The sequence below is a fragment of the Flavobacterium sp. GW821-FHT11G01 genome (assembly GCF_058808175.1).
Window position 1 is genome coordinate 173,015 of record NZ_JBXARK010000007.1, and the last position, 57,671, is coordinate 230,685.

General features: G+C 33.9%; 49 protein-coding genes (2 of these 49 running past the window's edge). 19 read left to right on the forward strand and 30 right to left on the reverse strand.

Features of this window, described 5'->3' with window-relative positions; translation table 11 throughout:
- Positions 1 to 731: the 5' portion of a helix-turn-helix domain-containing protein gene (locus AC1RRN_RS14195; RefSeq protein ID WP_492967919.1), read on the reverse strand. The gene continues 118 nt to the left of window position 1, outside the view; only the first 731 of its 849 coding nucleotides appear in the window; its start codon is at positions 729 to 731; its stop codon lies beyond the left edge, outside the window.
- A gap of 95 nt (positions 732 to 826) precedes the next feature.
- Positions 827 to 1,630 (reverse strand): SDR family oxidoreductase, encoded by an 804-nt coding sequence (locus AC1RRN_RS14200; protein WP_492967920.1) that lies wholly within the window; start codon positions 1,628 to 1,630, stop codon positions 827 to 829.
- A 317-nt stretch (positions 1,631 to 1,947) separates the two neighbouring features.
- Here AC1RRN_RS14200 and AC1RRN_RS14205 point away from each other — a divergent pair, with 317 nt between their 5' ends.
- Complete coding sequence (locus tag AC1RRN_RS14205; RefSeq protein WP_492967921.1) at positions 1,948 to 2,742, forward strand: DUF1223 domain-containing protein; 795 nt, start codon at positions 1,948 to 1,950, stop codon at positions 2,740 to 2,742.
- A 127-nt stretch (positions 2,743 to 2,869) separates the two neighbouring features.
- On the opposite strand, the gene AC1RRN_RS14210 is transcribed toward AC1RRN_RS14205, so the two are convergent.
- The 8 genes from AC1RRN_RS14210 to AC1RRN_RS14245 all read right to left on the reverse strand — a co-directional run bounded on the left by AC1RRN_RS14210 (position 2,870) and on the right by AC1RRN_RS14245 (position 9,595).
- A complete protein-coding gene (locus AC1RRN_RS14210) occupies positions 2,870 to 3,637 on the reverse strand; it encodes a LytR/AlgR family response regulator transcription factor (protein WP_492967922.1) in 768 nt (255 codons plus the stop codon).
- Complete coding sequence (locus tag AC1RRN_RS14215) at positions 3,618 to 4,634, reverse strand: sensor histidine kinase (protein WP_492967923.1); 1,017 nt, start codon at positions 4,632 to 4,634, stop codon at positions 3,618 to 3,620. Before AC1RRN_RS14215 ends, AC1RRN_RS14210 begins: the two co-directional genes overlap by 20 nt.
- A gap of 126 nt (positions 4,635 to 4,760) precedes the next feature.
- Positions 4,761 to 4,904 carry a hypothetical protein gene (locus AC1RRN_RS14220; RefSeq protein ID WP_492967924.1) on the reverse strand — a complete coding sequence of 48 codons (144 nt, stop codon included), beginning with the start codon at positions 4,902 to 4,904 and terminating at the stop codon, positions 4,761 to 4,763.
- Positions 4,901 to 5,671: a DUF1223 domain-containing protein gene (locus AC1RRN_RS14225; RefSeq protein WP_492967925.1), complete on the reverse strand. Its 771-nt coding sequence runs from the start codon at positions 5,669 to 5,671 to the stop codon at positions 4,901 to 4,903. The genes AC1RRN_RS14220 and AC1RRN_RS14225 overlap by 4 nt, the downstream gene beginning before the upstream one ends.
- An 81-nt stretch (positions 5,672 to 5,752) precedes the next feature.
- Positions 5,753 to 6,163: an organic hydroperoxide resistance protein gene (locus AC1RRN_RS14230; protein ID WP_492967926.1), complete on the reverse strand. Its 411-nt coding sequence runs from the start codon at positions 6,161 to 6,163 to the stop codon at positions 5,753 to 5,755.
- Between the two features lie 142 nt (positions 6,164 to 6,305).
- Positions 6,306 to 7,340, reverse strand: coding sequence for an alpha/beta fold hydrolase (locus tag AC1RRN_RS14235; RefSeq protein WP_492967927.1), 1,035 nt, complete (start codon positions 7,338 to 7,340; stop codon positions 6,306 to 6,308).
- Positions 7,341 to 7,569: 229 nt separating this feature from the next.
- Positions 7,570 to 7,983: a cupin domain-containing protein gene (locus AC1RRN_RS14240; protein WP_492967928.1), complete on the reverse strand. Its 414-nt coding sequence runs from the start codon at positions 7,981 to 7,983 to the stop codon at positions 7,570 to 7,572.
- Between the two features lie 310 nt (positions 7,984 to 8,293).
- A complete protein-coding gene (locus AC1RRN_RS14245; RefSeq protein WP_492967929.1) occupies positions 8,294 to 9,595 on the reverse strand; it encodes an epoxide hydrolase family protein in 1,302 nt (433 codons plus the stop codon).
- Positions 9,596 to 10,241: 646 nt separating this feature from the next.
- Between AC1RRN_RS14245 and AC1RRN_RS14250 the strand changes: the two genes are divergently transcribed.
- The 3 genes from AC1RRN_RS14250 to AC1RRN_RS14260 are packed head-to-tail and all read left to right on the forward strand — an operon-like array spanning position 10,242 to position 12,577.
- Positions 10,242 to 10,988, forward strand: coding sequence for a hypothetical protein (locus AC1RRN_RS14250; RefSeq protein WP_492967930.1), 747 nt, complete (start codon positions 10,242 to 10,244; stop codon positions 10,986 to 10,988).
- 58 nt (positions 10,989 to 11,046) lie between these two features.
- Positions 11,047 to 11,253, forward strand: a complete 207-nt coding sequence (locus AC1RRN_RS14255) for a DUF2798 domain-containing protein (protein WP_492967931.1) — start codon at positions 11,047 to 11,049, stop codon at positions 11,251 to 11,253.
- Between the two features lie 31 nt (positions 11,254 to 11,284).
- Positions 11,285 to 12,577, forward strand: coding sequence for an epoxide hydrolase family protein (locus AC1RRN_RS14260; RefSeq protein ID WP_492967932.1), 1,293 nt, complete (start codon positions 11,285 to 11,287; stop codon positions 12,575 to 12,577).
- Positions 12,578 to 12,813: 236 nt separating this feature from the next.
- Here AC1RRN_RS14260 and AC1RRN_RS14265 read toward each other — a convergent pair whose 3' ends face one another.
- Entirely contained in the window at positions 12,814 to 13,557 is a 744-nt protein-coding gene (locus AC1RRN_RS14265; protein WP_492967933.1) for an SDR family oxidoreductase, read from the reverse strand.
- 192 nt (positions 13,558 to 13,749) lie between these two features.
- On the opposite strand from AC1RRN_RS14265, the gene AC1RRN_RS14270 reads away from it, so the two are divergent.
- The 4 genes from AC1RRN_RS14270 (at position 13,750) to AC1RRN_RS14285 (ending at position 17,226) form a co-directional block, all read left to right on the forward strand.
- Entirely contained in the window at positions 13,750 to 14,106 is a 357-nt protein-coding gene (locus AC1RRN_RS14270; RefSeq protein WP_492967934.1) for a winged helix-turn-helix transcriptional regulator, read from the forward strand.
- A 212-nt stretch (positions 14,107 to 14,318) separates the two neighbouring features.
- Positions 14,319 to 15,941 (forward strand): FAD-dependent oxidoreductase, encoded by a 1,623-nt coding sequence (locus AC1RRN_RS14275; RefSeq protein ID WP_492967935.1) that lies wholly within the window; start codon positions 14,319 to 14,321, stop codon positions 15,939 to 15,941.
- A gap of 196 nt (positions 15,942 to 16,137) precedes the next feature.
- The gene (locus AC1RRN_RS14280) at positions 16,138 to 16,818 is read left to right on the forward strand and encodes an SRPBCC family protein (protein ID WP_492967936.1); all 681 of its coding nucleotides are present in this window, start codon (positions 16,138 to 16,140) and stop codon (positions 16,816 to 16,818) included.
- Between the two features lie 30 nt (positions 16,819 to 16,848).
- Entirely contained in the window at positions 16,849 to 17,226 is a 378-nt protein-coding gene (locus tag AC1RRN_RS14285; protein ID WP_492967937.1) for a hypothetical protein, read from the forward strand.
- Between the two features lie 76 nt (positions 17,227 to 17,302).
- Here the strand turns inward: AC1RRN_RS14285 and AC1RRN_RS14290 are convergent, their stop codons facing one another.
- A complete protein-coding gene (locus AC1RRN_RS14290) occupies positions 17,303 to 17,740 on the reverse strand; it encodes a hypothetical protein (protein WP_492967938.1) in 438 nt (145 codons plus the stop codon).
- A gap of 233 nt (positions 17,741 to 17,973) precedes the next feature.
- On the opposite strand from AC1RRN_RS14290, the gene AC1RRN_RS14295 reads away from it, so the two are divergent.
- On the forward strand, positions 17,974 to 18,285 hold the full coding sequence (locus AC1RRN_RS14295; protein ID WP_492967939.1) for a hypothetical protein: 312 nt from the start codon (positions 17,974 to 17,976) through the stop codon (positions 18,283 to 18,285).
- Between the two features lie 74 nt (positions 18,286 to 18,359).
- Here AC1RRN_RS14295 and AC1RRN_RS14300 read toward each other — a convergent pair whose 3' ends face one another.
- The 3 genes from AC1RRN_RS14300 to AC1RRN_RS14310 form a co-directional block, all read right to left on the reverse strand.
- Positions 18,360 to 20,162 carry a glycoside hydrolase family 2 protein gene (locus AC1RRN_RS14300; RefSeq protein ID WP_492967940.1) on the reverse strand — a complete coding sequence of 601 codons (1,803 nt, stop codon included), beginning with the start codon at positions 20,160 to 20,162 and terminating at the stop codon, positions 18,360 to 18,362.
- Between the two features lie 334 nt (positions 20,163 to 20,496).
- Entirely contained in the window at positions 20,497 to 22,770 is a 2,274-nt protein-coding gene (gene katG / locus AC1RRN_RS14305; RefSeq protein ID WP_492967941.1) for a catalase/peroxidase HPI, read from the reverse strand.
- Between the two features lie 411 nt (positions 22,771 to 23,181).
- Positions 23,182 to 23,730: an NAD(P)-binding domain-containing protein gene (locus tag AC1RRN_RS14310; RefSeq protein ID WP_492967942.1), complete on the reverse strand. Its 549-nt coding sequence runs from the start codon at positions 23,728 to 23,730 to the stop codon at positions 23,182 to 23,184.
- A 288-nt stretch (positions 23,731 to 24,018) separates the two neighbouring features.
- On the opposite strand from AC1RRN_RS14310, the gene AC1RRN_RS14315 reads away from it, so the two are divergent.
- On the forward strand, positions 24,019 to 26,952 hold the full coding sequence (locus AC1RRN_RS14315) for a sensor histidine kinase (RefSeq protein WP_492967943.1): 2,934 nt from the start codon (positions 24,019 to 24,021) through the stop codon (positions 26,950 to 26,952).
- Here the strand turns inward: AC1RRN_RS14315 and AC1RRN_RS14320 are convergent.
- Positions 26,949 to 27,578 (reverse strand): response regulator, encoded by a 630-nt coding sequence (locus AC1RRN_RS14320; protein WP_492967944.1) that lies wholly within the window; start codon positions 27,576 to 27,578, stop codon positions 26,949 to 26,951. The genes AC1RRN_RS14315 and AC1RRN_RS14320 overlap by 4 nt on opposite strands.
- A gap of 105 nt (positions 27,579 to 27,683) precedes the next feature.
- Positions 27,684 to 29,306 (reverse strand): family 43 glycosylhydrolase, encoded by a 1,623-nt coding sequence (locus AC1RRN_RS14325; RefSeq protein ID WP_492967945.1) that lies wholly within the window; start codon positions 29,304 to 29,306, stop codon positions 27,684 to 27,686.
- 270 nt (positions 29,307 to 29,576) lie between these two features.
- Here AC1RRN_RS14325 and AC1RRN_RS14330 point away from each other — a divergent pair, with 270 nt between their 5' ends.
- Positions 29,577 to 30,704, forward strand: coding sequence for a hypothetical protein (locus AC1RRN_RS14330; RefSeq protein ID WP_492967946.1), 1,128 nt, complete (start codon positions 29,577 to 29,579; stop codon positions 30,702 to 30,704).
- An 82-nt stretch (positions 30,705 to 30,786) separates the two neighbouring features.
- On the opposite strand, the gene AC1RRN_RS14335 is transcribed toward AC1RRN_RS14330, so the two are convergent.
- From AC1RRN_RS14335 to AC1RRN_RS14370, 8 genes are all read right to left on the reverse strand, one after another.
- Complete coding sequence (locus tag AC1RRN_RS14335) at positions 30,787 to 31,278, reverse strand: YybH family protein (RefSeq protein WP_492967947.1); 492 nt, start codon at positions 31,276 to 31,278, stop codon at positions 30,787 to 30,789.
- 111 nt (positions 31,279 to 31,389) lie between these two features.
- Positions 31,390 to 31,911, reverse strand: coding sequence for a PPC domain-containing DNA-binding protein (locus AC1RRN_RS14340; RefSeq protein WP_492967948.1), 522 nt, complete (start codon positions 31,909 to 31,911; stop codon positions 31,390 to 31,392).
- A 93-nt stretch (positions 31,912 to 32,004) separates the two neighbouring features.
- The gene (locus AC1RRN_RS14345) at positions 32,005 to 33,225 is read right to left on the reverse strand and encodes a sensor histidine kinase (protein ID WP_492967949.1); all 1,221 of its coding nucleotides are present in this window, start codon (positions 33,223 to 33,225) and stop codon (positions 32,005 to 32,007) included.
- 27 nt (positions 33,226 to 33,252) lie between these two features.
- The gene (locus tag AC1RRN_RS14350; protein ID WP_492967950.1) at positions 33,253 to 39,615 is read right to left on the reverse strand and encodes a hybrid sensor histidine kinase/response regulator; all 6,363 of its coding nucleotides are present in this window, start codon (positions 39,613 to 39,615) and stop codon (positions 33,253 to 33,255) included.
- 89 nt (positions 39,616 to 39,704) lie between these two features.
- Complete coding sequence (locus AC1RRN_RS14355; protein WP_492967951.1) at positions 39,705 to 40,136, reverse strand: response regulator; 432 nt, start codon at positions 40,134 to 40,136, stop codon at positions 39,705 to 39,707.
- A gap of 3 nt (positions 40,137 to 40,139) precedes the next feature.
- The gene (locus AC1RRN_RS14360; protein ID WP_492967952.1) at positions 40,140 to 41,582 is read right to left on the reverse strand and encodes an ATP-binding protein; all 1,443 of its coding nucleotides are present in this window, start codon (positions 41,580 to 41,582) and stop codon (positions 40,140 to 40,142) included.
- Positions 41,583 to 41,735: 153 nt separating this feature from the next.
- Positions 41,736 to 42,155, reverse strand: a complete 420-nt coding sequence (locus AC1RRN_RS14365) for a response regulator (RefSeq protein ID WP_492967953.1) — start codon at positions 42,153 to 42,155, stop codon at positions 41,736 to 41,738.
- A gap of 63 nt (positions 42,156 to 42,218) precedes the next feature.
- Positions 42,219 to 42,791: a phospholipid scramblase-related protein gene (locus tag AC1RRN_RS14370; protein WP_492967954.1), complete on the reverse strand. Its 573-nt coding sequence runs from the start codon at positions 42,789 to 42,791 to the stop codon at positions 42,219 to 42,221.
- A gap of 429 nt (positions 42,792 to 43,220) precedes the next feature.
- Between AC1RRN_RS14370 and AC1RRN_RS14375 the strand changes: the two genes are divergently transcribed.
- Together AC1RRN_RS14375 and AC1RRN_RS14380 are read left to right on the forward strand one after the other, a co-directional pair.
- Positions 43,221 to 43,391: a hypothetical protein gene (locus AC1RRN_RS14375; protein WP_492967955.1), complete on the forward strand. Its 171-nt coding sequence runs from the start codon at positions 43,221 to 43,223 to the stop codon at positions 43,389 to 43,391.
- A 179-nt stretch (positions 43,392 to 43,570) separates the two neighbouring features.
- Positions 43,571 to 43,939, forward strand: a complete 369-nt coding sequence (locus AC1RRN_RS14380) for a response regulator (protein WP_492967956.1) — start codon at positions 43,571 to 43,573, stop codon at positions 43,937 to 43,939.
- 112 nt (positions 43,940 to 44,051) lie between these two features.
- On the opposite strand, the gene AC1RRN_RS14385 is transcribed toward AC1RRN_RS14380, so the two are convergent.
- Complete coding sequence (locus AC1RRN_RS14385; RefSeq protein WP_492967957.1) at positions 44,052 to 44,291, reverse strand: hypothetical protein; 240 nt, start codon at positions 44,289 to 44,291, stop codon at positions 44,052 to 44,054.
- Between the two features lie 181 nt (positions 44,292 to 44,472).
- On the opposite strand from AC1RRN_RS14385, the gene AC1RRN_RS14390 reads away from it, so the two are divergent.
- The 5 genes from AC1RRN_RS14390 to AC1RRN_RS14410 all read left to right on the forward strand — a co-directional run bounded on the left by AC1RRN_RS14390 (position 44,473) and on the right by AC1RRN_RS14410 (position 49,773).
- Complete coding sequence (locus tag AC1RRN_RS14390) at positions 44,473 to 47,751, forward strand: CheR family methyltransferase (RefSeq protein WP_492967958.1); 3,279 nt, start codon at positions 44,473 to 44,475, stop codon at positions 47,749 to 47,751.
- Positions 47,752 to 48,212: 461 nt separating this feature from the next.
- Positions 48,213 to 48,353: a hypothetical protein gene (locus AC1RRN_RS14395; protein WP_492967959.1), complete on the forward strand. Its 141-nt coding sequence runs from the start codon at positions 48,213 to 48,215 to the stop codon at positions 48,351 to 48,353.
- 24 nt (positions 48,354 to 48,377) lie between these two features.
- Positions 48,378 to 48,860, forward strand: a complete 483-nt coding sequence (locus AC1RRN_RS14400; protein ID WP_492967960.1) for a hypothetical protein — start codon at positions 48,378 to 48,380, stop codon at positions 48,858 to 48,860.
- Between the two features lie 32 nt (positions 48,861 to 48,892).
- Positions 48,893 to 49,198, forward strand: coding sequence for a hypothetical protein (locus AC1RRN_RS14405; RefSeq protein ID WP_492967961.1), 306 nt, complete (start codon positions 48,893 to 48,895; stop codon positions 49,196 to 49,198).
- 89 nt (positions 49,199 to 49,287) lie between these two features.
- On the forward strand, positions 49,288 to 49,773 hold the full coding sequence (locus AC1RRN_RS14410) for a hypothetical protein (RefSeq protein WP_492967962.1): 486 nt from the start codon (positions 49,288 to 49,290) through the stop codon (positions 49,771 to 49,773).
- Between the two features lie 95 nt (positions 49,774 to 49,868).
- On the opposite strand, the gene AC1RRN_RS14415 is transcribed toward AC1RRN_RS14410, so the two are convergent.
- Positions 49,869 to 51,098, reverse strand: a complete 1,230-nt coding sequence (locus AC1RRN_RS14415; RefSeq protein WP_492967963.1) for a PQQ-dependent sugar dehydrogenase — start codon at positions 51,096 to 51,098, stop codon at positions 49,869 to 49,871.
- Between the two features lie 671 nt (positions 51,099 to 51,769).
- On the opposite strand from AC1RRN_RS14415, the gene ligD reads away from it, so the two are divergent.
- Entirely contained in the window at positions 51,770 to 54,316 is a 2,547-nt protein-coding gene (ligD, locus tag AC1RRN_RS14420; protein WP_492967964.1) for a DNA ligase D, read from the forward strand.
- On the opposite strand, the gene ku is transcribed toward ligD, so the two are convergent.
- The 3 genes from ku to AC1RRN_RS14435 form a co-directional block, all read right to left on the reverse strand.
- Positions 54,313 to 55,095 carry a non-homologous end joining protein Ku gene (ku, locus tag AC1RRN_RS14425; protein ID WP_492967965.1) on the reverse strand — a complete coding sequence of 261 codons (783 nt, stop codon included), beginning with the start codon at positions 55,093 to 55,095 and terminating at the stop codon, positions 54,313 to 54,315. The two genes, ligD and ku, sit on opposite strands and share 4 nt — an antisense overlap.
- A 110-nt stretch (positions 55,096 to 55,205) precedes the next feature.
- Positions 55,206 to 56,012: a DUF2490 domain-containing protein gene (locus tag AC1RRN_RS14430; RefSeq protein WP_492967966.1), complete on the reverse strand. Its 807-nt coding sequence runs from the start codon at positions 56,010 to 56,012 to the stop codon at positions 55,206 to 55,208.
- Between the two features lie 107 nt (positions 56,013 to 56,119).
- Positions 56,120 to 57,671: the end of a DUF8696 domain-containing protein gene (locus tag AC1RRN_RS14435; RefSeq protein ID WP_492967967.1), read on the reverse strand. It continues 13,313 nt past the right edge of the window; 1,552 of the gene's 14,865 nt are visible here — the last part of the coding sequence; its start codon lies off the right edge, out of view — the gene reads right to left on this strand; the stop codon is at positions 56,120 to 56,122.

Below are 57,671 nucleotides of genomic sequence, written 5' to 3' on the forward strand. Positions count from 1 at the left end.
AGGTAATAGGCTTCTTCGAGGCGTTTTTGCAACAGCCATTTATTGGGCGTTGTGTTGAAAATCTTTTCGAAATCACGTTTAAAAGTCGATAAGCTTCTTCCCGTTAAATACGCGAATTCTTCCAGACTTCCATTATATTGATAATGTTCGTTCATATAGCCTTCCAAATCAATTTTGCCAGGTTCGGTAAAATCAAAAAGTATATTTTTTAATTGTGAATTCGCTTCTAAGAAAATCAAAATAGCTTCTTTAATTTTGATTTTAATCAGGCTTTCGCCGATAACATTGTGGTTTTCTAAATAAGGCAAAAGCGAATCAATGTAATTGTGAAACAACTCATTCGGTTTCAATAAAAAAACATTTTCATGTTTATGCGAAATAACTTTATCTAATTGGAAATCATTTTTCATTTCAAACAAAGTTTCAGTATCCAAACAAATAGAAACCGATTTGTATTCTCCACCTTCCGGCGGTTGTTTGATAAATTTACTGAGACGATTTCGTGCCGCAAAACGGAAATCTCCGGCTTTAAACGAATAGGATTTTCCTCCAAAATAAACCTCAGAAGTCCCAGAAATTATATAATCAAAAACATGCTGTTTGATAAATATTTCCCCTTCGGTAGTTCGTTTTGAAGTAGCCGAATAAACGATTTGCGGAATTTTAGGATTTGTTGTTGCTGACATATATTTTTGTTTCTGGTTTTCTTTGTTTCCGGTTTCAGGTTTCAAGTTTCAGGTTTTATGCTAAAAGTTAAATCGTAATGAATAAAAAAACCATCTCAAAGTTACTCAAAACCTGAAACCTGAAACCATAAATAAAAAAACTATCCCAAAAAAAGCGTTTTCATTTCTCTTCTCGAAGCCTCTGCTCCAACTTCTAAACGTCTGTCTGACATTTGTTTTGAATCGGATCCAGCTGTGTAATGTATTTGATCTTTTTCATCAGTTGCTGCTTCGTAAACCACTTGTGCAATTTCTTCTGCTGTTGAACCGCTGCTTTTCGGATCCATCATATTATTTACAGTTGCCAGATAACTATCCATCAATTCCTGGTAAGGTTCTGAAGTTGTAATAATCATGTTTGAACCAAATTCGGTTCTAATAAATCCGGGAGCCACTGTTTTTATTCCAATCCCAAAAGGTGCCAATTCATAACTCATTCCTTCGCTCCAGCCATGTAAACCCCATTTTACAGCATGATACAAACTATCAAAAGGAAAAGTAATTAATCCCGCAATTGAAGTTATATTGATAAAAAGTCCGCTTTTTTTCTCTCTAAAATGAGGAATAAAAGCCTGTGTAACTCGTATTGCTCCAAGCAAATTAGTATTAATTTGTTTTAGAAGAACATCTTCTGAAACACTTTCTAAAGGTCCAATTGCTCCATAAGCCGCATTATTCAAAACTACATCTATGTTACCTAGAGCAGTTGCTTTATTTACGGCAATTTGTATTTGCTCAGGTTCTGTAATATCGAGTGGCAATACAGTGACTCTTTCTAAAGCTCCAAAATCGGCTTTATCGGTATTTCTCATTGTTGCAATAACATTCCACCCTTTACTGTGAAATAAATGAACCGCAGCTTTTCCTAAACCGCTTGAAGTTCCTGTGATAAAAATTGTTTTCATAAGTATATTATTTATGAAGCAAAGTTCCGATTAACTTCTTTGAGCGACATTGTTCTAAAGTTCAACTTCTATGGTTGTAAAGGTCATGTTGGGTTTTAACTTTTAGTTTTTTTAGTTTCAGGTTTCAAGTTTCAGGTTTCAAGTTCATTTAACTGTTAATAGATTATAGGGTTAAAAACTGAAACTTATTTAAAGCCACAGAATGGACCATTCAACTGCTAATCTGGACAGTTGGCACTTTTTTACTTATTAATGGCTAATAGCAATTTTATCTTTGATAAATAATTAAAAAAGTTATTCATTTTAAAATAAAACTCATGAAAAATACCATCATAATTGTCCTTGCTATTACACTTTCCTCTCTCTTCTTTTTAGATTGTTTTATGTTTCCCGAAAGCGAAATTGCCGGGAATTTTAAAACGGAAAAAACTAAAATAGAATCTACTCAAAATAAAGGATTTGCCATAGTAGAACTCTTTACTTCAGAAGGCTGTTCAAGTTGTCCTCCTGCAGATCAATTGTTGGCAAAATTACAACGTGAAGCTGGTGACAAAAACATCTATTTTTTGTCGTACCATGTAGATTATTGGGATCGTTTGGGATGGAAGGATCAATTCAGTTCGAATGAATTTACAAAGCGTCAACAAAAATACCAGGATTGGCTTAATTTGTATGTGATGTATACACCTCAATTTATCATCAATGGAACTACAGAATTTGCAGGTTATAATGAATCTGCGCTAAACGAAAAAATTTCAGATGCCTTAGGAACCAAAACAACGGCTGATTTAAACCTTACAACAAAAACAGTTAAAGATTCTTTAGAAATTCATTATACAACCAATCTGTTTCAAAAAAATAATAATTTGTTTGTTGCTGCCATTCAGAAGCAAGCCATTTCTCAAGTATTTCGAGGCGAAAACCAAGGCACTACACTTCATCATGTTCAAATTGTGAAACAGCTTAATTCTTTTCAATTAACCCAAAAAGAAGGAAACATAAAAATCTTAAAATCGAAGAATTTCAATTCCAAAGATTTTGAGATAATTGGTTTTATCCAAAATACCACGACGGGAAAAATCTTCATAACCAAAAACGCTGAAAAAATTTAACCGCAAAGTTCGCAAGGTTTTTTGAAGTAGAGAACTTTATAAAAATGCAAAGTTCGCAAAGCTAGATGCTAACTTTGCGAACTTTGCGTAAACCCTTGCGAACTTTGCGGTTAAATCCCACGTACAGTTATCTGTTTTCCAGCCAGCTCAAAAATGCAGTTGCTTTCTCTTTTCCAACTAATAATTTTTCTTCTGTAGGAATGGTTAGTTTGAGAATTAATTTACGGGAAAAATAATGTTCTGCTTCTCTAATTGCAGAAAAATTAATTAAATTTTGCCTGTTGATTCTAAAGAATTGCGTTGGTGATAATAACTTATGAACCTCATCGAGAGATTGCGTAATTTGATACTCGGTTTTATCAAAAGTAATAATTGTTGGAGTCTCGTTTTTAATGCAAAATAATGCGATGTTCTCGGTTAAAACGGTTTGATATTTATTGTTTTTGAAAACCAGGAAACTGCTCTTTCCTTTATTCTCGCCAGTTCTTGTCAATAAATAATCGAAATCAGGCATCATTTTTTTATTTCTTTGGAAGAAATTCTTTAGTTCGGCTGCTTTTTTAATCGCCTGAGCAATACTTTCTCTTGAAAAAGGTTTCAGTACATAATCGATTCCGTTTGATTTAAAAGCTTCAATAGCATAATCATCAAAAGCGGTACAAAATATTACGGGTGATAAAACCTCAACATTTTTGAAAATTTCAAAACACAAACCATCTGCCAGTTGAATATCCATAAAAATAAGATCAGGCTGATCGTTTTCTGACAGATAGCTCACAGCTCCGTCTATGCTTTGTATATACGACAAAATTTGAGTGTCAGGCCTGATACTCAAAATAAGCTGGCCAAGTGCTTTGGCCGTTTTTACTTCATCTTCAATTATTAGGATAGTCATAGATCATTGGTATTTTTACTTTAAAAATAGTTTCGGTTTTGTCAATTTCAATTTCTTTGTGAATTAAATGCATAAAACGCTGATTGATATTATCAAGACCAACGCCTGTTGACAAAACACCTCTTTTGAGCTGTATTTGATTTTCAATAACTAAAAAGTCGTTTTCAGAATATAATTTAATCTGCAAAGGTTTATCTAAAGAAACCACGTTGTGCTTAATGCAATTTTCTATTAATAATTGCAAAGTAAAAGGCGGAATAACCGAATCATATTGTTTTTTATCGACATTATTTATCAGAACGAATCCGTCTTCAAAACGGGCTTTCAACAGATAAACATAAGAATCTAAAATCTGAAGCTCTTCACTTAATGGAATCAAATCCATTTTTCTGCTTTCTAAGGTAAATCGATAAAAATCAGATAATTTCAGAATAAAATCTGCACTCTGCGGATCCTGAATTTCTACCATCGATTTTAACGTATTCAGACTATTAAACAAAAAATGAGGATTAACCTGTTGTTTTAAAAGCTCATATTGTGCTCCCAGATTTACAGCATGCGTACGTTCTAACTCTACTCCCATTTGTTGGGTTTGATAGTTCTGAAATAGCAAATGCAGAAACATGTAAACGATCAAATTGATTAAAATACCGCGTAACTCAAACATAATTGGAGCATCCATTTTCGAGATCTGAAAAAGTTCCTGATGTCCAATTACCAGGATAACCATAACTGCAATACCAAGTATAACACTTAATAAAAGCTTCCAGTTGAACAATTTTGTATTAGTTCGTTTTGAAGAAAATTTAGGCAGGCTGTAAATATTATAATACCATATAAAAATGGAAAACATCAACGTAATCGAAGAATTGATGACGATATCAGTCGGCGTTGAATCGGCATCGAATAATTTTGGTATTGAAGCAAGAATCGCCAATGCTACAGAACTTCCCCAAATCACCTTTCGGGAAACGTGAAAGCTTTTTACTTTTTCCATAATTTTTTTATGTGTTTTTTAAATCTCGCTCTGTCAAAGATAGGATATTTTGGAAGCTTTTTTAATGACGTAAAAAATCGGAACAAATATTTTAATCCCGATTTATAACCTTTTCCCATTCAAATTTCAAAGCCAAAGTGCTTTATTTTCCTGCATTAACTGCATGATGTTTTCTTTTATGATATTATTTTCATAACGCTTTAAATTATGGATGCGTTTTGTTTTTGCCGTTTTACTACAACGGGTTAAACTTAAGAAGAGCGTTTTCATAAAATCGAAGATTGTTGTAAAACACCTCTTGTTCCTCCCAAAATATTTCCGGTGTTTTTATCCTGGATAAAACCAATTACTTCAAAATCTTTTTCATTAAAACTTTTTGGCAAATGAATCGATACAGTTCCTTTTTTTTCTTTTAAATCTACCGAATGCAAATGACGTACAATCTGATAATGTGATAAAACGCGGTTTGCATTCTCCCCTCTTTTTACATTAGTTTTAGCTGTTTTCTGAACAATTGCAATTAATAAACTACTATTTTTAAAAGTTCCTTCTATGTTATAATTTACGTTAAGATTATTATTGGCCTGACTGGCTTCTAAAGACAAATTGGTCGTAACAGGTTTTGAAAGTGCGGCTTTGATTCCGTTTCTAACTGCTGTTTCTTGTGAAGCAATATAATCTGCTTTTCCGTTTACAATTAACTGTGGCGTATAAATTGGTTCTTTTCCCAAAAATTTGGCATAGTCATATTGTCTTTTGGTATAGTCTGCATCACTAAAAACATCTTTCCAGCCTTGTCTGTCCCAATAATCGACGTGGTATGCTAAAACATAAACATTGTTCTCTTTGTATTCATTTTGAATCCTTCCCATCAATTCATCTGCGGGAGGGCAACTTGAACAACCTTCAGAAGTATATAATTCTAAAAGTGCAAAACCTTTCACTGCTTTTTTCTCTGTATTTTGTCCTAACACGGCCATTCCGATTAAAAGCATCAATGTGATGAAAAACGTTGGTATTAATTTTATCTTTTTCATTTTTTGTTGAGTTAGATGTGAGATGTGAGATATTAGATGTAATTGATGACTACTAACATCTCACATTTTACATTTTTACATTTAAAGAATATTAATTTCAACGTTTATATTTCCTCTAGTTGCTTTAGAATAAGGACAAGTCTGATGCGCTTCATCAGCAAGTTTTCTTGCGGTTTCAGGATCTAAACCAGGAAGACTGATATTCAATCTTGCCTGTAAAGAATAGGCTCCGTCTGTTACACCTAAGTCTACTTCTGCGTCAACTGCGGTTTCAGCAGGAAGTTTAATATTTAACTTTGAAGCTGCAATTCCCATCGCACCAATAAAACATGCTGACCATCCAGCCGCAAAAAGCTGTTCCGGATTTGTACCCGGACGTGAAGATCCCGGAGAACTAAGTTTAATATTCAATTGATCATCTGAACTTTGAGATGCTCCTTCTCTACCACCTGTTGTGTGTGTTTTTCCTGTGTATAAGATTTTTGTTTCCATGATTTTGTTAATTGTGAGTTGTGAATTGTGAGTTGTGAATTGTGAGTTGTGAATTGATTTACTCTTTACTTTTTATTTTTTACTTTTTACTTTTTACTTTTTACTTTTTACTTTTTACTTTTTACTTTTTACTTTTTACTTTTTACTTTTTACTAAAATTATCTACGTCTATAATCGCTTTTGCAAATGCTTCCGGATCTTCTTGTGGTACATTGTGTCCGATGCCTTTTAGGATTCTGTGTTCGTATTTTCCACTGAATTTGTCTCTGTATGCTTTTCCATCCGCGAAAGCGCCATCAAAATCACTTGCAATAGTAATAGTTGGAACTTTAATTACCGGTCTTGCTGCCAAACGTTTTTCTAAACTATCGTATTTTGATTCTCCCGCTTCAAGCGATTGTCTCCATCTGTAATTGTGAATTACGATTGCTACGTGATCCGGATTATCAAAAGATTGTGCCGTTTGATCATAAGTCGCTTTGTCAAATTTCCACAATGGAGAAGCTATTTGCCAGATTTGTTTATTAAACTCATAGGTATTTTGAGCGTATCCTAATTTTCCTCTTTCTGTAGCAAAATAATATTGATACCACCATCCTAATTCTGCTTTTGGAGGTAATGGTTTTAAGTTCGCTTCCAGATTTACAACCAAATAACCACTTACAGAAACCAATCCGTCAAAACGTTCCGGCCAAAGTGCAGCTACAACTACAGCAGTTCTTGCTCCCCAATCGAAACCGCCAATAATAGCTTTATCAATTTTAAGTGCATCCATTAGTGCCATAATATCACTTGCCAATGCAGCCTGTTGACCGTTTCTGAAAGTATCTTTTGAAAGAAATGTTGTGGTTCCGGATCCTCTTAAATACGGTGTGATTACTCTATAGCCTTTTGCAACTAAAATTGGAACTACTTCATTATAACTATGAATGTCGTAAGGCCAGCCGTGAAGTAAAATTACTGGTTTTCCTGTTGAAGGGCCAGCTTCAGTATAACCTACATTTAATAATCCCGCGTTGATTTGTTTTAATGTTCCAAGAGAAGAACTTACTGTTTTTTCTTTTTGATTTTCTGATTGTGCATTGATTGATGTCATTGCAAAGAAAAGAACTGCGATTAAAAATACTTTAGAAGTTAAAGCAGCAATTGTGTTTGTTATTTTTGATATTGTTTTCATAATTATGATTATTTAATTATTTGATTATTAGTTAATTTCTTCGTCAAAAGTAGTTCGACACTCCTCATTTTAAAAGAGGAAAAAAGGTGAAGTGGACAAAGTAAAAGTTGAAATGGACAGAAGTTTTTTTTAACCGCAAAGCACGATAGGATTTACCCAAGGTTAGCAAAGTTTTTTTTCGCACAGCTTTACGATCTTTGCGTGCTTTGCGGTTAAACTATTCATAAACCTATTTCTTCAAAACCAAAACCGGTTTTCCTTTTTCTACGATGTAAGTTGCCAATTCAGAAGCTTTTAAATCTGTATTATTTCTTGCTGAGTGAACAACTCCAGCGGGGATAAAAAGTACTTCTCCTGCTTTTAAAATGACTGTCCCCTGACCTTCAACTTCATATTCTAGCGAGCCTTCCAGTACATAAATAATTTCTTCTCCAGGATGCGAATGTTTTCCGAAAGCCGCATGTCCGTCAAAATCAATTCGGGCCTGAACAGTTTCTCTTCCCGGAATACTCAAATCGTGTTTTTGCAAATCAGTACGTTTTATTCCGGTTTGCGCCGCAATTTGATTCGGAATTAAAAAGGCGATTATACCTAAAATGATAATAGCCATTATAACCCATGTTTTTTGTTTTTTAGTTTCCATAACTTTATTTTTTTAGAGTAGTTTTTTAGTGTTAATTTTTAGTGTTAATTTTTAGTGTTGATTTTTTAAACACATAGAAACATAGATTTACTTTGTCTGTAAAGGCGTTTCACTTGTTTGAACAAACATAGTTTGGTGAATTTTCACGCAGATTTTAAAGATTTAAGCAGATAAACATTGATCTTTTTAATCTGCTAAATCTGCGTGAAACTATTTAGGGGCATACAATAGCTAAGTGTGAAATCTAGATTTTTAAAAAACCTTTTACTGCTCCTTAAACCTATGTTCCTGTGTGTTTTAAATTATTCGATTATTTTCTTAATGATTTAAAAGCCGCGCGAAGTTCTTCTGTAAAAAGCTGTGGTTCTTCCCAGGAAGCAAAGTGACCTCCTTTGTTTACTTCATTAAAATAAATAAGGTTTTTATAGGCTTTCTCCGTCCAGCTTTTTGGTGCCTGATAGATTTCTCCGGGAAATACGGTTACGGCAACCGGAATTTTAATTTGATTTGTTTTTTGCTCCACAACATTAAAATTGTTGTTGTTATTCTCCCAATATAAATTTGCTGAAGAATTTGCTGTATTAGTAAACCAGTACAATGATATATCATCAAGAATTTCATCTCTGGTCAATGATTTTTCAGCATTACCGCCGCTGTAAGTCCAATCATTAAATTTATCAAGGAAAAATGAAGCCAAACCAACTGGTGAGTCTGTAAGTCCGTAACCTAAAGTTTGAGGTCGGGTTACCATCATTCCGGCATATCCTGCGCCTCTGGTATATAATTTATTCAAAGAATTAAAAGCTGCTTTTTCTTTAACTGATAATCCTGCAGGTGCCGGATCTCCGTTTTGCAATGCTTTAGCTATATCTGCTGGTACTGTTGCAGGCATATTCAAATGAATACCCAATAATCCCTCTGGAGCTTGTACAGCCATTGCATCTGCAATCACAGAACCCCAGTCACCACCTTGTGATACATAATGTGTATACCCTAAACGTTTCATTAAAACATCCCATGCTTTTCCAATTCTTTCAGGTCCCCAACCTGTTCCTGTTGGTTTTTCAGAAAAACCATAGCCAGGCATAGAAGGAATTACAACATCAAAAGCATCTTCTGCTTTTCCTCCATAAGCAGTAGGATCTGTTAACGGACCAATAACTTTTAAAAGTTCAAAGAAAGATCCTGGCCAGCCATGCGTAATGATTATTAGCAAAGCATTTTTGTGTTTTGATTTTACATGAATGAATTGAATATCTAATCCGTCAATTTTAGTAATAAATTGAGGTAAGGCGTTTAACTTGGTTTGTGTTTTACGCCAGTCATAATCGGTTCCCCAATATTTTACAAGACCTTGAATTTGAGTTAATTTAACACCTTGTGACTGATCTGTTACGGTTTCTTTTTGCGGCCATCTTGTAGCATTTACACGCTCACGAAGTTCTGTAATCGCTTTCTCTGAAATACTAATGTGATAAGGACGAATCGCTTCTGATTCGGTTTTGCTTTTTTCAGGATTCTTTTGTGCAAAACCAGTTGTGGTAAGCAAAATAAAAGCACCTACAGCAAAAATATTTGCAATGCTTCTTTTGTTTGTTTGAATTGTTTCCATTGTTATTGATTTTAAATTATGTTATTGCTATTAATTTCTTCGACAAAATTATCACGATAACAGGCCCTTTAAAATCAAGAAATATCTCAAACAGGCGAAGTTGATGTCCAAACGGACATTCTTAAACTTGAAAAATTTACATGGTCACAATAATTTGAAATTTCTCTAAAATCAAATAGATGGAAGCGATGGGACTTGTGCTGCTTACTGTAGGATTGAATTCCAGGAATTGAATAAGTATTACATCACAAAATTAGCCTTTAATAAGATTATAATACATTAAATGATCTTATAACTGTTGTTTAAAAAATATTATAAATGTATTTTCTTATGATTTACATTAATCGAACACTCAAATCATAATAAATTGAATATTAACACAATACCGCGCTTATATTATAATACCTTTATACTTTAAATTCACTTATCCACACGTCCAGACCAACCCCCTAAGGATAAAAGCAACTATTTTTTGCACTTAAATTTGATTCCATTTCTATAATTCTTCAAACCCAAAGTATTTCAGGTTTGAAAATGTCAGGTTCATTATCCACTTCGTCTGTTTAACCTATATTTTGAATGTACAATTTGCACAGTCAAAATACATTTGTCTCCTAAAATTTAAAACAATTTAAAATCAAATACAATGGAAACAGCTAAACAACAAGCAAAGAATGATTTATTAGAATTTACAATAAAAGCTCATGGTGGCATTGAGAACTTTAACAAGTTTGAAACTGTTACAGCAAGACTTATTTGTGATGGTGTACTTTGGTCAATGGTAGGACATCCCGGATCTGTAGATGACATTTATGTTACTTCATACACAAATAAACAATTTACTTCTCACTCTCCTTTTCTTAATGAAGACTGGCACACAGCATTTACAGCAGAACATGTTGCCATACAGAATAGTAAAGGAGATATTCTTGAGGAGTTTTCAAATCCGCGTGAATCCTTTGCAGGATACACTACAGAAACACCATGGAGTCGTCTTCAACTTGCTTATTTTACCGGATATGCCATGTGGACATACTTTAATGCTCCTTTTAATTTTACTGGTGAGGGTTACAAGGTAAAAGAATTGGAACCTTGGGAAGAAAACGGCGAAGTATTTCGAAGACTTGAGGTAATCTTTCCAAAGGAAGTAGCAACACATTCTCCAGTACAAACCTTTTATATAGACAAAGAAGGTCTTATTAAAAGACATGATTACAATGTTGATATTGCCGGAGGTGCTACTGCTGCACATTATTTATCTGATTATATCGATGTACAGGGCATTAAAATAGCTACAAAAAGAAATGTTTACGTAAGACAGGAAGACAATACCCCTTTGTTTCCGGAACCTTTATTAGTATCAATTGACCTGAGAGAAATCAGCAGAAAGTAATTCAATTTAAAGCACTATAATACACAAATATGGTGCTTTGAATACAATATAAATATTCATGAAAAATAAAATTGCATTTGCCCTCACCATGGGCATCATAACAACAGGAATCATTTCTTTTAGCCTCATCACAATTAATCTTGGTTTTACCGATAACTTTTTAAAAATCTGGATTAAATCATGGGCAATAGGTTATATCCTGGTAATACCATCTATCTTAATTATTGGCCCCCGGGTACAAAAAATTATAGATAGAACAATTTAATAATAAGACTATTTCTTTAAAAGCAAAAACAATGGAAACAATTAAACAATACAAACAAAATTTTACCGGTATTCTAACTACCTTAATGCTGTTCCTTATAATAACAGCAGGCCTTGCACAGAAAAAACAAACAACAAACAATGCCGCCGAGTCTATTCGCCCTTTTGAATACCATGGTACTAAAGCACAGCTCGATGACTTAAAGAGCAGAATAAAAAATACAAAATGGCCTGACAAGGAACTTGTTAGTGATAACACACAAGGTGTACCACAAGCAACAATTCAATCGCTAGCCAAATATTGGGCAAATGATTATGACTGGCGTAAAATCGAAAAGAAAATTAATTCTTACCCCAATTTCATCACTACGATTGATGGGGTTGATATTCATTTTATTCAGGTTAAGTCGAAACATAAGAATGCGCTACCCATTATCATTACGCATGGCTGGCCAGGTTCTATTATTGAGCAGTTAAAAATTATTGGTCCGCTTACTGATCCGACAGCATACGGTGGAAAAGAAGAAGATGCCTTTGATGTTATTATCCCTTCAATTCCCGGTTACGGATTTTCAGGTAAACCAACTGAATTAGGCTGGGGTCCAGAGCGTGTTGGAAAAACCTGGGTTACCTTAATGAAACGTCTGGGATATCAAAAATTTGTAGCACAAGGTGGTGACTGGGGTGCCCTTATCACAGACATGATGGGTGTACAAGCTGCACCTGAACTTATTGCAATACATACGAATATGGCTGGAGCAGTACCACCCGCAATTGATGCAGCTGCTTTTAGTGGTGCTCCAGAACCCGCTAATCTTTCAACTGATGAAAAGAAAGCTTATGGGCAACTTGCTTTCTTCTATAAAAACGGTCTGGCATACGCTCAGGAAATGGGAAACCGTCCTCAAACCTTATATGCTATTGAAGATTCACCTATTGGGTTAGCTTCATGGATATTAGACCATGACGCAAGAAGCCTTGAACTAATCTCACGTACTTTTGCCGGAAAAAATGAAGGACTTACAAAAGACGATATTTTGGATAATATTACTTTGTATTGGTTAACTAATACTGCTGTTTCTTCGTCTCGATTATATTGGGAAAACAAGCTTGCTTTCTTTGCTCCTAAAAATGTTAAAATTCCGGTAGCGGTGAGTGCTTTTCCTGATGAAATTTATACCACTCCAAGTACTTGGGCAGAAAAAGCATATCCAAATCTAATTTATTTTAACAAATTGGAAAAAGGAGGGCATTTCGCAGCATGGGAACAGCCTGAAACCTTTAGTAAAGAATTAAGAGCATCTTTCAAATCAGTACGTAAATAAATTCAGCAAAACGATTCCATACCCTATTCAAGATAAACAATTTACTTCATTCACTAACTCAATAAGGTTAGAAAATGGAGTAAATTGTTTTTTTATTTGAACTACTTTGAGACTTAACCGCAAGGTGCGCAAAGCTTTTTTAGCAGGTTTTATAAAAACGCAAAGATCGCAAAGCTATATCATAATAACTTTGCGAACTTTGCGTAGCTCTTAGCGAACTTTGCGGTTGAGTCTTTTTAAGCCAAAACCATTCCGCCATCCATAATAAAATCGGCTCCGGTGATGAATTTTGAAGCTTCGCTACTTAAATGAGCTACCATTTTGGCAACATCTTCTGAAGTCCCCATTTGTTTTAGCGGAATTCTATCGACAACAACATCCATAATAGATTTTACAGTTGCTTCATCTAAACCTACTTTTTTCATTACTTCAGTTTCCGTTGGACCTGGACTAACTGAATTTACTCTGATTTTTCTTGACGCTAATTCCACAGCAGCTATTTTCATTACTGCATTAAGAGCTGTTTTACTTGAGGAATAAATGGATGATCCTGCGCCACTCATACTCGCTGTATTAGAAGAAAGAAATAATACAGATGCACCATCTTTTAAAATTGGAATAAATCGACTTAGCGTAAAATAGGCTCCTTTCAAATTGATGTTCATAATATCATCGTATAAGGTTTCTGTTGCCTGTTCAATCGTTCCTAAGCCCGCGATTCCTGCATTAATAAACAGAATATCGACTTGTCCAAAATCTTCTTTTACTTTTGATGTCAGATTTTCAATGTCTGAAATACGGGATTGATCTGCAACAATGGCGTGAACTCCCAATTCTGAAGCCGCTTTTTCAATCGCTTCTTTTCTTCTTCCGGTAATGATAACTGTAGCTCCTTGCTCTTTTAATTGTTTTGCTGTTGCGTAACCAATTCCGCTATTTCCTCCGGTAATTACTGCCACTTTATTTTTTAAATTGTCCATTTTTTATGTTTTAAATTAACGGTACAAATTTAAATCTGAAAAGACATTACTTTTTCAATGGTATCATCGAGTATACTGGATACTTTTTAGCATATAAATAATATAAAGCTTAAATTTATTCGTACAGTTTAAATGAACTCATATCACTTATATGGTGGAAAAAGTTTTTATCTTAGTCTTAAAATACTAGCTATGGCAAGAAATCAGAAAGAAGAATTTCAGGCGCTTCAGGACACTTTATATGTTTTAGGTGGTAAATGGAAATTACCAATTATCAACTCCATTTGTAATGGAAATACCCGATTCAAAGAAATTCAACAAAGTATTCCGGGAATTACTTCCAGAATGCTTTCGAAAGAATTAAAAGATATGGAACTCAATAATCTGGTTAAAAGAACAGAAGACCGCGATGCAAAAGTACCTATACTTTATGAATCGACAGCTTATTGTAAATCTTTTGGACCTATCATTACTGAAATGATCAATTGGGGAATATCACATCGTGAACATATTCGGAATAAAGAAAATACTTCTTTGGTAAAAAAATAAAGCACAGAAATTTCAGGGCTTTATTTTTATTCTTTCTCTATCTTCATCATTCAGATTTTCAACCATATAGCACAATGGCAATCATATAAAATTTACGCTTAAAATTGTAAGTATTCAACTATTTTGCATAGTAGCTTTGATATCTTCTAATAAAAGTAAACTATCAGAAAGACCACAATTCCAACTGATTATAAATTTTAAAACGTAGTGTTATGAATGAATCAAACAATACTTTAAAAAGCTCCAGTATTACTTCAGGCGACAATGTTTCGTTTTGGATTGATTCTACACAGATTATTTCCTGCAATAAACCAGATCAGGATATAGAAACTGAAGTACTTATTATAGGTGGAGGAATTGCAGGTTTAACTACCGCTTATAAATTACTCAAAGCCGGTAAAAAAATAGTACTGGTAGAAGATGGTTTTATAGGTAGTGGTGAAACTGGACGCACAACTGCACATTTAACCTGTGCTTTAGATGACCGTTATTATTTCCTTGAAAAAATATTTGGAGAAAACGCAGCCAAACTTGCAGCTGAAAGTCATACTGAAGCCATCGATGAAATTGAAAAAATCGTTACCGAATTAAATATCGATTGTTCTTTTAAAAGAGTAAATGGTTATTTATTTCTTCACCCTTCAGATAAAAAAGAGAATTTAGATAAGGAATTTCATGTCACACAAAAAGCAGGACTAAAAACTTCTATTTTAAAAGGTATTCCTGCATTGGCAAATGGAGAAAACCAAAGATGTCTGGCATTTGCTAATCAGGCACAATTTCATATTTTACATTATTTAAAAGGTCTTGCCAATGCTATAACTTCCCTGGGAGGTGTTATATATACTGAAGCCCATGCGGAAGATATTACTAAAAAAGGTGCAAAAGTAAACGGATATACGTTTTCTGCACAACATATTGTAGTAGCAACAAACAGTCCTGTCAATGATGTACTGACCATGCACACCAAACAACATGCCTATAGAACTTATGTTATTGCAGGTAAAATTCCGAAAGGACAACTTCCCTACGCACTTTGGTGGGATACCGGCGATCAGAAATCAAAATGGGTTTCGCAGCCTTATCATTATGTACGCCTGGAAAATTATGATGCCGAATATGATTTATTAATTTCCGGAGGAGAAGATCACAAAACGGGACAGTCAGATGAAGAAGGAATATCAGCCTCTGAACGTTATGACCGGCTCGAAGCATGGACAAGAGATTATTTTCCGATGCTTGAAGATGATTTGACTTACAGATGGTCGGGTCAGGTTATGGAACCTGTAGATTCTTTAGGATTTATGGGCAAAAACCCCGGAGACGATAATATCTATATTATAACAGGTGATTCTGGCAACGGAATGACTCATACCACGATTGGAGCAATGATTATTTGTGACAGTATAATGGGAATTAAAAATAAATATGAAAGTTTATATAATCCCTCACGCATTACCCTTAAAATTGCGGTTGATTTTGCAAAAGAATTAAGTAATATGGCATCGCAATATGTTGACTGGATTACGACATCGGACTTAAAAAATACGGCAGATTTAGGTGCTGGTGAAGGAGGTGTAATTTCGTCCGGATTAAAAAGAATTGCCGTTTACCGGGATTATGATAATTCTTTAAAGGCATTTTCTGCTGTTTGTCCCCATTTAGGCTGCATTGTAAATTGGAATTCTGATGAAAAATCTTTTGACTGTCCTTGTCATGGTTCTAGATTTTCTACAGACGGATCAGTTATAAATGGCCCGGCGCAAACAGATCTGCATAAAATTCATATCAAACTAAAAACACATAGCTCCACTCAAAAAGAAAAGCCTTTCTAATTGAAAATATTGTTTATAAACTTAAATACAAGAATTAGCAAAACCATTTTATTGATAAGCTTTTGATCTGAAAATCTCCTTTATATAGCAATCTTAATTCTGTAATAATCAAAATTAATCGTGTAAAAGAAAAACAGTATAAACAGCTTAATTTTAATCTTCTAAAAAGTATAAAAATCAATAAAAAATATAGATCATGGAAACAGCCACAATATCTCAGAAAAAAGTTTCTAATTCAGGAACTTCAAAACTTAAAACAAATGTTTCAGCACTTGAAAGAATTTTAATGGTTACAAGCGGTGGTTATCTTTTGTACAAAGCATTATCGAAAGAAGATAAAAGCATTACCCAAATTGGTTCAGGAAGTGCAATGCTTTTACGAGGACTATCAGGATATTGTCCGGTTTATGACGCCGTAGATCATTTAAAAAATGATAAAGCTTCAAATGTAAACATTAGAGTAAACAGTGTCATTAACAAACCTATAAGCGAGGTTTACAATTTTTGGCGTGATTTCGAAAATCTGCCAAAATTTATGAACCATCTTGAATCAGTAAAACCTTTAAATTATACTACCTCAAAATGGACAGCAAAAGGCCCAGCCGGAATTGGTAAATTAACATGGAAAGCTGAAATTGTAAAAGATGAAAAAGAAAGATTAATCAGTTGGAATTCACTTCCTGATTCATCTGTGAAAAATGCCGGAAAAGTGGTTTTCAGACCAAGCGGACAAAATACAGAAATTATTGTAACCATTTCCTATCATGCTCCACTGGGAGTTGCGGGCGAAAGTGCTGCAAAATTGCTAAATCCGTATTTTGAAAAGCTAGTAAAAGAGGATATTATGAATTTTAAAACGTATTTAGAATCCATTTAATAGATTATAAATGCTTTAAAAAATGAAGTTATGAATATAGATGACAGCGAAAAATTCGGGCGCGATGAACCGAATTTTCAAGATGAAAGCAGATACGATGATGAGGACATAAATCGACAATTTAATGATCCGAGAAATGATATTGATGATGAAGACGAGGACGATGATGAAGACGATTTTGATGACCTTGATGAAGATTCTCGTAACGATGAGGATGAGTATGATGATGTTGATGATGACGATCTCGAAAAAGATGGTGATCTTGATGATGATAACGAAGATGACGACGATTTAGAAGATACTGATAGACCAGGAGATCTTTATAAAGATGTTGATTTGTCTTTACAGGATGAAGTTAATCAGGATCTTGAGGAAGTGAACCCTGTGAATCATCAAAGAAAATTTTAAACTCAATATTTAAAAAAAACCGCTTAATCATTTTAAGCGGTTTTTTTGTGTTTTCTATTGACTTTTCTATTAATAATTAATCGGCTTTGTATTTATTATTCCATAATAACATTAGTAATAACGTTACAATTACACAAGAAGCAGATCCTTCAAAAAGAAGACAAAGTACGTAGGTTGGTACTGAAGGATCGCCACCAAACATAAAAGCTTCTGATAATGATTTTACATAAGCGTCGCCACCTTTCGCATAACTATAAATAAGTAAGGCAATTATGCTAAGAATTACACCAGTAAAAGAAGTTATCATGGCTGATATTGCATTGGGAAGAAAAGTATTTTTACCCTCAGCAAGATTCATTTTTAATGTTCTGTTTACACCATACAAAATGAAAAGAACATTTAGTAAACGTAAATAAAATAAATGGGAAAGATTTAAAATTTCCATCAACAAGAAAAAAAGTGCAATTCCCAAAAATATATAAAATCCGTTGATTATTTCTTTAGGTATTTTCATAATTGGTTTCAATTAAGTGATAAATAATTTGACAGAACTCTATTTTACATCAAATAAATAAAAAAAGAAAATCAAAATGTTCTACTATTTCAAACTAAGATTATAAAATATCCATAATCCATTTAATTTTAAATAAGAAACTGATAATGATATAATTACAAATAAAAACCTTATAATTTTTTTTCGCTTCAAGTTGATAGATTTGTAATTATTAACTATTAAAAGTAATTATTATGAATACTTCAAACCACAGAAATAGCAGATCAGATAATGAAGCAATTAATTCTGAAACTATGGAAAACAAAGATCCGGCAATAAACCAGCATCAAAATAATTATCAGAACAGAGAGCCGTATAATTCAGATAATTCAGACGGTCAAAATCTGGATGACAATGATGATATTAATCTTCAAAAAAATAGCAATCGAACAATCGATGCTGAAAGAGATTTAAGCGACAAAAATGATCCGAACCGAAGAACTTTGGACGAATATAGTGCCAATAAAGCAGAACCGGATGATGATGATGATGATGAAGAAGAGTAAATTCCAACAAAAGCACCAGTAAAAAAGCCGGCTTAGAGACGGCTTTTTTTTTAAACATATTAAAGGAAACAAGTTTATTTATACTCTTCCTCTTTTTGTGTATACCAATCTTTCATTACATAAAAAGCTTTCTTTTTAATTCCTCCGCTTGAAATTAATCCTTTGCGGTTAAAGAAATCCTGAATATTAGGAAGCTGGCGTCTTGGTGATCTAAAATCAACCAAAATCCATGGAGATACTCCTGCCAAACCTTCTATACGATTGAACATTTGAGTATTTTGTTTGTATAATTCTTCCTGATATTCTTCTGTCCAGCGTTCTGTTTTATCTCCATGTCGTCCTTGTAATGCCTCTCCTCCAAATTCACTGACAATAACAGGTTTGTTATACGGAATAATCCACTTCATATCTTTACAAGATTCATTTGTACCTCTGTACCATCCCAGATATTGATTAAAACTCACAATATCAACATATTCATTCATATTGTCATGAAGTGTATTGGTATTGTTTGTACTTGTAGTAACTTCCATAGCCATACTGATTAAACGGGAATTATCTTGTGTACGGGCATATTTGGCTAGTTTACTCAGAAAAATATCTCTGTCGTCACCATGAGGTGTTTCGTTTGCTATCGACCAAATTACGATTCCGCAACGGTTTTTATCTCTGTAAACCATATCATGCAACTGGCGTTCAGCATTGGCATAAGTATCCGGATTTGTCCATGAAATGGTCCAATAAACCGGAACTTCTGACCAAATCATTAAGCCCATTTTCTCGGCTTCTCTTACCATGTTTTCGTTATGCGGATAATGTGCAAGACGCACATAATTGCATCCTAACTCTTTTGCCCATGTTAATAAGGTAACAGCATCTTCCTTCGACCAGGCTCTTCCTTGTCTGAAAGGCGCTTCTTCATGAATACTTATTCCTCTTAAAAAGACTTTTTTACCATTAAGTAAAATTTCCTTTCCTTTGGTTTCTATTGTTCTGAAACCAATTTTATCAGCAATATTTTCATCAGTTTTGGTGATCGTAACATCATATAGTTTTGGCATTTCAGGTGTCCATAAAACTGGTTTACTTTTGATTTCAAAATAGGCCATTCCTTTGGCATCAGTCGTGATATTTTTCTTGATTTTTAATTCAGGAATGTTGATTGAAACCGATTGATTTGCTGTTTCGTTATTCAGTTTAACCCATCCCGAAATTTTCGTTTTATCCTTTTTATCCAACTGAACCAAATAATCTTCGATATAAGTATTCGGAACCTGAGCTAGTACAACATCTCTGGTAATACCTCCATAATTCCACCAATCCATATTAACCGTTGGAACATTATCTTTATGGCGTTTGTTGTCTACTTTAACCACCACAAAATTATTTCCGTCGACCAAAAGATTGGTTACATCAAAATTAAAAGGAGTATAACCACCAACATGATTTCCTGCAAATTTGCCATTTACATACACTTTTGCATCGTAGTTGACTGCCCCAAAATATAGGATTCCCTTTGTTTGGTCAGATTTTTTATACGTGAAATCTTTTTCAAACCAAACTGTTCCTTCATAAAAAAATAATCTCTGATCTTTAGAATTCCAGTCAGAAGGAATATCCATAGTAGCAGAAGTGGCAAAATTATATTCTGTTAGTTCTGAAGTTGAAAATGTTTTATTCTGAAAAAAACCATTGTCTTTAAATGGAATTAAACGATAATCATAATATCCATTTTCGAGCGGATCAACAACATAACTCCATTTACCGTTTAAGTTAATATTGTTTCGAGATGAAATATTCGATACTAATGGAACATCTTGTGCTATTGTTTTTCCTATAATTAAAAAAGTAAAACATAACATTATTATTTTTTTCATATTCTAAATCGTTTAATTAATTATAATTCTGATTTTATTTTCTGGCTTAGCTAACAAAGTTAAATGTTTATCTAAAACACCATTATACCAGGGCAATTCATTATCGGTAAAATAACCCATCAAATACTTATCATTTTTAGGTTCTATATCTTTTTCTACTTAAGTGTCAATTCTTTGTCGAAAACTATAATCAAATGATATTTTTTGGAAAGTTTGTTAACTCCAAAAATACAAACTCAAAATTAATTTAATTATCTTCTAATGAATTTGAAAATTTCTCATAAAAAAAGGCGCCCGAATTACTGACGCCTTTTTAGTTATTTCAATTTCTTACTTACGCAAGATCAAATCGATCCAAATTCATGACTTTACTCCATGTTGCAATAAAATCTTTTACAAATTTTTCCTGTGCATCACTACTCGCATAAACTTCGGCAACAGCTCTTAATTCTGCATTAGATCCAAAAACAAGATCGGCACGTGTTCCAATCCATTTTGGCTGACCTGTAGTACGATCATTTCCAGTATAAAGTTCCTTATCATTAGAAACAGATTGCCATTGTGTATTCATGTCAAGCAAGTTTACAAAGAAATCATTAGAAAGCTGACCCGGACGATGTGTAAATACACCATTTTTAGATCCATCCGTATTAATATCCAATACACGCAATCCTCCTAAAAGCACTGTTAGTTCTGGTGCTGTCAATGTCAATAAATGGGCTTTATCAATAAGCAATTCTTCAGTAGAAACAGTTGACTTTGTTTTTCTAAAATTACGGAAACCATCAGCTTTAGGTTCTAAATATCCAACAGATTCAACATCAGTTTGCTCTGCAGATGCATCCATACGACCTGGTGTAAAAGGCACGCTCGCAGAACTTCCGGCATCCCTCGCTGCTTTTTCCACTCCTGCACAACCTGCCAGAACTATTAAATCAGCTAATGATACTTTTTTTCCACCGCCCTGAGCAGTATTATAATCTGACTGAATGCTTTCAAGTTTATCTAAAACAACTTTAAGCTTATCCGGATTATTTACCTGCCAGTCTTTTTGAGGAGCCAGTCTGATGCGTGCGCCGTTGGCACCACCACGTTTATCAGATCCTCTAAAAGTAGAAGCCGAAGCCCAGGCTGTTGCAACTAATTGAGAAACACTTAGTCCTGAATTCAGAATTTTTTCTTTTAATTGCTCAATATCGTTCTCATTTATCAACTCGTGATTTACTGCCGGAATAGGATCCTGCCATAATAATTCTTCCTGTGGAACATCTGCTCCTAAATAACGTGTAACAGGTCCCATATCACGATGTGTCAATTTAAACCATGCTCTTGAAAAAGCATCTGCAAACTGATCTGGGTTTTCAAGAAAACGTCGTGATATTTTCTCATACTCAGGATCTAATCGTAATGATAAATCTGTAGTAAGCATTGTTGGCAAATGCTTTTTAGAACTGTCAAAAGCATCCGGGATTATGGGTTCAGCATTTTTAGCTACCCATTGATGCGCACCTCCAGGGCTTTTTGATAATTCCCATTCAAAACCAAATAAGTTTTCAAAGAAATTATTACTCCATTGCGTTGGCGTTTTAGTCCAGGTAACTTCAAGTCCACTTGTAATAGCGTCGGCACCCTTACCAGAACCAAAACTATTTTTCCAGCCAAAACCTTGTAATTCTAACCCTGCTGCTTCAGGTTCTTCCGCAACATGATCTGAAGGAGCTGCTCCGTGTGTTTTTCCAAACGTATGTCCACCAGCGATTAACGCTACCGTTTCTTCATCATTCATAGCCATACGGCCAAAAGTATCTCTGATATCTTTGGCAGCGGCAATCGGATCCGGATTTCCATCTGGTCCTTCAGGATTAACATATATAAGTCCCATTTGCACAGCTGCAAGTGGTTTCTCTAAATTTCTTGAATGAATATGGCCATCCGCATTATCATCAGATGATACAACGCCATGATCTTTTGGTACACCTTCAGAACCGTCTTTGTAACGTTCATCTCCACCTAGCCATGTAGTTTCAGATCCCCAATAAACTGCTTCATCCGGTTCCCAAACATCTGCTCTTCCTCCAGCAAAACCAAAAGTTTTAAAGCCCATGGATTCTAAAGCAATATTCCCTGTTAAAATCATTAAATCAGCCCATGAAATTTTTCGACCATATTTTTGTTTTATAGGCCATAACAATCTTCGTGCTTTATCAAGACTTACGTTATCTGGCCAGCTGTTAAGAGGCGCAAAACGTTGTTGTCCGGCACCTGCTCCTCCACGACCATCTTGTACACGGTAAGTTCCTGCACTATGCCATGCCATACGAATGAACAGACCTCCGTAATGACCAAAATCTGCCGGCCACCACTCTTGTGAATCAGTCATAAGTTTATGTAAATCTATTTTTAATGCTTCGAGGTCAAGGCTTTTAAAAGCTTCTGCATAATTAAAATTTTCTCCCATTGGATCTGATAACGGAGAATTTTGTCGCAGGATATTTACTTTTAATTGGTTCGGCCACCAGTCACGGTTTTTTGTGCCTGTAGCTGCTACATTGTCCATACTGCCATTATGAAAAGGGCATTTGCTGATGTCATTTGAGTGGTCTTCCATGATTACAATTTATTTTTTGTTTTTTATTAATTGTCTAATTAATTTATTATCAGACTAATTTACAAACAAAATAAAAAAGTTAAACGAAAGATGCATATTAAATCAATCTACATTAATAGATAAAATCTATTACAATGAAGCTTTATCATTTAAATTATGAAAATTAGATCATTTTCATTTTAGAGGTTCAAACAGAAGAGTCAAAAAAGTTAAGTCCTGAAAATTATATAATTGAAAATTATAATTCTATAAAAAAATAAATTCTTATAAAGATACATTTGAATGTAAACTATTTAAGTTCAAGTCTGAAAATATTATTTTGTACTTCCTTGTTTGAAAATGTTTTTTTTCATGCTGATATTTACAAAGGATAACTTGGAAGTACATTTTTTTAAGTAAATTATTCAACCTTTAGCAACAACCCAATTTATATTCTTCGAGGTCACAACCTACAAGATTTATAGTTTTTAAAAAACTTTTTACCTTGTTTTTTGCCTGTAAATTTGTTCCTGCATAAAATATTTCATTTCCATTTTGATTTTGATTTTTACATATAGGCAAAATCTCAACAGGTTGCATAATATTGAATACTTTTACTACATGTGCTGCTGGTAGTAAAGAAGCTATAATTTCACATGATGATTTTTGTTCTCCGTAAGATTCAAGAGATTCCATACTAAAAAGAGGATTGTTTGTATGAAGTAATATTTTTTCACTCATATCTGGTAAATCATCAAAGAAGGCTTTAAGATCTTCGCGAGGAATAAACAATATTATTATTTTGGCTGTTACTGCTTTATCTTTAGAAACTAATTTTACTTTATCTCCCATTTTTTGAATAATAGGTCTTAAAGTTTGAGTACAACGGTTATGACTAATTAATACCTCATGTCCTGATTTAGCAGCTCTGTCAGCGAAATCTAAAGTTATATTACATACACCAATAATACCTATTTTCATAATCTCTAATTTTTTATTAATCTTGCTTTTTTATAAGGATAAGTTTAAAAGCAGGGTTTAAAACAAATATAGCCGTATACAGCATCGAGAAATCATGAGAGTTGTACCAATAAACCTACAATCTTGTAGATTTAAAACTACAAATTAAAAATTACGAATTATGTTTGTTAAGTTTGTCTGTATAAAATCAGTCCGATGTCAAAAATGACGTTGTTTACATTTTTTCGCAATTGCTGCCTTTTATTATTACTGCTAAATCCTGCTAAAGGAATTTGTCAGAATAACTATATGGCCAGATGGTACACCGCTGATAATAATGAATTACCACAAAGTAGTGTAAAATCAATTGTGCAGGATAAATACAATTTTATCTGGATGACGACAGAAAATGGTCTGGTTCGTTATGACGGACAATCTTTCCTTATTTACAATTCGGCTACCACAAATTTGCAACAATGTCGCTTTACTGAAATTTTAGGGAACATACAGAAAGATAGCTTGTATTGCTATAATGATAAAAAAAACGAACTCGTTCTTATCAATGGCCGCAAAATACAGATTGTCAAAAAAGGACGTCCTAAATATAAAATCATCCGGAATGGAAAGCGTTACTATTTTCATGATGGAATTCCATCTAATAATACAATAGATCCTCACGATCCGTACTATATTAAGCGGTCAAACGGAAGTCTTTTTTTTATCGACAGCAAACAAATAGAATTGTGCGATGCTAAAATGAAAAGCATTTATAAAATTGCCTATAAAAGCAATAGTGTTTTTAACTTTTTTACTATAAATGATACTTTGTTCTACCTGAATTCAGATGGCACTTATGATTATTTTACTAAAGATGGAATGTCTTCCAATAAGCTGAATTCAGCCATTTTTAAAACAAAATATAAGCTATATTGGAACATTACCGCCAAACAGGTTTTTCTTTATTCAAAAAATAAAATATTCCTCTTAACATCTGATAAAAACCAATTATCAGCCAAATCAATTATAGAGTTTAAAAATTTTGAGAGAAGCAATATTATTTCGATTTTTTACGATCGAAAAAATCGAAAACTCTATTTAGGAAGTTATACAAATGGATTATGTATTATTACTTTTCCTGATTTTAAAACGGTTAAAAAAGATCCTCACAAGGCTGCAGAGGTCTATTATGCCGCCTTGCCATTAACAGACAGTACAATTGTTACCGCCGAAGGTTTTATACTTAACAATAGAAAGGTCACAGATAGTGTTCCTTTTACAAAAACTGTTTATCTCAATGATCGTCTTAGCATTACGAAGGATGATTATCAAAATTTGTGGGTTATAAGCCGATTTACCGTTCAGTGTTATCTTAAAAAATCAGGATATAAAAAACATATCACCTATGATTTTAAACAGGCTCCAAAAACTTTATTTAAGGATAAAAACAATACAATATGGATTAGTTTGCAAAATGATGAATACCATAAATCGAGACTCTATTCGATAAAAAATGGCAAACTTACTCTTATCGCCGTATTAGGAGAAATCATCAACTATATTACCCAATTCGATAACACTACATTTTATTTCGGCACAGATAAAGGTTTATTTATTTATAAAACAGATTCTAAAAAGTTATTTTTCATTAAAAATTCTGAAAAATTAAATATTAGAAGTGTTTTTATTGATAGTGAAAAAAAAATATGGCTGACCACTTATGAAAAAGGCTTTTTCCTTTTTTCGAATAACACTTTACTTTCTTTTCCAAAAGATGAAGACAATTACCTTAATTCATCTCATTGTATTGTTGAAGATAAAAAAGGCTTTTTCTGGATTCCAACCAACAAAGGGCTTTTTCAGATATCCAGAAAGACATTATTAAAATATAGCAAAAATAAAAAAGGGGCCATTTACTACCATCAATACAATAAAGAAGAAGGCTTTTTAACAAATGAATTTAATGGCGGATGCCAGCCGTGCAGTAATTATCTTAAAAATAATGAAATTGTTTTTCCATCTATGAATGGTTTTGTTTTTTTTAATCCTGATAAAATAACACCATTACTCCCAGGAAAAGAATTTTTTATTGACAAGGTTATTGTAGATCAAAAGATTTTTACTCCGAGTGATACCATTGTACTGAAAAATAATTTTCAAAGGGTAAGTTTCTTAATTGATTACCCTTATTATGGCAACGCAGAAAATATAAATATCCAGGCAAAACTAGACAAAACTGTTAATAGTCGCTGGGAGAAAATAAGAGGTGAGAAATCTATTTCGTTTACTACATTGCCTCCCGGAAAATATATACTTACATTGAGAAGCTTGTCATCATTTGATGGAAATTATATTTATAAAAAATTTACGATAATTGTTCCCGCCAGATTTTATCAAACAACCTGGTTTACTATTTTATGTTATTTTCTGACCATTGGATTTTTAATTTTTATGTGGTATATACGATTATATTATATCAAATTAAAAAACATCAGACTTAAACTCGTTATTGAAAAAAAGACCAAAAAATTAGCTACAACTGTTCGTAAACTAAAAATCACTAAAAACAATTTAAAGCAAGAAATCAAGCAACAGGAAACATTGGTAAAAAGTATGAGCCACGATATTAAAAGTCCGCTCAAATTCCTTACTTCTTCTATAAATCATTTATCAGATAATATAACGATTCAGGAAGATCCAAAACTAAAACATCAACTGGAAACGATAAAAATGTCTTCTGTTCAATTATACGAATATGTTGAAAATCTGATAAAATATTCCACCATATTTATTGAAGGGAAAAAACTTGAAGACAAAAGTTATTCTTTATATGATCTTATTGAAGAAAAAATTCAGATTTTTAAAAAAATTGCGGAGGTCGAAAATACAGTGATAATTAATAGTGTTGATCCTGAAGTTTTAATTAGGACAAATAATAAAGCACTCTCTATTATTATTCACAATTTACTTGATAATGCCATAAAAAACACTAAAAATGGAAGAATAGAATTAGTAGCTGTTACTCAAAATAATATGCTGACCTTGACGATTATTGATAACGGAAAAGGCATGAGTAAGGAGCTAATTGATTATTATCTTGATTTTTACAAAAATCCAATTGTAAAAAATTATCATTTGGGATTGCACATGATTATTGAACTTCTTGTTATCATTAAAGGAAACATCAATATTAGAAGTACAATTAACGAAGGAACAACCATTGACATACTAGTTGAATACAATTAATACTCGAAAGTCTTATACAAATTAATAAGTTCTACTAAATTATTAATCTTCAATTTTTCAAATACTCTGGCCTTGTATGTACTTACAGTGGACACATGAATGTTTAGCATATTTGAAATTTCAAGATTCCCATTACCATTAATTAACAGTTCTGTAATCTGAAGTTCTCTTTTTGACAAAACATCACGTGGATTGATTCTTTTTTTACCGATCTTTTCTTTTAATAATTCATTTACGAGTTCAGAAGAAAGGTAGGTCGAAGATTCGAAAATAGAGTTGATAGCAAACATCATTTTCTCTTCACTGCAGAGTTTATTCAGATATCCATTGGCACCGGCAGAAATATATTTCAAAGCATATTGTTCTTCTTCATGAGCAGAAAAAACAAGAATTTTAACCGACGGCCGAATAGTTCTCAAGTCATTAATCATCTCGGTACTTTTGCCTCCGGGAATATTGATATCTAAAATGATCAAATCAAAAGAACTTTCTTTTAGAAGTGCGATAGCTTCAAAGAAATTTTCGGCATTGGAGATTGCGACATCTTCAATTTGCTTCTCTAAAACCATGGCGACTCCATTTCGAACCACTAAATGATCGTCAACTATTAAAATTTTTTTAGTCATAATGAATTACATTTCTACAAATGTAATTTTTTTAATTATTCAACAAATTAAATGCTAATATAACTTCTATGGTATCACAATGCATTATTTGTGTCAAATGACGATTTATTTCTTACTTTTCTGCTTCCCATTTTTTACCAAAGAAACATCATCAACTAAACAAAAAGCATTTGCATTTCCATCTGCTTTAAAACCAACTTCGACTTTTCCACCTTTAACAACAATATTTTTAATCACAATTGTTTTCCAGTCTGTATTCTCATTTTTAATAACAGAATTAAATGTTTTTCCATTGCTCAGCGCATACATTTCCAAGTTAATAAATCCATTACTGTTTTTTATTTTGGCTGTTAAAGTATACAAACCGTCTTCTAATTTTACATAGGATGAAGAAGAAATAACCTGAAAAATTTTCCTTTTGAAATTAACTTTATCGCTAATATTCAGACTTTTTTCACCAATGACAATCTTCCTCTCATTCTCCGTATTAAAATGATTTAAAACAGGAGAATTAATACTGTCCAGTCCTATTTTATTTCCTTCAATAACTTCACTTGCCCAGCCTGTTAATTGAATTTGAACTGGTTTAACAGGACTCGGAATATGTCGGCGGTCAGCTTCGAAACTGCCATTTTTTATATAATTATTGTCTTCGGCAACTTTCCAGTTTCCTGTTTTAGCATCGAGATTCCATGAACTTAACGAATTAAAATAAGGCGTTTTTCCATCAAAAGAAATCGGGCACCACTGATTGTATCCTAAACCATTACCTGCAAAATCGGCCCAACGGTCTCCACAATATACAATTGTTTCCTTCTGGCTTCCTTTTACAGAAAAGAAAAATCCGGTTTGCGAAATGTGTGCAAAATCGTCTTCACAACCTTTCATTATCGTCATGTCATTTGTTGGGAGATATGGACCTCTAATATCATCAGCCACTAAATAATAAGCAAAAGAGCCATCCCAACCATAAATATTTGAAGCAAACATGTAATATTTATTTTGATATTTGAACATGCAATTTCCTTCACGACTTTCTCCTTTAAAAATTTCAGTGCAGTCTAGCAGGTTTACTTTTCCGTCTTTCAGGCCAATTTCAGAAACATAAATTTTGTTGCGACCTCTTCCGTAAGAATATATTAAATATGATTTTCCGGTATCTTCATCTGTAAAAACTGTTTGATCACCCGTATTACTGGTCCCGATCATTTTCTCCATGTTTATTTTCTGATGCCAGGAAAACTCCCCTGTAGGCGAATCTGATAGTGTAATCAACACTTCTTTTTCATGCTGAACAAACATCGCATATTTTTTTAGTTCTTTGACGTAACATACGCCTAAACGCCCCACCCAACTTTTACCAGACGGATTCGCTTTGTCTTTTGTCAAAACATTGCCTTCAAATGTCCAATTCACCAAATCTGTTGAGCTATAACAAGTCACTGCTTCAAAAGTAGATGTTGTCAGCGTAATAGCCGGATTTGCACGATAACGATTGGCTTCAACATATTGTACACCATACCAATAATACTTTTGTACACCGGTAACCGGATCTGCAAATTTAAAAATTCCACCACCCTGACTATTTAAAGGAAGACCGTCTTTGGTATTCCAGAATACGTCATTTTTAATGTTCAGATCCTGAGCAATGACTGCCGTTGCTGTTCCGATGAAAGTGAAAATCATCAAAGCAATAAAATTAAAAGAATGGTTTATTTTATAAATCATGTCTATTTTGGTTAGGTTAGTTTGTAATAAAAGTATGTAATACACATAACGTTAGCGTCATGCACTATCCTGTTTGTGGCTTTTAAGCACAGTTTTATCTAATAAAACTTCCAAATAAAATCTACAAAATTCCACTGAAATTAAGAAGTGTCAGGCAGAATTAAAGAATTCCGGGATTGAATACAGTCAATAAATCTGAAATTACATCAACACTTTTTTATATCGTTGATATTCACTAACTTGCAGTATATTCTTCTAAACTCATTTATTATGAAAAAACTTTTTTTGTCATTATTAGTGGTTGTAATATGTTTTTCGAATCAGTCGATTTTTTCTCAAACCAAAGATGAGGATGTACCACCACTTGGACTGCCCGGAGATAATCTGGATTTGTATGCGGTACTTGATCTTTTTCAAAAATCAAAAACTATTGAGGATTTTGAAAAGTCATTAAATCAAAAAGAAACAAAAATTAACAATCTTGATCTTAATCTTGACAAAAAAGTAGACTTTATCAAAGTTGTAACCAAAAAAGATGGCAACGCTTTTACGTTTGTACTTCAGGTAAACGTAAGTGAAAAAGAAACCCAGGATGTTGCTGTTATTTTAGTAAATAAGGACAAAAACGGAAAAGTATCTTTACAAATAGTGGGAGATGAAGATCTTTATGGTAAAAACTATGTAATTGAGCCAAAAACCAAAAGTGATTCAGTAACAGCTAATCCGGCCTATGTTGGTTCTAACCCAGTTACGGTTAATGTACCTGCTACAACTACTGTTGTTGTAGAATCGGCTCCAATTGTACAGTATGTATATTCTCCTGCTTATGTGCCTTATTATCCTCCTTATTATTATGGTTTTTATCCTCCTTATTTTGCAGCATTTACGGTGTTGGCAGTAGGTATTTATCGCCATAACAATTGGTATCATGGTGGTTATTACGGAGGACATTATGGTGGTGGAAATACGGTAATCATTAATAATAGAAATCAGATTAATCATTATAATAACGAAAGAAACCGATCTAATACAGTCTCAGATAACAGGGCCAATGGAAAGTATGGCAATAATCGAGGAAATAACACCAATCGGCCAACAGCAGGTACATCCGATCGTGGGGCTAATGGAAATCGAGGATCGACATCTGATCGATCATCAAAAGTGAATCGTCCCTCAACTTCAGACCGATCTTCAAATGTTAACCGTCCATCGGCGGGTACTTCAGATCGATCTTCAAACTTAAATCGTCCGTCAACTTCTAATCGTTCATCGAGTCCAAGTTTTGATTCTGGCCGTACCAGAAGCGGAGGCGGTGGTGGCTTTAGCGGAGGCAGCAGAGGTGGCGGAGGCTTTCATGGCGGAGGCGGAGGTTTTGGCGGCGGTGGAAGAAGACGTTAAAAACTTCTCTTTGATATAAAAAAAAATGGACTAAAACTTACTATGTTTTAGTCCATTTTTTATATCTATAAATCTGATTTCTTTATTTTATTTCCATGTCTGAAGCACTCATATCTCTGACACAAACATATTTGCCGTCTCTTTTTTCAAATAAACTAAGATAATTTCCGGTATTAATAACCGTTTTACTAACAGAGTCCGTTACGGTATATGCACCACTTTCTACAACCTGATTTCCATCATTTGAAACAAAAACTTCATTTGTTTTAAAGGAAATTATATTAGAATTAGCTCCTAAATCAGATATCAAAAACTCTGAAATTGCCTGCTTACCAACTAATGGTTTTTTATGTTGATAATAACTTATCGCATCATCAGCATAATAACCAATGTTTTTAAGTTCTCCTGAATTGTAAGTTGCCGCAAATTCATCTTCTTTTGCCTGAATTTCCTTTTTTATTTGCTCTTTATCAACTACTACGACAGGTTTTTCTTCCTCCTTCTTAGTATTACAGGCTAACATTGAAATCAGCACACTCCCTAATAATAATCCATTTAAAATCTTGTTTTTCATATGATAAAAAATTAAAATATTACAACTTAAAAGTACTATAAAAATCTCAATATCAGACGATTTAACCTAAAAAAGATTAAAACTAAGGTTTTACATTTCAAATTTGAGAGGTTAATTTTTTACACAAGGCAATTGCAATACATTTGCTCCTAATGGCTGTTCCATCTTTCTTTCTAATTTTTCCTGGTTTACGGTAATATAAATTTCCATTGAACCTGTTCCTACTTTTAGTGCTAAGATATGTCCGCCATGAGCATTAAATTTATCATCTGTTGCAACTCCATGAATATGTAACGATGGTTTTCCTTCATTCCAGGCAATAGAACCAGTAATACTTCCCATCTCTACTTTTTTGAATGTCTTTGGATTAAATTTCTTTTGATTAAAGTCAAAAAAACCGAAAGTAGCTTCTTCTGCAAAACCAATTCCGGTAAAATTTCCTGAAGGAATTTGTTGTTCTTTGACAAGATTTTCAATTGATTCAATGACATTATCACCTTCACGCAATACCATCAGGAATCCTTCGGCTGTTTTGCTATAACGGCATTGAGAATTACTTGAGGTTTGTTGTGCGTTTACTACACCAACAATACAAAAAAGTAGGGCGACAAATATTTTTTTTAAGGAAGACATAGCGATTAATTTTAAATCTTAAAATTAATTCACAACTTGTTTTTAAATTTTATATAAATCCAAAATAGTGTTACATGAATTCAATTGTAATTTTTAATAAGGAATATAAATATTAAATGTCGCGCCTTGCATAGGTTCTCCAACAGCATCAATATAACCATTATGATTTTCGACTATTTTTTTGACAATTGCGAGTCCAATTCCCGTTCCTTCGTATACATCCCTGCCATGTAATTTTTGGAAAACACCAAATATTTTCTCGCTATGTTGGGGCTCAAAACCAATACCGTTATCTCCAAAACTAATGTGGCAATAATTTACATCTGTAGGCAGATTTTCGATTTTCAAATCAAATCCATGAACCAAACGACTTTTTATCGTAATTTCTAATGGCGTTTCTATTTTTGAAAATTTGATCGCGTTATGAATAAGGTTTTCCATTAACTGAACAAACTGAAAAGGAATTACTTTTGCCGTATCATGAAAATCGGTTAATATAGTGGCTCCTTTTTCGTTTAGATTTTCATTTAAGGCTTCTTTTACATCTTTTATAATGGTATTAAGATCGATTGTTTCGTACCTTCTGTCAACCAGAGTAGCTCTTGAGAAAGTAAGAAGACTGTTAATCAGCTCACGCATTCTGTTACAGGCATATAAAATTCGGTCAAATTTTGTTTTGCCATCCTCAGATAAATTAGCATATTCATTCGATAAAATAAGGTTGGCAAAAGTCTGAATTTTTCGCAACGGTTCCTGAAGATCGTGACTTGATATGTATGTAAAAGCATCAAGTTCCATATTCTTCTTTTTGAGTTCATCGGCATGTTTTTCTATCGCTGCGTATTGAGAAGCAAGTTCTTTATTGGCTTTTAAAATAATTTCGTTCAGTGCGTGCGTTTCTTCTTCCTTCTTTCTTAACTCCTGATTTTTTCGAAACAACTCGGTAAAAACCATCACTTTTGCCTGTAATATTTCAGGTGACAACGGTTTAATCATATAATCAACAGCACCAGACTGATAACCTTTGAAAATATATTCATTGGTGTTCATATTGGCGGTTAAAAAAATAATGGGAACGTGTTTTAGTTTTTCGCTTTGGCGAATTAATTCCGCCGTTTCAAAGCCATCCATCAATGGCATTTGTACATCCATAAGGATAATAGCAAAATCTTGGTTTTTCAGCAAAATCCGCAAAGCATCTTTCCCTGATGTCGCTTCAACAAACTGATAACCACGCTCAGCCAGGATGACTTGCAAAGAAAGTAGGTTTTCTTTCTTGTCATCGACTATTAAGATTTTAATTGCGTCTCCCATTCTTATTTTGCATTGAATATGAAATTATTATTTAAGCCACACGCGCATTAACGAAGACAATTGTTCTACGTTTACAGGTTTCGTCATATAATCTGAAGCTCCTGATTCTATACAACGTTGTCTGTCGCCTTTCATTGCTTTTGCGGTCACGGCAATAATGGTAAGATCCTTATGTTTGGCATCTTTACGAATGCGTTTCATTGTTTCGTAACCATCCATTTCGGGCATCATAATATCCATAAGCACAATATTTATATCTTTATTTTGATTTAGAATATCAATTGCTTCCTGACCACTTTCGGCACTAATTACATCCAATCCATATCGTTCTAAAGCGGTTGTCAATGCAAAAAGATTACGAACGTCATCATCGACTAATAATACTTTTTTGCCCGGCAATACATCTTCTTTCAAATAAAACGACTCTATGATTTCCTTCATTTCATCAGGTAGTTCTTTATGAACACGGTGCATAAACAAAGCGGTCTGATCAATCAATTCTTCCATCGAACCGGCACTTTTTGTAATGATACTATGGGCAAATCGATTCAGTCTTAATCGTTGCTTTTTAGTAACGTCACCTGCCGAATGTATAATAATGGCGGTTTCCTGTCCGGCAATATTATTTTCCAGATCCGTAATAATATCGAGTCCGTCTGCATCTGGTAAAACCAAATCTAAGATAATACAATCAAATGATTTTTCCTGAATTAATCCAACCGCTTCAGCAGCTGTTTTTGCACTCGAAATTCTAATATCATCGCCGTCAACGGCATTTACGATTCTGCTTAATTCTTGCTCATTATCATCTACAACCAACAGATTTTTGATCTTTTTATTCTTAAAATCATGAATATCATTAAAAAGATAAGATAGCGAATCATTCTTAACCGGTTTTAAGAAAAAGTTTCTTGCGCCACGTTTAAGTCCTTTATTTCGTTCGTCTTCACCAGAAATAATATAAACCGGAATGTGTCGTAAATTAAAATCCGTTTTCAATCGGTCCAGAATTTTCCATCCGCTGGTGTCCGGCATGTTTAAATCCATTGTAATAGCGTGAGGATGAAACTGATTAATAAAATCAACGACATCATTTCCTTTTGTAGTTACAATCGCCTTGATTCCATTAATATGTGCCTGTTCCAACATAATTTTGGCAAATGTCAGATTATCTTCTGCAATCAGAAGTATTTTATCGCCTGGTTTAATATCAGTTCTGTCATCGCCTATTTCATCTACAAAGAACAAATCAATATCAGAACGATTAAACTTTTCAGAAGGCAATGATTTTATACGGCCTTTTACATCTGTTTCTTCCTCTACATCAATTTCTTCAATTTCAGAAATATCTACATATTGTAATGGAAGGAACAACGTAAATTTACTTCCGATATTCGTTTCACTTTCCAGCTCAATACTTCCTCCTAATAAATCAGAAAGTCCACGGCTAATTGATAATCCCAAACCGGTTCCGCCATATTTACGACTTGTAGAACCTTCTGCTTGTTGGAAAGCTTCAAATATGATATTTTGTTTTTCTTTGGAAATTCCGATTCCGGTGTCTGAAATTTCAAAAGCAACAACTGCTTCTGCTTTATCCAAACTAAGATTTGCCGTTTTCCAATTGTTATTGGCTTTGTAGATTTTTAATTGTACTTCTCCTTTTTCGGTAAACTTAAACGAATTCGACAGCAAGTTTTTCAAAATCTGATTTAAACGTTGTGAATCGGTTTCAATCAATTCCGGAAGTTCATCATCCATATTGATTTTAAAACGTAGATGTTTAGCTTCTGCAATTGGATTAAATGTCGATTCCACAAATCGGCTAATTTCTTCGAAACTAATCGGATTGTAATCCACAGAAATATAACCTGATTCGATTTTAGATAGATCCAGAATGTCGTTGATTAACTGAATTAAGTCATCACCACATGAATTGATTGTTTTAGCAAACTGAATTTGTTTTTCAGAAAGATTTCCGTCTCTGTTGGCTATTAATTCATTTGCTAAAATTTGCAAACTGTTTAGTGGCGTTCTCAACTCATGCGACATATTTGCTAAGAATTCCGACTTATATTTTGATGTCAAAGTCAGCTGATCTGCTTTTTCTTCCAAAGCTTTTCTCGCTACCTCTACCTCTTGGTTTTTAAGTTCCACTTCTTCTTTTTGATTCGCTAATAAGAACGCTTTTTCTTCCAGTTCCTCATTGGTATTTTTCAATACTTCCTGCTGACTTTTTAATTCGCTTGCCAAAGATTGAGACTGTACCAAAAGCTCTTCTGTTCTGGAGTTCGATTCAATCGTATTCAGTACAATACCAATACTTTCTGTTAATCCTTCAAGGAAATCTAAGTGAGTCTGACTGAAGGTATCCAAGGATGCTAATTCAATAACTGCTTTAAGTTGTCCTTCAAAAAGTACCGGCAGAATAATAACGTCTTGAGGTTTGGCATCTCCCAAGCCTGAATTGATTCTGATATAATCTTTAGGTACATTACTCAAAATAATTCTTTCCTTTTCTATCGCCACCTGACCAATAAGTCCTTCTCCCATTGCATATTGCGTAGGTGAATTTTTTCTTTTGATGTAGGCATAAGAAGCAATCAGATTCAGTTTTGAATCTTCAAAATTCTCATCTTCCTGCAAAATATAAAAGAGTCCGTGTTGGGCAGTAACAACCGTTGCCAGCTCAGAAAGGATTTTTCTCGTAACCGAATTCAATTCTTTTTGCCCTTGAAGCATTTGCGTGAATTTAGCCAAATTCGATTTTAGCCAGTCTTGTTCCTGATTTCTTAATGTTGTTGCTTTCAGGTTTGAAATCATTTGGTTAATGGTATCTTTAAGTGCCTCAACCTCACCTTTTGCTTCAACACCAATAGTTCGCGTTAAATCTCCTTGTGTTACCGCAGAAGCTACCTCAGAAATTGCACGTACCTGCGTCGTTAAATTCGCCGCAAGTTGGTTTACATTTTCTGTTAAGTTTTTCCAGGTTCCTGATGCTCCCGGTACGTTTGCCTGACCTCCCAGTTTTCCTTCTGCTCCTACCTCACGCGCCACAGTGGTTACCTGATCGGAGAAAGTTGCCAGCGTATCAATCATTTCGTTGATCGTATCTGTAAGTTGTGCCACCTCGCCTTTCGCATCAATTGATAGTTTTTGTTTCAGGTTTCCTTTTGCTACGGAAGTTACAACTTTTGCAATTCCACGTACCTGAGACGTTAAGTTGGAAGCCATCAAGTTAACCGAATCCGTTAAATCTTTCCAGGTTCCGGCAACACCTTTTACTTCAGATTGTCCTCCCAGTTTTCCTTCGGTACCAACCTCACGCGCCACACGAGTTACCTCGGATGAAAACGAATTCAGCTGTTCTACCATCGTATTAAAGGTATTTTTCAAATCCAGAATTTCTCCTTTTACGTCAACCGTAATTTGTTTAGAAAGGTCACCATTGGCTACGGCTTTTGTTACATCAGCAATATTACGCACCTGACCTGTTAAGTTAGAGGCCATCTGATTAACCGAATCTGTTAAATCTTTCCAGGTTCCGGCAACTCCCGGTACGAATGCTTGTCCTCCCAGTTTTCCTTCTGTTCCTACCTCTCTTGATACCCTTGTTACCTCCGAAGCAAAACTTCGAAGCTGATCCACCATCGTATTTACAGTTTCTTTCAATTGAAGAATCTCTCCACGAACGTCAGCAGTAATTTTTTTTGACATATCGCCATTCGCCACGGCAATCGTTACCTCGGCAATATTACGTACCTGAGTTGTTAAGTTACCCGCCATCTGATTCACCGAATCGGTCAAATCTTTCCAGGTTCCGGCAACTCCCGGTACATTCGCCTGACCTCCCAGTTTTCCTTCGGTACCAACTTCACGCGCCACACGAGTTACCTCAGAGGCAAACTCACGCAGCTGATCCACCATCGTATTCAGGGTTTCTTTTAGTTGAAGAATTTCCCCGCGAACGTCAACCGTAATTTTTCGGGACATATCTCCATTCGCCACGGCAATCGCCACATCGGCAATATTACGAACCTGAGCGGTTAAGTTACCCGCCATCTGATTCACCGAATCTGTTAAATCCTTCCACGTTCCGGCAACTCCTGGCACATTCGCCTGACCTCCCAGTTTTCCTTCCGTTCCTACCTCACGTGAAACCCTTGTTACCTCCGAAGCAAAACCTCGAAGCTGATCCACCATGGTATTGATTGTATTTTTTAATTCTAAGATTTCTCCTTTTACGTCAACGGTAATTTGAAGTGATAAATCGCCTTTTGCTACCGCTGTGGTTACCTCGGCAATATTACGTACCTGACCCGTTAAGTTCGATGCCATCTGGTTTACCGAATCCGTTAAATCTTTCCAGGTTCCTCCAACACCTTCCACCTGCGCCTGACCTCCTAATTTTCCTTCGGTACCAACCTCACGCGCCACACGAGTTACCTCGGATGCAAACGAGTTCAGCTGACCCACCATCGTATTAATGGTATTTTTAAGCTCAAGGATCTCTCCTTTTGTATCTACGGTAATCTGGCGTGATAAATCGCCTTTTGCTACCGCTGTGGTTACCTCGGCGATATTACGTACCTGACCCGTTAAGTTTGACGCCATCTGGTTCACAGAATCCGTTAAATCTTTCCAGGTTCCTCCAACACCTTTTACTTTTGCCTGACCTCCCAGTTTTCCTTCTGTACCAACCTCAAGTGCCACACGCGTTACCTCAGAAGAGAAAGAGTTCAGCTGATCCACCATCGTATTAATGGTTTTCTTCAACTCCAGAATTTCTCCTTCGGCTACAGCCGTAATCTTTTTCGATAAATCGCCATTTGCTACCGCTGTGGTTACCTCGGCAATATTACGTACCTGACCGGTTAGATTTGATGCCATCTGATTCACCGAATCGGTTAAATCTTTCCAGGTTCCACCAACTCCTTTTACTTTTGCCTGACCTCCCAGTTTTCCTTCTGAACCTACCTCACGCGCAACACGAGTTACCTCGGCACCAAAGGAGTTCAGCTGATCCACCATGGTATTGATCGTATTTTTAAGTTCCAGGATTTCTCCTGCAACGTTTACAGTAATTTTTTTAGATAAATCTCCTTTTGCTACCGCTGTGGTTACCTCGGCAATATTACGCACCTGACCTGTTAGATTCGATGCCATTTGGTTTACCGAATCGGTCAAATCTTTCCAAACACCACCAACACCTCTTACTTTTGCCTGACCTCCCAGTTTTCCTTCAGAACCCACCTCTACGGCCACACGCGTTACCTCGGAAGAAAACGAGTTTAGCTGATCCACCATCGTATTGATCGTATCTTTTAGCTCCAGGATTTCTCCTTTTACGTCAACCGTAATTTTTTTCGAAAGATCTCCTCTTGCTACCGCGGTTGTTACATCGGCAATATTACGTACCTGACCCGTTAAGTTCGATGCCATCTGATTTACCGAATCTGTTAAATCTTTCCAGGTTCCTCCAACTCCTTTTACCTGCGCTTGTCCTCCCAGTTTTCCTTCGGTTCCTACCTCTCTCGCCACACGCGTTACCTCAGAAGAAAACGAGTTCAGCTGATCCACCATGGTATTGATGGTATTTTTTAATTCCAGAATTTCTCCTTTTACGTCAACGGTAATTTTTTTGGATAAATCTCCTTTTGCTACCGCAGTTGTTACGTCGGCAATATTACGTACCTGTCCAGTTAAATTCGAAGCCATCTTATTTACCGAATCGGTCAAATCTTTCCAAACTCCACCGACACCTCTTACTTTTGCCTGACCTCCCAATTTACCTTCTGTACCTACCTCACGTGCTACACGCGTTACCTCCATCGAAAACAGATTCAGCTGTTTTACCATTCCGTTTACCTCTTTTGCAATTCTGAGGAATTCTCCCTGAAGCGGATTTCCTTCAATAGAAAGCGGCATTTCCTGAGATAGGTTTCCTTTTGCAACCGATGTAATTACGTGTGCAATTTCGATGGTAGGATGCACAAGATCTGAGATCAGTGTATTTACTGAATCAACGCAGGAACTCCATGAACCTCTTGCTCCGTCAAGAGCAACTCGATTCGTTAATTTTCCTTGTTTACCAATACTTTTACCTACTTTTTGAAATTCAAAAACCATACGTTCATTCAGATCGATGATTTCATTCAGAGTATCACAAATCGATCTTTTAATTCCATTCTGATCCGTTGGGAAACGTTGGGTGAAATTACCATTTTTGACCTTCAGCAAAATCTTTAAAAACTCTGCATCAGTCAAAATAGATTCCTCTGAATCAACTTTTCTCCTTCTTGGTTTTGGAGTTTTTTCTGAAACAATTGGAAGTTCCAGAATAATTTCCGGAGTATCCACAGTTTTATTAATTTCTTTTTTATTTTTCATATTCCCAACTTTTATCGAATGACTTAAAAAAATCTGACACCTTAATCTTGACTAATTTACTACTTTTCAACAACAAAAAACAGTTTGTTTTATATGCCGTCATCAAACAGTATTTTCCTTAAATGAAACTGCACAAAAGCATCCATAGAATCGGATCGTTTTGTGTTGTCATTGTAATTCAATGGTTTTATAATATAACCTGATATTCCTAATTTTTCAGCTTCTGAACGATCCATTTCTTCCGAAGATGTTGTCATGATAAAAACTTTTAAATCTTTTAGTTTTTTATCTTCCCGCAACACTTTCAGAAACTCTATTCCGTTCATTCTTGGCATATTAATATCCAACAAAATAACATCCGGGATAAATCCCTGCTCTTTATTTCTGAGTATTTTTAAAGCTTCAATTCCATTATAGGCAGTAAAAAGCTCATACTCACTTTCTAACTTTTTTAAGGAACGCTCCACACTAATCACATCCAGTTCGTCATCTTCAACTAATAAAATTGTTGCCTTTTTCATAACTTAATTATTTCTCCATGTAAAAATAAATTCGGCTCCTTCACCCAATTTCGATTTAACTATAATACTTTCCTGTTGATCGTCAATTATTTTTTTCACAATTGCGAGACCAACACCGGTACTTTCCTGTTCGTTTTGCTCACGAAGCGTTTGAAAAATCTCGAATATTTTTTCGTGATATTCCAATGCAATTCCAATTCCGTTATCTTTTACTGAAAATTCATGAACCCCTCCAAATGTCAAACAACTGATCTGAATGACACCCTCTTCTTGCGGTGTATATTTTACGGCATTACTAATTAAATTAGCAAAAACCTGTTCGAGTTTAATTCTTTCTGTATACAATTTTGGGAGATTCCCTATTTTAAGTTTGAAATTTCTGGGAACAATGGAATCTGCAATTTCATGTACCAAAGCATTAGTATCAATATATTCTAATGGCGCTTTCAGGTTTAAACGTGCATAATCCAGTAAACCATTAATAAGCGCTTCCATGCGTCTGGTTTTTTGCGGAATAATTTTAAGATATCTTTTAATCTCCGGTGAAAGTTCTTTTTCATGATCCTCTTCAATCCAGCTCACTACGTTATGAATACCCCGAATTGGCGCTTTAAGATCATGCGAAACTGCGTAAGCAAATTTATTTAACTCCGCATTTCTGTTTTTTAGCTCATGAATATTTTTATCCAGCTTTCCAGACATTCTGTTCAATGATGTTGCCAGGGCAGTCAACTCATCATTTCTGGTATCTTTTACTACTGTAAAGTTTCCTTTAGAAATGTTCTCGGCAAGACGAACCATCGAAGTAATTCTTTTATTGGTAATATACATAATAAACACCGTGCTTAACAAACCAACTATAACGGTGAGTGTAAGGAAAATAAATGAAAAAGTATGTGCATATTTTAATGAAGTAAGTAACATCTCTGTATGATGTTTCCTTACCTTATATTCGATTTTATCAAATCTGGTAAATTTTTCTGAAATAGCATCGTTAATTTTTTTTCCGACATGTCTTTTTAGGGAAGTATTAAAAAGATTTTTATACGAGTACGGATATTCTCTTCTGCTTTTTATCAATTCTTTAGAATATCGAACCCAATCGGTGTGAAGTGTACTGATAGAATCTAATATAGAGCGTTGCTCATTTTTACTTCCAATTCGAATCTCTTGTTCCTTTATCAATAAAGGCACTCTTTTTAATCCGATGAAGTAAGAATCTAAAAATGTATAATCTTCTGTAAGCAAAAAACCTCGAAAGGCACTTTGCATTTCGATAATAGATTTATGGGTTTTATTAGAATTACGAATAATCTCTTCAGATCTGGCGAGAAATTGCGAGTTAAGCTGCACTTTTTTGGATAGCATATAATTCGTATACGAGTCTGCAACAGACAGCAAAATTACCAGCGTAAACGCAACTAAAATTTGAGTAGATAATTTCATTTAATTACAATTAAAGGACGATATCACACTATTAGGCAATCTATTATCCAATAAAAATAATAAAAAAAACAAAATCTTTTCTGAATAATTTCGTAGCACAATCTCTATTGATGAGCCTTTCGCAGCTACAATCGATATAAAAATTAATAACATTTAGCCGAAGGTATATTGACTTAAAATTTGTTTTAAGTCATTAAAATTATTTGGTTTTGATATAAAATCATCGGCGCCATGTGCTTTGGCTTCCTTAATGATATCATCTAATTGTGAAGTAGAAAAAATAATAATAGGGATTTTTTTTAACTCTTGCTCTTTTTTAATCTCGATTAAAAATTCAATTCCTGACATGATAGGCATGTTTAAGTCTAGAAAAATAACATCTGGTATTATCTCTTTTTGCATCAATTTTCGTAATGCTTCTACCGGGTCACAAATAGCATGGTAGGTTGCAGCAGATACTGCTTCCAGTGCTTCCATGAATAATTCACAATCGTCTGAATCGTCATCAATTTGTAATATATTGGTATAAGTCATGTGCTTATTTGGTACTGCTGGTGTGTAAAGTTCTTTCAATAATCTTTCCTTTTAAAATTAAAAAAATAGCTTTCTTTTAATGATATGATTATTTTAAGATAATCAATTAAAAAAAAGCATATTGATCGCAATGGCACTTGTTAAAATTGCGACTTTATTTTCATCTGCTGAGTAATTTGTACTCATACTAACATTGTAACTGTGATTTGATCTCACAAAATTTCTCATCCGCCCGTTCCGTTTTTTATCAATCGAACCAATTTGTTTTTCTGCCGGGTCATAAACGATAAAATTGGGTCCATGCCAGGCATCTCGTATTTCAGCTATTACTTCATTAGAAGTATTTAAAACTTTGAATTCGGGTTTGAAAAAATTCTTTTTATTAATGGTTCCTACCTTTTTACCATGCGCATCATAAACACAGATATTAGACATAAAGGAAAAATTATGTTTTGCAATTGAAGATTCAAGACCTCCGTTTGCATTTCTGATTTCAATCCAAAAAGGAAACAAAGTTTTACAAGGAAATAATTTTAACATTCTTTGCTTTAATGTTAATTTCTGTTTTATACTTCCAATACGCTCACGTTTGCTATTATAAATGTGATAATTTTTACGTAAACTACTTCGGTTATCAACAAAATAATTATTTATTTCAAAGAAATCTGAATTCATATAATTAAGATTAATAGTTAAAAAAATAGGTCTCAAAATCTTCAAAACGAAGACTTCTTTTTTAAGTATTACGTATATGAATCTTAATCTGTAATTATTCTTTTATAGGTTTTTCAATGTGTTTTTTTGGCTTTGTATCTATCATTTTTAAATTAAAATAATTCAGTTTTTGATTCAGTCTGTTGGGCATTAACGAGAACAAATATGAAGATATAAAATCTTCGACCTTTTACATAATTCGATTTAAATGTTACATGGTTTCAATCTTATCCGATAATTTTATTTTTTAATATAGAAATTTACTAAAAAAAACATGGCTTTTATCAGACATGGGAATTATATAACAAAAATCAAAAAATATATAAAATCGTCTTTTGTCATCAAATTATTTTTATAAAAATTCAATAACTAAAACTTAACTTTTATACTATGAAAAATTTAAACTTTAAGATTATTATTGGCGCAATATTTTTAACAATTGCATCGATGAGTTGCAGTAAACATTGTGATGACGAGGATTATAGAAGGGATGCCAAACCTAAAGAAGCAATAACTTCCGATTCCTTGAAAGTTTCTTCAGAGCATCATAATGAAACTTAATATAAAAATTGAGAACTTGTTTTAAAGCAAGTTTTTTTTAGCTCTGATCAACTTAAAAAAATAATTATAATCTTACAATTTAATAAAAAACATTCTAATAAATTACTTTATTAGCTGTAAAAGATTTAATTTTACTAGGATGATCATCTGATAAAAGAGTCAAACCAAATAACCTGCATATGAAGTATAAAAATATTTTGCAAATTGATGATGATTTTGATGATTGCGAATTCTTTCAGCAAGCGCTGGAGGGAGTATCAACTGCTGCATATATGGCACTTCATAATCCAATTGAAGCTTTACAAAAACTGATTAACAAAGAAATAAATCCGGACTTAATTTTCCTTGATATCAATATGCCTTTAATGAGCGGTATTGAACTTTTGGCAGAAATAAAAAAACGAGATACTATCAAAAATATTCCTGTTATTATATTTTCCACAGCTCCAATATCGGCAAATTTGGCGAAAATACTCGATGCCAAAGATTATGTTACTAAACCGAGTAATTTTAATGAACTCAAAAATATCTTAAGAGACATTTTATAAGAAATCCAATTCTCTTACTGAAAACAAAGTTATTTTTATTAAATGACTGTCTAATAAAAATAACAAAGCCCGCATTACACAGGCTTTAGTCATTCTACGAATTGATTTCCCATTATTTTTCTGGTTTTATGGTATCGATTGCGGCTTTAGGTCTTGTACTACTTTTCTTTTTAGTAGTAGGATGTTTTGTTTTGACCGTATCTGTTTTATACGTAGAGGATTTTTTTGTATGACTACTTTTTAAAATAGTGTCTGTACTTGTTTTAGCTTTTTTAGTTGTTTTAGGCGTTTCCTGTGCAGAAACTGTTCCTATAAAAAGAAGCATAACTAATGTCATAAATAAATTTTTCATAATATTGATTTTTAAATAGTTATATTTTTTAACACTTGTAATAAGACAAATTTTAAAAAGATTTTAGCCATTTTTTTACATGTTTTTTAGTTAGAATTTACATCATTTCCATAATAATTTTACAATTTTTTTAAATCAAAGACTTAATCTATCTTTGGTCTTAGTAATTACATCAAACCCCATGAAACTTACTGACACAAAAAACCCAAAAAAAACAGAGCAAAATTTCCCCGTTGTAGGTATAGGTGCTTCTGCAGGCGGATTAGATGCTATTAAAAGATTAATAAAGGCAATACCTGTAGATTCTGGAATGGCGTATGTAATTGTACAGCATTTATCTCCGGATTATCCTAGCAGTTTGCCTGAAATTTTGGCCCAACATACCGAGATACCCGTTCACGAGATTATTAATGATATCAATCTTGCTCCGAATCATATCTATATTATTCCTGAAAACAATAATCTTGTAGTACAAGATGGCGTATTAAAACTACATCAGCGAACACGGAATGAAAAAAGAACAGCCAGTATTGATATTTTCTTTGAATCTCTGGCAGAAGTACATCAAAGCTTTGCTATTGGTGTTATTCTTTCCGGAACTGCTTTTGACGGAACTTTTGGATTTAAAAAAATAAAAGAAGTTGGCGGTACAACAATTGTTCAGGATCCTGAAACGGCAGATTTTAAAGGAATGCCACAAAGTGCCATAGATGCTGATATTGTTGATTATGTATTAGCACCGGAACTCATTCCGGGACAATTAATGCAAATCCGTAAAAGTTATACGACATATCATGCTTATAGTGAAGAAGAACATCTTCCAAAGAATGAAGAAGAAATATTAATGCAGATCGTAAATCTTATTTTTTTAAGAACCGGAAATGATTTTCGCCATTATAAACAACCCACCATTAGAAGACGTATAGCAAGACGAATGGTAATGAGCCGTAAAGAAAATTTACAGGATTATTACTATTATCTTCGAAATGATAAAACTGAACAGGATTTACTTTTTAATGATTTTTTAATTCCTGTAACGTACTTTTTCAGGGATCAAAACTTTTTTGAATCGCTGCCAAGACTTGCTTTTCCGCAATTATTACAGAATACCGTAAACAATAATTTGCGTATTTGGGTAGCAGGATGTTCAACGGGAGAAGAAGCTTATTCTCTCGCTATAGCGTTACATGAATATTTAGCAGAAAGAAATAGTGATATTAAAGTTCAGATTTTTGCTTCTGATATTTCTGAAAAATGTATTTCAAAGGCACGAACAGCAATTTACTCCACACAAGATGTACAACAAGTTTCGCAAAGCAGATTAAATCATTATTTTACTAAAAGAGACGGGCATTATCATATTAATAAAGTGATTCGCGACATGTGTATTTTTGCAGTGCACAATTTTATAAAAGATCCGCCTTTTGCCAGAATTGATTTGGTTTCTTGCCGAAATGTCCTTATTTACTTAGATTCTTTTCTACAAAATAAAGTTTTAAGCTCTTTCCATTATTCCCTTAAGGAAAAAGGAATTCTGTTTCTTGGTAAATCTGAAAGCATTAACAATGCACAAAATTTATTTGATCCGATTGGAAAACATGAAAAAATTTATGGCCGCAAATTTGCGCCGGGACGTTATGTACCCGAAGCTTTTAAACCAGCCAATATTAGCAATCGCGATAAAGTAGAATTATCGGATAAAAAGAAATCGCCACCAAATGATTTTTTAAAAATAGCTTCGGATATTTTATTTTCTAAATATACTCCAGCTAGTGTTATTATTAATGAACATCAGGAAATTGTTCATTTTCATGGAGATACTAGTCCGTTTTTACTTCCTTCACCGGGAAAACCCAATTTTAATATTTTAAAAATGGCACGCGATGGTATTAGTTTCGAATTGCGCAATGCGTTAACGAAATTAAAGAAAGACAAAGAAACGATCGTAAAAGAAAATATTAAGGTAAAAAATCAACCTTATCTGGCTTCTTTTGAAGCAATTTCACTTCCGGATAAAGAAGAACATCATTTAATTCTTTTTACTAAAAAAGAACTGCCGAATACAGAAACCGAAAGTAAATTAAAAAGTAAAAACTCTGATCAACTCCGCATTAAAGAACTTGAAAATGAGCTCATGCAAATGCGGGAAGATATAAAACGAATCACTGAAGAACAGCAAACTGCATTTGAGGAGCTGCAAACTACTAATGAAGAATTATTAAGCAGCAGTGAAGAACTCCAGGCAATGAATGAAGAACTGGAAACTTCTACTGAAGAATTGCAATCAAATAATGAGGAACTTTTATGTGTAAATGATGAATTAATGGATCGTCAGGAACAACTCATTTCGATGAGAAATTATTCTGAATCGATTGTTAATACCATTCGCGAACCTTTATTGATTATTGATCGTGATTTTTTTATAAAAAGCGCCAATCCGGCATTTTATAAATATTTTGAAACGACCGACAAAGAGACAGAGGGGCACTCGTTTTTTGAAATTGGAGATTGCCAATGGGACATTCCCGAATTTAAAGAGTTATTATTTAAAATGCTTAGCGAAAAAGAATCAATTCATGATTTTAAGATTGATACCGTTTGTAATGGTACTGGCAAAAAAATCATGATGGTCAATGCACGCCGTATTCTGAATGCGCAACCTGCCGGCATGATACTTTTGGCTATTGAAGATATTACAGATCTGGAAACTACCAATGCGTTGTTAACGAAGAAAAATCTGGAATTACAAAAATATAATGATGAGCTGGAAAATTTTAGTGCTGCAGCAAGCCATGATCTTCAGGAACCGCTTCGTAAGATTCAGATGTTTTCTAACCGAATTATCGATAATGAAAAAAATCTAACCGAATCAAGTCTTCATAATCTTGACCGAATTCGGATAGCTTCTGCAAGCATGAGTAAATTAATTATAGATTTGATCAATTATTCGAGAATTAATTTTATTGAAAAAGAATATAAAAGAACTGATCTTAATGTGCTTTTAAAGAAAATAGTTTCTGATTTAAAAGATCATATTCTGGAAAAAAATGCAATTGTTACTGTTTCGGCCTTGCCACAGGTAAATGTCATTCCGTATCAAATACAGCAGTTATTTATCAATTTAATAATGAATGCTATTAAGTATACCAAAGAAGATGTTGTACCGCAAATTAAAATTGAATCTCAGCTACCTTCGCGCGAAGAAATCATTAAAATTGGCGGAGATCCTGAAATTAATTATGCGAAAATTTGTGTCATTGACAACGGTATTGGTTTTACTAAAGAATATGAAAACAAAATTTTCGAACCTTTTTACAGATTGCACAGTAATGACCAATACAGAGGAAGCGGTCTTGGACTGACCATTGCCAAAAAGATTGTATCTAATCATAACGGTTTTATTACAGCAACAAGCAAAGTAAATCACGGTACAACTTTTTCTATTTATATTCCATTATAAAAAAACACTTTCTTATTAAGATAAAAAGATGCTTTCGGGCATCTTTTTTTTTGTATTTAAGTTGCCAATATTATATGATTTAAATCTCCAAAATTAAATCAAACCACTGATAATTATGCAATTACAAAATAAAATTCTGTAAATAAAAAACACAACTACAACTTTAAATTTGGTTACAAGATTAAATCGATAATGATGTGCATTTAAAAAATCAGATTTAATTAAAATGATATTGTACTTCCGGTATCAGTAAAGAACTTTTTTCATCACAATTCAAGAATTAGTAAAACAGTAAATATCCTGAATATCATTCAGGGTTTTATGGAGTTGATATCAGGAAGTACATTTTTATTTTAAACCTTAAATAGCTGAAAATTATAAAATTAGAATCTTTAATTTTATAAAAAAATATTTTTTACCGATCCTAAATTTGTAAACTATTAATAATTAAAACCAATATTATGAACACTTCAAATCAAAAAAACAGCAGCACTACAAGTGCAAAAACAGCAGATAAAAAATCTGCTTCAAAAGGAACTACTTCAAAAAGTAGTACCAAGTCTCAAAGCGATGATAAAAAATCGACAGCGACTAAAAAATAACAATTTTAATAAAATCTACCTCACATGAGTACAGAAAACAACGAAAATTACGGTCTGGACGACCGTAATTTTCAAACTAACGAATCATCAGTCAAAGAACCTGTAACAGATGAAAGCACAAGTTATGTTGATCAATATGAAAATATTACACCTGACGAAGAGAATCCGGAGGAAGAAACCATAGTCAACGAGGACGATTCTGTTACAAATGATCAGGATAATTTAGATCAGCAATTTTTAGATGCCTTACAAGAAGATGATGACGATGAAGAAATCTACGATGATGAAAATAATCTGGATAAAAATCGAACTAATCTTGACAAAGGTGATCCTGATAATGACGATGATCGAAACCTTGGCGTAGGTGATCTCTACAAAAACGAAGATGACGACAACGATCTTGCTGATAACGATCTTAATGATCTGGAAGGCGATCATCTTAATAATTCGGATCTTGATAAAGAAGAACATAACATTCGAAACAGAGATTCATCAAAAGTTGATTAAATAATCTATCCCTAACAAATAAATCTAAAATCATGGAAAATATTATTAACCCCGGAAGCATGGAAAATTTAGGTGAAACCTTAGAAAAGAAATTTTCAGGTCTTTCATCAAATACATTCCTTTGCGCTGCAGCTGGCTCTTTGCTTTTAGCAGCAACTTTAAAATTAGCAGGAAAAGGTCAGGCCGGTTCCTTTTTTGGAAAATGGGCAATTCCATTATTAGCTATTGGTTTTTATAAGAAGTATTCAGATTCTTCTGTTTCGCAAACCAATGATAATAAAGATGAAGAAAAAGAAGAAAAAGGAATCCAAACAGATGATTCAATTGCGAGCACTTAATAATAATTAATGCGTTTCACTTATTTTCAAATAATCAATGACAATAAATGAAACACATTGATTTTTATTGCTCCAAAAAATAACCTGTTATGGATCTTTATCTAATTTTTCAAATCATAATAGTATCAATTGCCGCAACATCAACCATGACCTTATTTAGTTATGCAGCATCAGCAAGTTTTAGAGAAATATACAAAGAGCCTTTATTGCTTAGTTATTTGATGCATAATTTTAGAATCAATCTCTCAAATGCTTCCAAAAACACATTGAGTTGGTTGATACATTATGGTATTGGAGTGGTTTTTGTAACCGTTTACCATTATTTTTGGGCTCGTAATATATTGCAGTTATCCATTTTTCATGCGATTTTACTAGGCATCGTAAGTGGAATAATTGGCATCATTAGTTGGATGATCTTTTTTAAACTATCGCATCATAAGCCTGCTATTGACTTTAAAGGCTTTTATGTACAATTATTCGCAGCCCATATAATTTTTGCTCTTACTGCTACGGCAGTTTATGCTATTTCCTTAACTGTCACTTTGCTAACAAATTCTTATTTTGCCCCAAAGTGATTAAGAAATCCAAAAAGGAAAATCTTTCACACTAATTCACAAAATAAAAAATGGCGCATCATCTGCGCCATTTTTATTTATTTAAATTCAAATTTTTATTTCTTGTCAATTTTATAAAGTCGACCCTGATCTGTAATTGCATATAAGGCTCCGTCATTTCCTTGTGTAACATCTCTAAAACGTTGTCCTTCTCCTGCTAAAAGTCTTTCTTCTCCAATAACTTTATTATTTTCAATAGCAAGACGAACAATATGCATTCCGCTCAAGGCTCCAATAAAAAGATTATTTTGCCATTCCGGAACGCGGTTTCCGGTATAAAAAGTCATTCCGCTTGGCGATACCACCGGATCCCAATAATAAACTGGCTGTTCCATGCCATCTTGTTTCTGGATCCCCGCTCCTACTTTTTCTCCGCTATATTCAATTCCGTACGTAATTGTTGGCCATCCAAAATTAGCACCTGGTTTTAAACGATTAATTTCATCGCCGCCACGAGGTCCGTGTTCAGCCAGCCAAATTTCACCGGTAACCGAATTAAGCGCTAATCCTTGCGGGTTTCTGTGACCAATACTATATAATTCCGGTAAAGCTCCGGCTCCCGTAAAAGTTGGATTACCTGCTGCAGCTTGTCCGTTTTTTGTAATTCTGATTACTTTTCCTAATCCTGCTGTAACAGATTGTGCTAAAGGTCTTGTTTGTAAGACAGATCTTTCTCCGGTACTAACAATCAAATTTCCGGTTGGATCAAAAAGTATACGACCACCATAATGCAGATCGCTTGGATTTGCCGGATTTGCACGATAAATTACGACTGCTCCTTCTATCGTTTTTTCATCTGCTGATAATTTTCCTTTGGCTACAGATGTTTGATTTCCTCCAGTTACAGCTTCTGAAAAAACCCAGTAAATCATTCTATTTGATGAAAATTCAGGATCAAGACATAAGCCTAATAATCCGCCCTGCCCTGCCGGATTCACAACTGGAATTCCCGTAATCGGACTACTAACTTCTCCAGCGACAGTAACAATACGCATTGTTCCGGCCTTTTGGGTTATCAATAATCGGCCATCCGGGAGACTTTTAACGCCCCAGGGACTAGCCAATGATGAAGTAATAACTTTGGCCTCATAGCTTGTATTGGTCTTAACTCCATTAATACGTGTTTGTCCGGAAAAAGCCGGGCTATAATTGGTATTTGGCGCTGTAGTTTCTACAGGATCTGTGGTAGTTCCCGGATCTGGATTCGCAGGATCTTTATCATTTGAGCAGCCACAAGCCATTAATAAAGCACTTGATAAAATAGTAATATAGTTACAGTGTCGCATGGTATTGAGTAGATTAAGGGTTAATATCTTTATAAAATAGATTTAATTAAGCACAGAATTATTCAAAACAAATTTCTACAATCAGCAATGAATAAGTTTATATAATTAATCGTAAAATTTATACAATTTATTGTAAATCAGATAAAAATATATTTTTAAAACAGAAATCATTAAAATTAAACATGTAAATTATATAATAAAAAACATAAATTATATAAAATAATGTTTACATAATACTTTATATTACGAACAGTTTCAATAGTTAAATAACGAATCCAGATAAATAGCTATTTCAAATTGTAGTCATTTCAAATTGCTATTTATATACTTTTGCCCCAAATTGTATTTGATGAAGGTTTCAAATTGTATAACGAAATTCCACCATCTTCTGATTCAACAAAACATTTCAACATTGAAATCGCTACATTTTTTTTTAAAAGCTTGTTATTTAGGTAACAAGCTTTTTTTATCGAATTATTACCTTTTAGCTTTTATTCTGAAAATAAAATCTGATAATTATGAAATCGTCAGACAGAATCTTATAAAAAAATTCTTCCTTTTCAATTTTATATTTGTTGTGTCAACCAGTATCACAATTTCTTAAACTATTAAGTTTAGTTTTTATAGTTTGGGCCAGTTCACCGATTTCTCTAACCCATCAATTCTAACCTATGTCACTTTCTAAATACAATAAAAAAAGAGATTTTAAACAAACACAGGAGCCTAAAGGTAAAGTTGAAAAATCAGTAAATAAATTAATTTTTGTAGTGCAAAAACACGCGGCTTCGCATTTGCATTATGACTTTAGACTGGAAATGGATGGTGTTCTTAAAAGTTGGGCCGTTCCAAAAGGACCATCAATGGATCCTGATGTTAAGCGACTTGCTATGATGGTGGAGGATCATCCGTATAGTTACAAAGATTTTGAAGGTACTATTCCGGCTGGAAATTATGGCGCAGGAAATGTAATTGTATGGGATAACGGCACTTATACTCCTTCAGAAAAAACAACATCGCCTGAAAAAACTTTACTGGCAAATTTAAAAAAGGGACGTTTGAGTTTTGTTCTTAATGGAGAAAAACTCAAAGGCGAATTTTCACTGGTTAAATTAAACGGAAAACAGGAAAATGCATGGCTGCTTATCAAAAAAAATGATAAGTATGTTAATGACACAGACATATTGCAAAAAGACAAATCGGTTATTTCGAAAAGAACTTTAGAGGATTTGGGAGAAAAATCAGAAGATATAGTTCCTGGTTCAAAAGAAAATCAAAATGAAAAAACAGCTAAAAAGTCTGATAAACCTGCTGAGTTCATTAAACCAATGTTAGCCACAATTACCGACAAAGCATTTGATAATGAAGACTGGATATTCGAAAACAAATATGACGGCTACAGAACTATTGCCGTGATCAACCCAAATGATGATGTTGAATTATACAGCAGAAATGAAATTTCTTTCAATACCAATTTTAAACCTATTGTCGAAGAATTAAAAAAAATTGATCACGCCGTTGTTTTAGATGGAGAAGTTGTGGTTGAGAATGAAAAAGGTAAAGCTAGTTTTCAATTACTTCAAAATTATCTTAAAACGGGTTTTGGAAATTTAAAATATTATGTGTTCGATTTGTTGAATTTAGATGGAAATCTTATCACTAAATTATCTACTGTCGATCGTAAAGAGCTACTAAAAATTTTATTCAATAAATATCAATTCAGCAATATTTTTTATGCTGATCATTCTGTTGGAGATGGAATAAAACAATTTGAACTTGCTACAAAAAATACAGAAGAAGGTATTGTTGCTAAAAAAGCAGACAGCATTTATTTATCGGACAGACGTACACACGAGTGGCTAAAAATTAAAACCGCCAATCAGGAAGAAGCTATTATTATTGGAATTACTGAACCAAAGAATTCCAGAAAACATTTTGGCGCTATTTTGATGGCGCAATATTATGGTAAACGACTTCAATATATTGGAAAATGCGGTACCGGCTTCACAGAACAAATATTAGAAGAATTGTACACTAAATTGCAACCTTATTTTATTACTGATTCTCCATTAAATGAAAAGACTGGTCTGAGAGATACAATTCAGTGGGTAAAACCAAAATTGGTCTGCCAAATAAAATTTTCTGAATGGACAGGTGATAAACGCCTCAGACATCCAGTCTATCTTGGTTTGAGAATCGACAAAAAGCCCAGTGAAGTTTTTTTACCAACAGCCATTAAAAATACAACTGAATTAAAAAAAGAAGAAAAAATGGATGATACTACTCAAAAAAATAAAACAGAAAATGATTATGATTTGAAAGTGGGTAAAACAGTGCTTCATCTAACTAATCAGAATAAAATCTATTTTCCTGACGATAAAATTACCAAAGGAGATATCGTTCAGTATTATAACGAAGTTGCTGATCTTATACTTCCTTATCTAAAAAATCGTCCGCAATCGATGAATCGTTTTCCAAACGGAATCGCTGGCACCAGCTTTTATCAAAAAGAAGTGGATGTAGAAAAAAGTCCGTCATGGTTAAAAACAAAAAAAATATTCTCAGAATCGAATGATGCTGATGTAAACTATTTGATTTGTAACAATAAGGAAACCTTACTTTATATGGCAAATTTGGGTTGTATCGAAATCAATCCGTGGAACTCCACTATTCAGCATATTGAAAATCCGGATTGGCTTGTAATTGATATTGATCCTGATCAGCAAGATTTTACAGAGGTTGTAAAAACGGCTCTAACCGTAAAAGAAGTGATGGATGAATTAGAAACGGAATGTGTGTGCAAAACTTCAGGCGCATCAGGATTGCATGTTTATATTCCGCTAGGCGCGCAGTATGATTATGATTCGACAAAAATATTAGCCGAATTAATTGCCAAAGAAGTACAATCGCGTTTACCGGACACCACAACTCTGGAACGAAGTATTAAAAAAAGAGATCGTAAAATTTATATTGACTTTTTACAAAACAGACATGGTCAGACTTTGGCAGCACCTTATTCTGTGCGCCCTAAACCTGGCGCAACAGTATCAACTCCTTTAGAATGGAGCGAAGTAAATAACGATTTGCATCCATCACAATTCACTATAAAAAATGTTTTGAGTCGTTTTGAGAAAAAAGGTGATCTATGGACACCTGTTTTAGAAAAAGGAGCCAATGTTAAAAAGATAATTAAAAAAATTGAAGATCGCGATCGAGGTTAAGATGACTTTTTCTTCTTAGTTTCTAAACTTGCTTTCAGCATTTCCATAAGATCGTCTGTTTGTTTGTGGACTACTTTAAGTTCTGCTGGTTTTTTAGGCGCTTTTCCTTTGGCTTTCTTTTTAATAATGTCCAAAAGTTTGGCTGTGTATTCATCTTTAAAACTGCTGATATCAAATTTTTCTGTGAGCTGATCAATTAATTTTTCGGCCATATCCATTTCTTTTGCACTCGTAGATTTAGCGACAGGCGGAAGTTTTAATTCTGACGGATCTCTAACTTCTTGTTCGAAACGGATTCGGTTTAAAACAATTACATTTTTATATGGTTTTAAAATCGCCAGGCTTTCTTTATTTCGGAGCACAAAACTTGTTACTCCAACTTTTCCGGAAGCTGATAGAGCATCTCGAAGTAACGCATAGGCTTTCATAGCTCCTTTGTCAGGTTCCAGAAAATAAGGCTGTTCGTAATAAATACTATCAATATCTTTTTCAATAACAAAACTCTGAATATCTATCGTTTTGGTTTTTACTGCATCAGCAGCCTGAAAATCTTCATCATCCAGAATAACATATTTATCTTCGATTTTATAGCCTTTGATAATATTTCCGTACGCCACTTCTTTACCTGTACTTTCATTAAATCTTTTGAATATGATATTTGAAAGATCTTTTGCATCGAGCATATCCAGATCGAGATTACTTTCCTGCACAGCCGAAAATAATTTAACCGGAATATTAATTAAACCAAAACTGATTGAGCCTGTCCATATTGATCTCATGATTTCACTATTTTAAAATTAAGCTTAAAATTAAATCAGAATTACGATTTTCTCTTATATGATATTGGGAATGTTTTATAAGATGATGGCCTTAAAAACTTCAATATATATTAATCTGCTCCCCCATCAACACTGTCAAATGTTTCTCTTTCTTTTGGTTTAATACTGTACTTAACCGATACCATTGGACCGTAATAAATATCGAATTGAGTTCCATTTGTACGAAGCTGCATTTGACCAATAACACCTGCCAAAAAATGGATATTTTGGGTAATACCTGCTGTATAATATACGGATAGCCTAAAAATATCAAAATTCTCCTTAGCATAATCTTTAGAAGCGAACTTTAGCATTAGCTCTGCATAATAACCAATGTTTGGAGCTAAAAAAAGTGTTTTGCTTTTACTTTGAGGAAGAAAATGATTTACACCAAACCTCATCCTGATTCTCGGTATGGTTTGATGCACACCATTCCGGTCATCAAAGAATTTAGTTTCAAAACGAACCTGCTCAAAGATATTCCCTCTGGGCATATTCTGCGAAAATGTGCTCATTATGATTAATCGCTGTTCGAGAGTTTCATAATTGCCCATTTCTTCTACAGCATATTTCTGATTGTGTGCGTATCCAAGCCACAACTTAATATTTTTAAAACCTGAATAAATAAGCCATGGTCTTACGACAACACGTTGCGTGTATTGAAAAGGATTTTTGGTATCATACGATCCCTGAGTTACTAATTGTACATCGGCCTGACCGCTTAAATCCCATTTTTCATATATGGGAAAAGCAACATCACCTTCAGATATAGAGGCTGGAATGAATCCGACCGTGTAAGGAGGATCCAGTTGCGCTCTTGAAACTTGTGCTACTAATATTATACACAACGAAATAAAAACGTTTTTTAATTGGCTCATATTAATGGATTTTGGAATATAAAAACTTAAAAACACTTATTATCAATAACTTAATTCAAAAAAAATAAAAGAGACTATCAATATTGAATAGTCTCTTTTATTAGCTATCAATTATTTCCTGACAGGTATAAATATCCTGTTTTACTTATCGGCTCATTCAGATAAGTGGTGTAAGTAATCACATAAAAATAAGTTCCGTCCGGTAATCCTTTTTGTTTTGAGACTGTTGCTCTTCCTTCAGAAATACCTCTAAACGCCACGGCATTATTATCATAATTATAAGCATCGTAAACCAAAACTCCCCAACGATCATAAATCTGTACGTAAGCGTTAGTATAACATTCGATTCCATCGATTTTGAAGATTTCATTTTTACCATCGCCATCTGGAGAAACGGCATTGTAAATAGTCACTTTACAAGCATTTAAAGGAAGAATTGTAGGATCATCTTCTAAATTAGAATTATTATCAGAAAGGTCTTTTGCTGTTAATCCATCCGGACTAACGGCAGTAACCTCAGCCTGATTTTCTACAAGTGCGGCATCAATATCTGCAGAAGTTAGAATATAAGTTGCAACAAAAGCAGTTGTATTGGTTTCTCCCTGTCTTAAAATAATAGGCCCTCCGGTTATTGTAATTCCAGGTTTAGGATCTTTTACTACCACGTTTACTAAAACAACATTTCCGGTATTAGTAACAGCAAAATGATAAGTTACGGACTCTCCTATTTCGGCATAACCATTTTTGTTTTCATCATTAAATAGGGCTGTTTTAACAACGGCTATTGAAGGTCGTAATGTCAGATCAATAACTGTTGGATCATCATCGCCGGTTAAAGTTGGATCAGTGCTATCTGAAATATCTGTAACAGGATTTCCTTGTGGATCATCTCCAATTGCAAGAGCCGTATTAATTACTGCACCATTCGCAACATCACTTACTTTAACAGTATAGGATGCCGTTGCCGTGCCTGTCGCACCCGGTGCTAATGTACCCGGTGTTACAGCTATTGAAGTTGCAGTCAGCATCGGATCTGTTATTACTACATTAGTAAGGATTACATTTCCTGTATTTCTAACGGTGAAATTGTAGTTGATTATAGAACCAACACCTCCGGTACCTGTCAACTGTCCGCCTTTAATTAATGTTAAATCTTTAAACTGAGTAACAGGCGTAACGGTTGGATCATCATTACCAATAAGTGTTGGGTCATCACTGTCTGATAAATCCTGAATTGGAGATCCAACTGTAGGTTGCGCTCTGACTAAAGCCTGATTTACAACAAATCCTGCATTGATATCAGCTTGTGTTAACACATAAGTTCCAATATAATTTGTTGTATTAAACTGACCAACAGCTAATGTTCCAATTGAAGCTCCTGTAATAGTTGCTTTTGGATCTGTAATAACAACATTCGTAAGATCTATTGCTCCTGTATTTGTAATGCGGAAAGAATAGCGAATTAATTCTCCTGGCTGCGCATAACCATCACCATTGGTATCAAAGAATACACCTCGTTTAACCAATGTAATTCCGGGTTGTGAAACGGAGATTTTAATCACCGCCTGATCGCAATTTAAGACATTCAGATTTTCACAGATTGAATAAACAATAGTATATATTCCAGATGATGTACCAGCCGGAACACTAACCAATCCT

What these genes read in the sequence shown, in the direction of transcription:
- AC1RRN_RS14200 (WP_492967920.1), bottom strand. Translation starts at nt 1,630, where the DNA reads ATGAAAACAATTTTTATCACAGGAACTTCAAGCGGTTTAGGAAAAGCT.
- AC1RRN_RS14205 (WP_492967921.1), top strand. Translation starts at nt 1,948, where the DNA reads ATGAAAAATACCATCATAATTGTCCTTGCTATTACACTTTCCTCTCTC.
- AC1RRN_RS14210 (WP_492967922.1), bottom strand. Translation starts at nt 3,637, where the DNA reads ATGACTATCCTAATAATTGAAGATGAAGTAAAAACGGCCAAAGCACTT.
- AC1RRN_RS14215 (WP_492967923.1), bottom strand. Translation starts at nt 4,634, where the DNA reads ATGGAAAAAGTAAAAAGCTTTCACGTTTCCCGAAAGGTGATTTGGGGA.
- AC1RRN_RS14220 (WP_492967924.1), bottom strand. Translation starts at nt 4,904, where the DNA reads ATGAAAACGCTCTTCTTAAGTTTAACCCGTTGTAGTAAAACGGCAAAA.
- AC1RRN_RS14225 (WP_492967925.1), bottom strand. Translation starts at nt 5,671, where the DNA reads ATGAAAAAGATAAAATTAATACCAACGTTTTTCATCACATTGATGCTT.
- AC1RRN_RS14230 (WP_492967926.1), bottom strand. Translation starts at nt 6,163, where the DNA reads ATGGAAACAAAAATCTTATACACAGGAAAAACACACACAACAGGTGGT.
- AC1RRN_RS14235 (WP_492967927.1), bottom strand. Translation starts at nt 7,340, where the DNA reads ATGAAAACAATATCAAAAATAACAAACACAATTGCTGCTTTAACTTCT.
- AC1RRN_RS14240 (WP_492967928.1), bottom strand. Translation starts at nt 7,983, where the DNA reads ATGGAAACTAAAAAACAAAAAACATGGGTTATAATGGCTATTATCATT.
- AC1RRN_RS14245 (WP_492967929.1), bottom strand. Translation starts at nt 9,595, where the DNA reads ATGGAAACAATTCAAACAAACAAAAGAAGCATTGCAAATATTTTTGCT.
- AC1RRN_RS14250 (WP_492967930.1), top strand. Translation starts at nt 10,242, where the DNA reads ATGGAAACAGCTAAACAACAAGCAAAGAATGATTTATTAGAATTTACA.
- AC1RRN_RS14255 (WP_492967931.1), top strand. Translation starts at nt 11,047, where the DNA reads ATGAAAAATAAAATTGCATTTGCCCTCACCATGGGCATCATAACAACA.
- AC1RRN_RS14260 (WP_492967932.1), top strand. Translation starts at nt 11,285, where the DNA reads ATGGAAACAATTAAACAATACAAACAAAATTTTACCGGTATTCTAACT.
- AC1RRN_RS14265 (WP_492967933.1), bottom strand. Translation starts at nt 13,557, where the DNA reads ATGGACAATTTAAAAAATAAAGTGGCAGTAATTACCGGAGGAAATAGC.
- AC1RRN_RS14270 (WP_492967934.1), top strand. Translation starts at nt 13,750, where the DNA reads ATGGCAAGAAATCAGAAAGAAGAATTTCAGGCGCTTCAGGACACTTTA.
- AC1RRN_RS14275 (WP_492967935.1), top strand. Translation starts at nt 14,319, where the DNA reads ATGAATGAATCAAACAATACTTTAAAAAGCTCCAGTATTACTTCAGGC.
- AC1RRN_RS14280 (WP_492967936.1), top strand. Translation starts at nt 16,138, where the DNA reads ATGGAAACAGCCACAATATCTCAGAAAAAAGTTTCTAATTCAGGAACT.
- AC1RRN_RS14285 (WP_492967937.1), top strand. Translation starts at nt 16,849, where the DNA reads ATGAATATAGATGACAGCGAAAAATTCGGGCGCGATGAACCGAATTTT.
- AC1RRN_RS14290 (WP_492967938.1), bottom strand. Translation starts at nt 17,740, where the DNA reads ATGAAAATACCTAAAGAAATAATCAACGGATTTTATATATTTTTGGGA.
- AC1RRN_RS14295 (WP_492967939.1), top strand. Translation starts at nt 17,974, where the DNA reads ATGAATACTTCAAACCACAGAAATAGCAGATCAGATAATGAAGCAATT.
- AC1RRN_RS14300 (WP_492967940.1), bottom strand. Translation starts at nt 20,162, where the DNA reads ATGAAAAAAATAATAATGTTATGTTTTACTTTTTTAATTATAGGAAAA.
- katG (WP_492967941.1), bottom strand. Translation starts at nt 22,770, where the DNA reads ATGGAAGACCACTCAAATGACATCAGCAAATGCCCTTTTCATAATGGC.
- AC1RRN_RS14310 (WP_492967942.1), bottom strand. Translation starts at nt 23,730, where the DNA reads ATGAAAATAGGTATTATTGGTGTATGTAATATAACTTTAGATTTCGCT.
- AC1RRN_RS14315 (WP_492967943.1), top strand. Translation starts at nt 24,019, where the DNA reads ATGGCCAGATGGTACACCGCTGATAATAATGAATTACCACAAAGTAGT.
- AC1RRN_RS14320 (WP_492967944.1), bottom strand. Translation starts at nt 27,578, where the DNA reads ATGACTAAAAAAATTTTAATAGTTGACGATCATTTAGTGGTTCGAAAT.
- AC1RRN_RS14325 (WP_492967945.1), bottom strand. Translation starts at nt 29,306, where the DNA reads ATGATTTATAAAATAAACCATTCTTTTAATTTTATTGCTTTGATGATT.
- AC1RRN_RS14330 (WP_492967946.1), top strand. Translation starts at nt 29,577, where the DNA reads ATGAAAAAACTTTTTTTGTCATTATTAGTGGTTGTAATATGTTTTTCG.
- AC1RRN_RS14335 (WP_492967947.1), bottom strand. Translation starts at nt 31,278, where the DNA reads ATGAAAAACAAGATTTTAAATGGATTATTATTAGGGAGTGTGCTGATT.
- AC1RRN_RS14340 (WP_492967948.1), bottom strand. Translation starts at nt 31,911, where the DNA reads ATGTCTTCCTTAAAAAAAATATTTGTCGCCCTACTTTTTTGTATTGTT.
- AC1RRN_RS14345 (WP_492967949.1), bottom strand. Translation starts at nt 33,225, where the DNA reads ATGGGAGACGCAATTAAAATCTTAATAGTCGATGACAAGAAAGAAAAC.
- AC1RRN_RS14350 (WP_492967950.1), bottom strand. Translation starts at nt 39,615, where the DNA reads ATGAAAAATAAAAAAGAAATTAATAAAACTGTGGATACTCCGGAAATT.
- AC1RRN_RS14355 (WP_492967951.1), bottom strand. Translation starts at nt 40,136, where the DNA reads ATGAAAAAGGCAACAATTTTATTAGTTGAAGATGACGAACTGGATGTG.
- AC1RRN_RS14360 (WP_492967952.1), bottom strand. Translation starts at nt 41,582, where the DNA reads ATGAAATTATCTACTCAAATTTTAGTTGCGTTTACGCTGGTAATTTTG.
- AC1RRN_RS14370 (WP_492967954.1), bottom strand. Translation starts at nt 42,791, where the DNA reads ATGAATTCAGATTTCTTTGAAATAAATAATTATTTTGTTGATAACCGA.
- AC1RRN_RS14375 (WP_492967955.1), top strand. Translation starts at nt 43,221, where the DNA reads ATGAAAAATTTAAACTTTAAGATTATTATTGGCGCAATATTTTTAACA.
- AC1RRN_RS14380 (WP_492967956.1), top strand. Translation starts at nt 43,571, where the DNA reads ATGAAGTATAAAAATATTTTGCAAATTGATGATGATTTTGATGATTGC.
- AC1RRN_RS14385 (WP_492967957.1), bottom strand. Translation starts at nt 44,291, where the DNA reads ATGAAAAATTTATTTATGACATTAGTTATGCTTCTTTTTATAGGAACA.
- AC1RRN_RS14390 (WP_492967958.1), top strand. Translation starts at nt 44,473, where the DNA reads ATGAAACTTACTGACACAAAAAACCCAAAAAAAACAGAGCAAAATTTC.
- AC1RRN_RS14395 (WP_492967959.1), top strand. Translation starts at nt 48,213, where the DNA reads ATGAACACTTCAAATCAAAAAAACAGCAGCACTACAAGTGCAAAAACA.
- AC1RRN_RS14400 (WP_492967960.1), top strand. Translation starts at nt 48,378, where the DNA reads ATGAGTACAGAAAACAACGAAAATTACGGTCTGGACGACCGTAATTTT.
- AC1RRN_RS14405 (WP_492967961.1), top strand. Translation starts at nt 48,893, where the DNA reads ATGGAAAATATTATTAACCCCGGAAGCATGGAAAATTTAGGTGAAACC.
- AC1RRN_RS14410 (WP_492967962.1), top strand. Translation starts at nt 49,288, where the DNA reads ATGGATCTTTATCTAATTTTTCAAATCATAATAGTATCAATTGCCGCA.
- AC1RRN_RS14415 (WP_492967963.1), bottom strand. Translation starts at nt 51,098, where the DNA reads ATGCGACACTGTAACTATATTACTATTTTATCAAGTGCTTTATTAATG.
- ligD (WP_492967964.1), top strand. Translation starts at nt 51,770, where the DNA reads ATGTCACTTTCTAAATACAATAAAAAAAGAGATTTTAAACAAACACAG.
- ku (WP_492967965.1), bottom strand. Translation starts at nt 55,095, where the DNA reads ATGAGATCAATATGGACAGGCTCAATCAGTTTTGGTTTAATTAATATT.
- AC1RRN_RS14430 (WP_492967966.1), bottom strand. Translation starts at nt 56,012, where the DNA reads ATGAGCCAATTAAAAAACGTTTTTATTTCGTTGTGTATAATATTAGTA.